Origin of the sequence: Aquibacillus salsiterrae, from assembly GCF_028416595.1 — a bacterium.
Taxonomy (GTDB): Bacteria; Bacillota; Bacilli; order Bacillales; family Amphibacillaceae; genus Aquibacillus_A; species Aquibacillus_A salsiterrae.
Window position 1 is genome coordinate 1 of sequence record NZ_JAMQKC010000017.1, and the last position, 54,515, is coordinate 54,515.

Below are 54,515 nucleotides of genomic sequence, written 5' to 3' on the forward strand. Positions count from 1 at the left end.
TATGGTCAATTTGTAGTGGATCCACTCAGTTGCATATCAGTTAGAGGCTAAACTTTGATTTAGTTTATTAACTAAATTGTGCATACTTAAACAATCAAAAATGTACATTCTATCGTTGACATTTACAGTGTTCCTTGGTGCTAGACTAAGGCAGGCATAAGGACGTGGCTGTCTTTGCCACAGAAGGTCAAAAAAAGGATGAGTAAGTTGTTTTAACTTACTCATCCTTCGATAAATAAATCAGTTATTGGTTTAGAAACTTAACACACACTGCTTCTGGTGCGTAGACATCCTTTTGCAGTAACGATAATTTGCCTGTCTCTTTATCACGAGAAAACAACACCAATGTATTAGATTTTTGATTTGCAGCGATCAAGAATTCACCAGAGGGGTCTATGGCAAAATCACGTGGCCAATTCCCTTCGGTCAAAGTCCAATCCACAAATGTAATATTACTTTCCTCAGATACACTAAAAATTGCAATACTATTATGACCGCGATTCCCCGCATAGACAAATTTTCCATCTGGAGAAATATGTATCGCACTACCATCATTGACACCATCAAAATCTGTTGGAATAGCAGCAATTGCTTGAACTTGTTGGAAACTCCCGTTAGCCTCATTAAACTCAAGTACAAGTACCTCTGAGCTAAGCTCCGTCATCACGTATGCAACTTTACCATTCGGATGAAACGCTAAGTGTCTTGGCCCACTGCCAGGTTTTGTTACAAACTCATTTGCTAACGAAAGCTTTCCATTGTCAACTGTATAAGTAGAAATTGTGTCGCTACCTAGATCAATGGCAATGGCATACTTTTCATCTGGAGAAAATCCCGCAAAATGCATATGTGGCTTCTCTTGTCTTTCATGTGGACCATTACCATTATGTTTAGCAACATCAGCTAAAACAACTGAACCGTCCTCATTAGTTACATAGGACTCTACCTTTGTTGTATGATAATTAGCTGTTAATACAGTACTATTATCACTTTTCACACTGACATGGCATGGTGGTGCACCTTCTGATGCTTCGCTATTTAGTAAAGCTAATTCTCCATTTTCGTCGTCAATGGAAAAAGCGGTAACACCACCCTTGTCCCCTTCTTTTGCGACAGCATAAAGAAATTGGTTATCTTTACTGACTGTTAAGTAAGTAGGATTATTGAGTTTTGCAGTAAGCTTTACATCTGTGATTTGACCTTTTTCTTTATCCAGTTTAAACGAGTATACCCCCTGACTTGCTTCTTTTGTATATGTACCTACGTAACCGATTATGTTGTTTGCCATTCTCTCTTTCCCCTCCTATTCAAGATTGTGTTCATTATATCAAACAATATAGGGTTTGAACGAAGAAGAATTATTATTAATCCAAGTATTGTTCACAAGCCTCTATACATTCTTCAATATCTCTTGCTGCCTGTTCTAGTTTTTGCTTGGAATATTCGTTTTCAAGATAGCTCATTGCTTTTTTTAAATACGTTAACGATTCCTCACAACTTTCGATGCAACACTTTAATTCGATACTGTCCATTTTTAATACCTTCCCATCTTTAAGAAAAGGCAGACCCTTAAAAAGAGCCTACCTTCTGCTTACATTTATTGAGAACTATACGGTGATTGAAATTGGTTTTGTTGTTGATTTTGTTGTTGACCTTGGTTACCTGTTGAACCAACAAACGGCATGAACGCCTGAGCCATTGATCCAACACTTTTCCCTCTAGTCATACTATAGTACGCAGCAGCACCAATCCCTACAGATGCTAACAACGGTACCATCATTCCCTTTTGATTTGCCATCCTGTTCACCCCCTAAATTGTCTGACACTACTACTTTTTCCTAACAAGACAAAAATAGTGGAGTTACATTTTGGATAGTTTGGCAAGAATTTATTAATGACTATTCAAAAGACAATTTAACTGGAAGTACATTGGTAATTGCTTCTAAATAACAATTTTTCTGCTCATTATTCATCCATAAATGAATGCTCCCCGAATCACTTGCCGTTCTTATTAATCGACCAATCCCTTGTCTTAACCGAAGTAACATATAAGGAATGTCCACCTCTTCTTCCGCGTTATTTACATGTGAACGTTTCGCCTTAAAGACAGGGTCATTTGGTGGAAAAGGAGGTGATGTAATTAAGACTTGCGTAAGAGCATCACCTGGCACATCCAATCCTTCCCAAAGGTTGTAAGAGCAAAGTGTAGTTTCCTGATTGGCTTGGAAATAGCTAATGGATTCACTTATTTCTCGGTCTCCCTCATAAATCAGCTCGATTTCCCAATCTTGTTTAGAAGCCCACACTCTAAACTGGTTCATATCTTCCTTGGAAGCAAATAGTACTAATGAACGCCCCTTATTATTCTTAATTTCCTCTTTAATTTCCATGAATTTAACGGCTTGGTTCATTTCGATGTGCCCTACAACGGTCATGTTTTCCTCATAATCAAAGGGCGATGAAACAGTAAAGGACTCGTATTGTTCAATTCCTAAGCTAGTAGCGATATAGGTGAAATCTTTATCTTGGGACAAGGTTGCCGATGAAAAGATAAACGGAATTGGTTGATTAAACACCTCTTCCTTCAAAATCTGTTCGACTAATCTTGGCATAATAACAAGAGAAGTTTGTTCCTTGTCTTCTTCTAACCAAAAGATCCCTTGGTCACTTTTTAGCAGGATGGACAACCCGTACGAATAAAACTCCAAATATTCTTCAATAATTTTTATATGATAAGCATCAATTGTAAATAACTCTGAATCAAACACAAGCTGCTCAAGCAACTCATGAACAAGACGCTCCAATTGTTTTACTTGGTCAATTGCTAGGTCTTGGTAAGCAATTTCCTTTCGATTGGAACCCTTTACCGATTTAGCAGCTTTACTCAGATGGGTAAACCAATTTTCATTAACAGTTAAGATATCCTCAATCAAGTATAAGGATTCTTCACGAACATCCTGACTCATATACCCCGTTAAGATGGTATGTAAGGCTAAAGCGTTAAACCGATATGTTAATCCCTTTTGAGCAGCAAACTCTAACAAATGCCCTTCATCGAATACAACACAACTTGGTTCAGGCAATAGCGGCATTTGGCCTTCCCTTTTCCGCGATTCTTTCGTCCAAACGTGCTCCATATAAAAGTCATGGGAGCAAATGATTAAGTCTGTTGCATGGCGGTAATAGTCACGATTTAACGTTTGACTACTTCGGTGACGCCATTCACAAGTAGAACATTGTTGTATCGGATCCCAACCAATTTTTCCCCATTTTTCATCAGATAGCCAAGGGTATTCCTTTCGATCACCATATCGTTCAAAAGATTGCATCGATGTTCCTTGATCAAAGACAAAATCTGGTATTTGGTCATGAACCCGGATAATATCCTCATCGTCAGTTTTATTAGCAAGAGGATCTAATTTCTTCAAACAAACATATTGCTCCCGAGCCTTAGCAAGTCTCACATCAATGGTTAATCCCAATGCTTTTTCCAGTTTTTCAATATCACCATTTTTTTTAACTAGTTGTTCGATTAACGTTTCATCCGCACAGGAAATAATTGCTGGTTTCCGTTTATATCGTGCATAGCAAATTGCATACAATAAATAGACGAACGTTTTGCCAGTACCTACGCCCGCTTCTGCAAATATAGTTGTTTTATCCTTAAAAGCCTTTTCTAATTGATAAGCCATAAAGATTTGTTCATCACGGAGCTCATATCCTTGTTCTGGTAAAATGTCATAAAAAACATCGCCAATGTACTCACCTAGGCGATCGAAAAAGTTTTCTGTTTTTGAAATTGTAAACGGTAATGCATTTGTCATGTACTATTAATTTCTCCTTTAATATAAAAGTTTTCCCTTATCATATCAGAAAATATAGAGTTGTTGTCGATATTTGCCTCATCTGACTACTTCTTGTTTATCCTTTACTTATTCATCTTTATTTAAATTTTTTTTAGGAGCAATATAAAAAGGCACCTGAAAAACAGGTGCCTTACCCTTTTTGTGGCGAAAACCGTTGACCACATTCAACGTTTAGCTTTAAAAGCATATTTTCGACTTATACAAAATAGCTCATCGCAGATTTATAATATACCATGTTGCTTTACCAATAGCAATGGAAAAATTTACTCCTGTCTCCTTCTACATGTATCTTCTATTTCTCATTCTTCGTCTCATCATCAACGAAACAATCTTATCCTCTGTTTGTCTTGAGGGTCTCTTACCGGCTATTCCACCAATTTGTTTTACTACTTTTCGAAGGTGTTTCTCATCGTGTAAATTACTCTTCTTAACGGTATCACCTAATTTTAACATTCGTCGCATATCAATACCGGTCTTTTTTTCGATATTTTTAATAAATGGATGGTGATGGTCCACCCTTACCCACCTCCTTATTAAAAGTATTTAGAAAAGCGCATCTCAATTCTTAGAAGTGTTCCTTGGGGCTAGGCGCTAAAGCTGTCGCTTGATGTTATCTACGTTTGTATTTTTTGCTTATTCTTATCTTGTATGAAAAAGCAATCCTCGAATAAGAGTGATTGCCTTGTTATTTTTTCTTTATAAACTTTGTAACGTATGGTCCTACCTGATCATAGATTTGTTTCACTTGTTGGGCAGTCGTTGTTATTTTATCTATATCTAGTGAACCATCTTCTGTGCTGAATTTTGAGATAAGTCCTTTAATATTTGAATTTGGCTTTTTTGGTGCTGGCCCCATCGATGGACGAGGATAGTTTGGATGAGGCGGAATTGGGCGACGTGGTCTTGGTTGGTACATCATCAAACACCTCCTGATTTCTTTTTTGCTATTTTATGAATTAATCTTGCATCGTGTTTGGGTTGACTACAAAAAGGGCAGACGTACGTACACTTTTGTCCAGTACATTTTTTAAAAGGTGCACAAATAAGTGTAGAAAAGTAATAATTCCTACCCTTTCTACACTCACTTGCAAACTAATTATTTCAACATTTTTTTAATCGTTGACTCATTTACTTTGTTTTTAACTAGCATGTTTACAATCATATCTTCAGTAGTTTTTGGTACCTTCTTACCTGCAAGTTTTCCAACTTGTTTTACTAATTCTCGAGCGGTTTTTTCATCATTTATATTCTTTCCTTTGAAAGAATTTGCTAGTTGAGAAGCTTTTTTGATATCAACGCCAGTCTTTTTCTCTACATTTTTAAACATATCGTTACTCATCTTCCAACCTCCTTTTATTACTACTGTATGAATAATTTTGGCAATTGGTTGGATGGATGACTAGAACTGGATCATATTGGGTGAATGACCTAGTGATTACCATCTTTGCTATATAAATCCTGCTTAAGACCTCAAGAGAGTAGGCGCCCGGAGCTAGACAGCTCTTGGATCTTTTTCTTATCTTTTAAAAAAAATAAAATCTTTTTTACCAACTAAGGTACCTTGCTTTTTTCCTTATTATAGAGACAGTTAAATGCGGAGGTCAGTGACAGAATTATTATTATACATTTAGGCATCTGCCCTTCCAGTAACATATTTTTCCCATAGGATACTAGTAAAGCACAAGGCAATAAAGCAATAATCAAACCAAACAACAATTACTTGTAAAGAAGACGATCTACTAAAATCAAAGAGTAAATCTTAATTTGAAAAATCTGAACCATCACAAATTAAATATCTTGTCTAATTAAAGCGCCTTTTTTCATCACAAGTAGGCGTGTAACTGAAACAGATAAACGATAGCATCATAATCTGTAGTAAACAGCCAAAAAGGAGGTGTCTTTAAATGGGTTTCTTTAACGGATACGGAGCTGGCTATGGCGGCGGTTATGGCTATGGCGGCGCTGGTTATGGCTATGGCGGCGCTGGTTATGGCGGTTATAGCTATGGCGGCGGATTTGGTAACAATGGTTTCATCCTACTAGTTGTGCTATTTGTCCTTCTAGTCATTGTTGGGAACAACTACCCAATGGGTGGGGACTATTCTTAATAGAAGATTACTAGCCCATTGTAGACAAATCATTCACACAGTAAAAGGGGGGTGACTGATTTGAGTTACTTCGGCGGAAATAATGGTTTCATTCTATTAGTGGTATTGTTCATCCTACTAGTAATTGTAGGTAACAACTATCCAACAGGTGGTGACTATGGTTGGGGCTACTAATTCCCCTTCCACTTAGTCACTTTGATAACAAAATTTTTTAAGGAGGTCATTCACATGAGTAACTTCGGTGGCAACAATGGTTTTATTCTGTTAGTGGTGTTATTTGTCCTATTAGTAATTGTTGGGAATAACTATCCAATGGGTGGGTATGGTTATTAATTAACCCAACCGCTCACAATTACAGAGTGAATTTCTATTAGCCTATAGAAAACACTCCTTTCCTTTAAAAAGAGATAACAACATTACAATTTGTCAGAGGGAGACTTTATCGTCCATCCTCTGACAGTTGTGATTGTTTGTTTAAAGTGTTGTTGAATAAAATAGAGTAATCATGTCTTTCTTGTGAAAGGAAAGGCCTTCCACTACTTATTAGACATCCATAATGGTATAGTTAGTACGTTTTTTCATACCAAACTTTAGCTGCTTCTACTTCGCTACGCGTTAACTGATGGCCATTGTTTTCCCAATGTACTGTTACATCAGCACCACTAGATGACAATAAACCCTCTAGGTCAATTGTTTCTTGTTCCGTACATAGTGGATCGTTATGACCGGCAGATATAAAGACAGATACACTATTTAAATCTGGTAAATCAATACCTCGACGTGGCACCATTGGGTGATGTAAAATGGCACCTTTTAAGGAGTCTTTATAGTGAAACAGTAGGCTACCTGCAATATTTGCTCCGTTAGAATAACCTAGTGCAACGATATTGTTTTGATTAAATTGATACTCTTCACTAGCCTTTGATAAAAATTCATGTAACTCTTTTGTCCGAAAGATAAGATCCTCTTCGTCAAACACGCCTTCAGCTAACCTTCTAAAAAAACGGGGCATCCCATTTTCTGAAATATTTCCACGAACACTGAGAATAGAAGCAGTTGGATCAATTATTTCTGCTAGTGGTAGCAAGTCTTGCTCCGTTCCACCTGTTCCGTGTAATAATAACAACGTAGGTTTTGCAGGGTCTGAACCTTTTTTAAAAATATGCTTCATAGCTCCTCCTTCTATTCACCTGATAAGATGTTAAACTTTTATCTTGGATTCAAGGTAATTATAGTATTTGAAAATTCAAGCTGTCAACCCTATTTAACTAAGGCGAGCTCAAGAATTTTTTCTTTCTTATCCTTGAAAAAAACAACTGCCAAGATATCCTCCGGGCAAGTCTTGGTACCATTAACGAGCAATGAGGACTTTTAATTGGTCCACATTTACCTCTTCGTTAACCGTTTCTCCATATTTGATTTGCTCATAAAGTTCGTTTAATACATTTAATTCTTTTTCATAACCGGGAACCATTTTGATAATTTCACTTATTGTTTCTCTAATTGTTAGAGACGGGTGATAAACATATCCATTGTTCACCTGTTCTTTTACCAACTCTCGATAAAGATAACGGATTTTTTGTTCTGTACTCAGTTGTTGCCAAGTTGGTTTTCGATGATAAATGGTTCGAACTGCACGTGTAATTTTATCTTTTTGTTTCGCAACAAATGTATCCCAATCAAATATGCTTTCTTTCTCATCTATATAAGATTGGTCAACTTCTTCTTCCTTTCTTTGTCCTAGCAATTGATTTGCAAATCGGCTTATCCAATTAGTCACCTTTTTTATGATTCGGCGAAATCGTTTTGCTAACATATAGATGAGAAAAAGGGCAAGACAAATTAACCCAACCGCTACAACAGCATACATGATTTTTTCAAACCAAACAGCGATTAATGATGGCTCTGCTTTTTCTGTTCCCAAAATATCTGGTTGTTGTGCTTTAGGTGGTTGCTCAGGTGGCGACTCATCATTTCCATTTAATGTAAGTAACCACACAATTCCTTTGATTGTTTGATAGATAGCTTGCTGAATAAATGCCTGAATCGCCTGTAAATTAGCTACCAGTAAAGCAAATACAATGGTGATGATTATAAATAATCGGTTTTGTCTTATCACGTTTTTGGTTAACATCGGCCTTGCCTTCTTTGAGAGCGTTGCAGCCTTCAAGTGTTCGTCATTTGCACTAAGTAGAGTAACGATTAACAGGATAAACCCTGCAAAAGAAACAATCGATAAATAATTTACTAATTCTTCTTTATACCGAAATACTACATATCCAATCACATATATTGGTAAACCTATCACCCAAAGATAAGAGCTAGGAAATAGTTCCTTTTTATCGTACACGGCATACCGACTAGCACGGTAAGTTAAGGTGAATCCCAATACTAACGCTACTATGGCAGTTAAAATAGACGAAAACAACAAGAATAGTGAAAGCAGTGTCATGAACAAAGAAAAGGCTACATATACCCATTCCTTTTTCTGCTTTATGAATAAACGAAACAATAGACCAGTCATCATTAAGACAGGAAATTGTAGGAGCCATACAACTAGTTGATATTCTTGTAAAAGTACACCTATCATCAAGATTACTGGGAAAAGGACAAGAAACTCTACCAATGCCTCTAACGTTCGACTAAAGATATTACGCATAGCGCTCACCTAACTCTTCCACATCCATTTCCTCCAACAATACCACTTCGACAGAATTACCAAGACCCTCCAACTCATAAATATGTCGAACCATTTGCTCTGTTTTTCTCGATGTTAAGATTAAAATATCATGGTTTTGGATTTGTCTATTTATATCTTCAAGAAGAAAATAATTAAAGTTTCGACTGCGATCCATGCTAATTTTTGCCATCGTATCTAAAATAAATTCTAATTGGTTTTCACCGTTACTAGGCTCAATTCGGACGGATGCTTTCCTTTTATCAGTTGGATTACTGTAAGGTGGTACAAGGTATCCATTACACCCAAAACCAGTACTGACCCCGTTACGAAGAGAATATTCTGCAATGGAGGCAGCATAAGAAATTGCTCGCTCTATAAACGCAGGGTTTTCAATTGGTAGCCAAATATCTTCTGTTTGATCAAAATTAACATAGATTAATAAGTGATGATCAGCAGTAAAATCCTTTTTGTTCACTTGGAAACGTCCAGCCCTGGCAGTTGCCTTCCAATTTATCGTCTGTAATGAATCACCATTTTGATAATCTCTGATTCCTGCATTAACAAACGGATCCTCAACAATCCATCTTTTCACGAAAATCTCACCTAAAAAACTATGAGAAGGAAGGGGAATTTCTTCTATAGGCACTAACCTTGGATAAACTGCAACAGAAGTTTTTGCCTCCATGCTTTGGAATTTCTCTGAAAAACCAAACGGGTCACCAATTGACATGGATACGGTGTCAAGTTGATAATAGCCTCGTTTCGTACAGGTCAAAAAATGTTTTCTAGTAATCTTTTGATATGGAAATAAACTAAAGATTGTACGATGAAATACCTCATTTTCAACTTGAGCACCTTTATCATCTTGGTTTTGAAACAAAAAATTGGCGTTCATTTTCGACTCTAAGCGCAGCCATGGAAGAGGTAATAATTTGCGGTTTGAGATCTCATCAATCATTTCAATCTCTTCACCTTCAAAAACTGCTGTACGGTTGAATGACCGACTATAATATATGTTCGCAAATCCCCATTTCTCATACATTCTACTTTGGATGAAGATAAAGCAGATGGTTATCACTATGATCCAACCGATATTCATTTGGCAACCCATTCCTTTGTCGGATCATCGGCAGGAACGGTAACAAGGGTTAGAATTTCTTCTAGGATGCTATCGATTCGATTTTCTCTAGAACCCATTCTCTGTTTCACTTGAATTCGATGACCTAATACAGCCTTAACCATCTGTTTAACGTCGTCTGGGATAACATACGTACGCCCTTTGATTGCAGCGTAAGCTTGGACTGCTTTCAAAAGCGCCTGACTTCCTCTTGGACTTACACCTAATGCAATAGATTCGTTTTGTCTCGTTTGTTCAACAATATCAATAATGTATCCTAGGATGTCGTCGCTGACATGAACATTCCGATAAATATGTTGGGCTTCTAATAGTTCTTCTTTAGTAACTACTGCTTCTATTTCTTCTAACGGGTCTTTATCTTTAAACCGCTTCAATATGTCGATACTTTCTGACTTTGTCGGATAGCCTAATTTAACTTTCAATAAGAATCGATCTAATTGTGCCTCTGGTAGTGGAAAAGTCCCCTGATTTTCCACTGGATTTTGAGTAGCAATTACCATAAAAGGCTGATCTAATTTCCTCGTTTCCCCGTCTACCGTAACTTGCTTTTCTTCCATGCTTTCTAGCAAACTGGATTGCGTTCTAGGTGTTGCCCGGTTTATTTCATCTCCGAGCAAAATGTTTGAAAAAACCGGACCAGGTCGAAATTGAAACTCTCCTTTTACCTGGCTAAAAAAGTTAATCCCGGTAATATCTGTTGGTAATAGGTCCGGGGTAAATTGAATCCTATTAAATGTACAGGATAACGACTTAGCCATTGATTTTGCTAGTAACGTTTTCCCCATGCCTGGTACATCTTCTAATAAAACGTGACCAGAAGCTATTAATGACACTAATAAGTGATCAATGACCTCTGTTTTTCCTACAATTACTTCGGATATGTTTTTTCTAACTTTTTCAGCTAGCGTTTGAATTTCGGTTAGTTCCACTTTTAATCCCCCTCTTTGTTATCGCTTTCAATTCCTATTCAACATACTTGTAAATTATTAACAGTCTTCTAAATAGATTTGACGTAAATTGTTAAAATCCTCTTTTCTAATCGATTTTTGTCCTTTTAAGTTTATCCTAGATAAGGATTATGAAAATTTCTAGGATATTTAATTTGATGTACTAGCCATTAATCACTTACTATTAATATAATATAAAAAAAGGGAGATGATTAAGCTGTTTGGCGAACAAATTTCAATTAAACTTGAGCTTTCTGCACGAAGAGCTTTAAATATTAAAGAAAAGAATGGAATGGGTGGTATTTTTTCCGCAAATTATATTGAGAAACATAGAGGAGCCTTTACTGTCCTTTGTGCTGCATTAGCTCCCTACTACCTTAACTCTACAGAAGAGCAACGCAAGACATTAGATGAGATGATCAATAGGTACCAAATTTTAGAAGAAGACTGTAGTTCTGAGGAATATTTCAAAACAACTAATCGCGCTGCCGAAGAATTAAAAAGTTTATTAAATGATTTAGGTGTCCAAGACGCTGAATAGTTTGGCCAATTATTTAAGTAGTATTATCTGCTTAGATAACCATCGTTAAGGGGATTTGCGATCATGAACTTTTTACCACTATCAATTGACTTATCAAATAAACAGGTACTAGTTGTTGGCGGAGGGAAAATAGCTGAAAGAAGAATTAATAAGCTGATTGATGCTCACGCTGACATAACCGTTATAAGCCCTACAATAACGGATAAACTTTTGCCATTAGTTAACCAAAACATAATTAAATGGAACAAAAAAAAGTTCGAGCCTAAAGATTTAACAGACGCTTTTCTAGTGATGGCTGCCACAAATGATTCCGTCATTAACAAACAAGTAGTTGATGCAACACCAAATCAAACGCTAATTAATGTCGTTGACAACCCTAACCTTGGCAACATCCAGTTCCCAACCCATTTTCGTCGAGGAAGATTATCCATTTCAATTACAACTGATGGAGCAAGTCCAAAATTAGCAAAAAAAATAAAAAATGAACTTGCAAAAACATATGACAGTCGTTACGAGCTATATCTTGATTTCTTATTCAATGCAAGGCAATTAATTAAGAAAGCCAACATCAACAAGCAAGAAAAGGATATATTATTAGAACAATTGTTGGAAGATAAATTCCTTCACAAAGAGCGTCAACAAAAACATCTTCATTGGCTTACCACATTATTTAAAAAATAGATTACCCCAACAGAAAAGCGGAGGGCGCCTTGGTTAGGCCCGACAGGCATAAGACAAGACCTGACGTGGCGCTCTTTGCCACAGAAGGGATTGACTTATGACCCTAGGGGCTAGGCGCCCGGAGCTAGACATCAAGAAAAGCGAGTTTAATTATCCTCTATATGAGAGGATAATTTACTCTTGCACAAAAACCAGTTACCCACGGAATTAGAATGCTATTTTCTACCTATCAAGCTGAATCATTTCAATGTGTAACCTTCTTTCCATTTTTCTAGCTGTTTGATGCCGTTGAAATTTTCTAGTTGATCTTTAGCAATTTCAATGCCTGCTTCAATTGTTGGTGCTGCCCCAAACAAATAGTATCGAATACCAGTATTAAAAAGTACCTGCTGATAATAATATTCATATTCCCTTACCTTTTCTCCGCTTAAAATCGATACGATAATCTTTCTTTGTTCCTTCGCCGAAAGCTTTTTCGTTTTGTCAAAATCTTTGTTCAGCACCCCATAATCAGCTGGTTTCACAATAAAGGAATCAAGAGAATCTCCTGTTAACGAATAGATAAAACTATTACGATGTACTGGTAAATCTTCTGAACCTTCTAATCCTTGCACAATGTAAACTTTTTTAAAACTTAAATCTTTAAAAATAGGATGTATCTTCTCTATAGCAGTCCGATGAAAAGCTCCCATCATTACCGAATTAGAGTTGGAAATATTTAATAACTTTTCAACGGTATTCAATAACGTCCGAACACCTATTTGTTCTCTTATTGGTCTTAATTTCGCTAAACTAGAACAATATCCTTCGGTCCAAGCAAATGCTTGTCCAATCTCATTTAAAGAAGTTGCTATATCTTCTTTTTGCGTACTACCATAAACACCTAGATTCCTTAGTATTTCCTTAATAGAAACGCCATATTTTGGTGGCAACGTATCACTACTATGAAGAAAAGTGGGAATGCCATAGTTTGCTAATAAAATAGCCGATGGAATGGTCGCAGCAAATGAGTTACGGCCAGTATAAGGTCCTGCAAAATCAATTGTCCCCTCAGGACTACTACCTTTCGTTGTATGTTCTTCAAACATATGAACAAATGCTAATAATTCTTCGGGTGATTCTGTCTTTAACCGTAGTGCAACTAAGTATGCTGCAATTTGTGCATCTGTTGCTTCCCCAGTAATGATAGAGTTTGCTACTTCCCTTGTCTCTTGATAGGAGAGATTCTTTGATCCCCGTTTACCCCTTGCCACTTCTTTAAGCCATTGCTGCATTTGTCTTGTCCCTCCCAATCGTTTATCTTTTTTGTATGTCAATGAATCGTCTTCCATCTACACTATCCTAATCTTATCACATTAGTATCTTGCTTACCCAATTGTCTCAAGTGGCATCAATTAAATCGATGTTATATTTATCAATTAATAATTGCGTCGCTTCTGTTTCCGGTAATGGTTTACTAAATAAATAGCCTTGAAGTAAATGATACTTCAAATTTGTCAATTTTTCTAATTGTTGAATACACTCGATTCCTTCTACTACAACACTTAACCCCAATTCGTTTGTAAGGTTAATCACCGAAGATAAGACAGCTTGATTGGCTACACCGTTATCTAAACTATGAATAAACTCTTTAGCGATTTTAATTTCATCTATAGGTAGGCTTGTTAAATAAGATAAAGAGGAATATCCTGTTCCGAAATCGTCAAGAGCAATCATTATTCCAAATTCTTTTAATTGCAACAATTTATCGATTGCTATATTCATGTTATTAATAGCTAATGTTTCTGTTATTTCAATGATTAGTCTCTTGGGTTGTATCCGCTTTAGGGAAACTAAGTTTTTAACTACTTGGATTAAATCTCGCTCATGATAGAATTGTTGTGGGGAAATGTTAACAGAGATTCGGATATCATAGCCCATTTGCTCCCACCTTTTTTGTTGAGAACAAGCACATTCCAATACCCATTCGTTAATATCACAAATCAAACCAGTTGCTTCTGCGATGGAAATAAATTCACCAGGTGGAATAATCCCTAATTCTGGATGATCCCACCTAACTAAAGCTTCCATTCCAATGATTCTCCCGCTAATTTTATCTATTTGTGCTTGATAAAAGAGAACGAGTTGCTTATCTTTCATAGCAGTATAAATATCTTTTTCAATAGTCCATTTACGAAACGACTTTTCTGCATTTAATGAGGTATACATTCGGTAGTGGTTTTTCCCATGGTATTTAACACGGTACATAGCCAGGTCTGCATTTTTCAATAATTGAGTAGTTGTTTTTGCATCATCTGGATAAATAGAAATTCCGATACTTGGAGTAACCGTAATGTGATGATTGAGAATAATAAACGGTCGGTTTAACGATGATAATACTAGGTCTGCTTGTTGAATCACACTATTTTCGTCGTTAATGTCATCTATTAAAATGATAAACTCATCCCCTCCATGCCTTGCAACGGTAGCTTGGTGGGAAAGAGATTGGACTAGCCTTTCGCCTACAGCCTGCAACAATTTATCGCCAAAAGTATGGCCCAAGGTATCATTGATAACTTTGAAATGATCTAAGTCCAAAAAAAGAATCCCAATCTTATTGCCATCGAGGTTAGAACGGGTAACTGCCTCTTCCATTAGTTGTTCGAGCGCCCTCCGATTAGGTAAACCTGTTAATGAATCATGATATGCTAAATAATTTACTTGTTTTTGATTTTCAATATTTTTCGTGTTGTCTTTAGCCATACAAAAAACTGCTGTAACTGTTTCTTTTTCTACTATTGGAATATAAGTAATCTGGAGATAAACGATTGAAGAGTCTGGCTTTTGATAAGACACATCAATGATTTGCGCTTTGCCTTGTTTTGTCTTTTCAAATGATTGTTTTGCATGGTGGATCACACTTGCAGGTAAATGTAAAAAGAAGGAGTTACCTATTAATGTTTGTTGTGATTGATTTAATAAGGCAACTCCAACTGTGTTTGCGTGGATACATTCCCCTTTGTCATTTAACATAAAGGCTGCATCTGGATGATTACTAAACAACGAGCGAAAGCGATGTAAACTAGTCCTCATGTCACTCCATTGTTTTTTTACTTCTAGCAATAATTTCTTTTTGCTTGTAATAATCCGAATTTGTTGAACAAGGCAATAAAAGATTATCACAATAAAACTAATCGTGAAAAATGGGCTAGGGTTAATTTGTTGTAAACTGGCTACCATGACCATAACTAAATATGGAACGTATTTTGTAGCAAAATTGGTTAATCTCTTTGTTTCTTTTTCCAACCTTTGATCAATATTCATCTTTAGCCCCCACTTGAATTATCCTTTCTTTTGTAAACTACTATCTCCCTAAAACGAACACGTTTAAATTCAGTTCTTTTCAAAAGACATTTTCCAGCTAAACATATTCTTTTCCTCGTTCCGTTCATAGGTTAAATAGGCATTAAATTTTTTTCCATTTTTACTAGTTAGACCTTTCACAAAAGCAACTTTATTTTTCAACAAAGATTTGACAAGTGTTTTAGTCACTTTCTTCTTCATAGTAGCCAAAAATTTATCATTCTTCCAAACAACAAATGTACAGCCACTTTTCCAATTGCTGCATCCAAAACCTTTCTTCCCCTCGATTACTTGGTTTCCACACAATGGACACGGTCCGAGTGGATCCCTTCTTGGCGTCGGAGGAACATTTTTATTTACTTCTTTAATAAGTGTGTCTTTATCTTCCTTTATTCGGGCGACGGCTTGATTCGTAAAAGAGCTGATAAATTGGAGAAAATCATTTAGATTTGCTTTTCGTTTTTCTATGTCTGCCAGTGACTTTTCTAGACGGCCAGTGAAATCTAAATTAAATAATTCAGTGACCGGAAATGTTTCCACAAGCCTTTTACCAGTCTCCGTACAAATAAGATTTTTTTGTTGATTGGAAATATATCCAACATCCTTCAACTTTTTAATCGTTTCAGCTCTTGTTGCTGGTGTCCCGATACTAAAACCTGAAAGAACACTTCCTAGATATTCTTCATCCACATTACTTTCTTCATCTTTTTTTCCTTTCCCACACGTTTCCATTATTCGTAATAGTGTTTTTTCTGTGTGATACTTCGGTGGTTTTGTCACGTGGTCAGTAACTTGTAAATTAGTTGCTTCAACCTGTTCACCAATTGATAGTTTTGGGAGTATCAAATCTTTTGATTGAATTTGTTCTACTTTTTTCCAGCCCTCTTGTAACTGAACTCTCCCCTTACAATAAAAAATCCCTTTACATACTTGGTCTAATAGTTTTAACTTGAGCTGCGTTTCTTCATACTCTGCAATCGGCATGAACTGACTTATAAAACGATTTTTAATTGCGGAATAAACAATTTCTTGATCAGGTGTTAACCGTTTTGGTACAACATAAGTAGGTATAATAGCGCTATGGCTTTCCACCTTACTACTATTAAAAATACGCTTAGACTTACTAAATCTAACTTCATCCTTGTAAGGAAAATCTTTCGTCACAGCCTGTAGGACCTTGGCCGTTTTGCTAACTAAACTCTCATCTAATGCTGTACTTGCTGTTCGCGGATAGGTAATCCACTTTTTCTCATATAACGTTTGGGCAACCTTTAGCACTTTATCTGACGTCCAACCTTTATACCTACTTGTAATGTAGCCCTGTAGATTTGACAAATTAAACAAATAAGGGGGAAATTCTTTTTTCTGTTCCACCTGCATGTCTACAACATGACCATGATAATTGGTTATGTTTGCAATCATTTGTTCTAGTGCTGTTTTATCTGTAAACTTCTCTTGCTTGTTCTCTATATACGTGGCCTCAAAGCTTTTCTTTGTCTTAGTAGTAAAAGTAGCTATTAATTTATAATAGTTTTCTGGAATAAATGTTTCGATCTCTTTGTCACGGTCATAGATAATCTTTAAGGTTGGTAATAAAACACGCCCAATATTTAACGCCTTCCCTCTACCTTTTTGGTATTTTAGTGTAGCTACAGAAGTTAAGTTAATCCCAATAATCCAGTCTGTCCACTGCCTCGCAATCCCAGCGTCGCGTAAGGGCTTCATTTGATTGTTTTGGAGCAAGTTTCCCATCCCTCTATGTATTTCTGCAGGCGTCCACTCATTTAATAATAAGCGACAAATCTTTTTTGGAGGAGCTATATAGTCGATAATACAATCTCCAATGATTTGTCCTTCCCTGTCATAATCACACGCTGAAATTATTGTATCAACATCTGCTCTTTTCATTAGGGTGCGGATGATTTGTAGTTGTTTCAATGCTCCGCTATCACGTTGTCCTTTCTTGTTTGAAGCTTCTTTCACTTTATAACGGAATTCATTGGGGATAAATGGAAAATAATTCATGTTCCAGCGAGACAGCTTTGCATCGTAGTCTTTTGCATCATATAGCTGCAACAAATGTCCAAATGCCCAAGTAACAATGAAATTATTTCCTTCAAAATAACCGTCTTTCTTTTGTTTTACCTTTAATGCATCTGCAATGTTTTTTGCTACAGATGGTTTTTCAGCCAAAATAAGTTTCATTAGGGATTTTGCTCCGTTCCTTAAAATTTGTTTCTTTTATGCAAATGGAAAGTGCATACTATTAGTTAGGCTTTGTTCAGAGCTAAACTAAGTAACATTAACCAGCACTTGTAATTTTTTTCTAGAAGAGGTTGTTTAGTTGATCCTAAAAAATCATTTGGAGAAAATGCGACACTTGTAGCTAACGTGAATGGGGAATTGTCTTATGACAATTTTGACTCTGTGAAGAATTTAAGAGTAAGGAAGCAAAGAACTTATCGTTCTTTGCTCTTTATTGTATTACAATTAGAATCCATATTAGTAAAGAGAGCGTAACAGCTAATCCTACTAACGCTTGTTTCCATGCGAAAGGTAGAGAGTTGGGGATGAAACGAAGACACAAACCGACTACTAATCCTGTTATGATCATAATGACAACTGCATAAAGTAACACACCTAAAAAATTATCAATAGGTAGTTTCATAGATTCAATCAAATAACTCATGCTCCCACCTCAGTCAAACTTACATCCAATAGCTAACTTTTTGTTCTATATACATTTTACCAATACTATACTAATGAAAACTAGTCTAAATTAAAAGAAATTTTTAGAGGTGGTAAGATGAAAGAACCAGAATACTTATTAACATTTAACGCTAGTAGTTATGAGTGGTTCCATGAATATGAAGAAATGGTAGCCTTTATTAAACAAAATAAATTAAGTAACTACGAGGCGCTACACATACCAGAGGCATTCGAATTAGAAATTGAAGAATAATGTTAGGTGGTTTCATTCGTAACATTATTCTTTGTTACAACATCAAGAAAACCTGCGACCAAATCTTCCATTTCCCTAAGTTCAATGGTCCGAAAATCGACCACAACTTTATCATCTTTAATGCGTACAACTATCGGAGGAACATGTTGTCGTAAACGATTGGCCAGTTGTTGAGCGGTGATGCCTTTACTAATAATGGTAACGAGTACAGTAGGCACCTCGACATCTGGCATTGTACCACCACCAACTTGTGAAAAACTTTCCTCTATTTGTAAATCTAGTAAGTCATGGTTTAACTGGTGAACGAATTGATTTGCTTGGTCCTCCATAATCTCACGTGATTTAATGATATCGCGAATAGTTGGTAAATGTTCTTCGGCTCCACCTGCAAGATAGGTCCGTAACGTCGTTTCTAATCCAGCTAAAGTCATCTTATCCACCCGTAGCACTCGAGCTAGTTGATGCTTTTTCAACTGGGCAATCCATTCCTTTTTCCCGGCAATAATCCCCGCTTGCGGACCACCTAAGAGCTTATCTCCACTAAAAGATACAAGGTCGACACCTGAATTGATGATTTCCCTTACTACAGGTTCATCCCCAATCCTTACTGACTTAAAGTCAAAGAGTGAACCACTACCTAAATCTTCATACACGATCAGTTGCTGATGTTGGTTGGCTAACGAGACAAGTGAATCTGTTTCGACTGACTCGGTGAATCCAATTGTCTTAAAGTTACTTGTATGGACTTTAAGAATCATTCGTGTGTCTTCTGTAATCGCCTGCTCATAATCATACAGATGGGTTTTGTTCGTTGTTCCAACTTCGACTAGGTGGGCACCACTTTCCTCCATTATCGATGAAACACGGAATGAACCACCAATTTCGACTAATTGGCCTCGAGACACAATAACTTCTTTTTCTTTAGCAAGGGCGCGAAGGATAAGGTAAACTGCAGCAGCATTATTATTTACAACCATTGCAGCTTCTGCACCTGTCGCTTCTTTCAATAGCCCCTCAATAATATCGTGCCTTGAACCACGTTTTCCTTCTTTTAAATTATATTCAAGATTGGAATACCCTCTGGCTACTTTGACGATATGGTCAATCGCTTGATTGCTAAGCCGAGCCCTACCTAAGTTTGTATGTAAGACCGTCCCAGTTGCATTAATAACATTCGTTATTTTTTCTTGAGCAAAATCAGCCAATTGCCCGTCCACACGTTGCCATATTATATCTATCAAAGAATAGTTATTGAACAATTGTTTAGACAGTGTTTCTTGAATTAATTCTTCACGAATGGCATTGATTTGGTTTTGGATTATCTTTGTTATATTTTGTGCCGGTTGGTCAAATTTCTTCATCACTTGCTGAAACTTATCACTTACTTGTAACTCATGGACAGGTGGTATCTCTCTTAATAAATGCTTCAATGTTTTCACACTCCAGATTAATTCACCCTTATCAGAAGACGAACAGAAGCGCATGTCAATTCCTAGAAATGCTCCTTATTGTTCAAGCCTATGGCAAGTTGTTCGTCAGGATGATTTCGATTCAATTTCTTTAATAATAGCTGAAATGTTGGGATGCTGACCCGTATTAAGCTTAGAGTATATCTTTCTACCATCAACTGAAATCTCAAAAGCTCCACCAGAACTCGGGATAAGCTCTAAGGATGCAATTTCAGGCGCGAAAATGTGTAAACAATCGCTCCGCAAAACTTGCTGCTTTTGGTGTATAGTTTCACTGCATGCAAAATTCAATCAAAATTTCATGACTCATGCCAGTATTTCCCCTTTCGATAGGTTTCATTACTAACTATTTATAAGAATTAATTATAAAAGGAAAAAATAACTTGAAAATACTTTATGACTATAACCATCTTCTCCCCTCTTCTACACGACCAGTCACTTTCAGCTCATCCATTAACTCAAGCAAAGGGATTAGATACTTTCTTGACAAATTCCAAACTTCTTTTGCATCCTTCAACTGAAAAGTTTCGTTCGTCTGTTGTTTCAACTGGTTAACAGCCTCGTTAAAAGAAGAGCGATGGATAATTAGGTCATCAGACAAAGGATAAGCCTGGTCAGACTGAATTAAATAGTTTTTTAACTCTTGAGTAAATTCTAACGGAATGGTATTTTTCTTTAAATAATCTTCCCATTTCTTTACTTGTAACCAGTCATCCTTGAGTGATTGAATTAAGTGTTCCATTCGTTTCTCCCATTTCTTTGGTAGTGTAGGGATAAAGCCATTAATTGCCAAAAACTGATCAACCTTTTCTACTTTCTCTTCACTTACAAGTTTCTCAATCGTAAATTCTACTAGGTCTTTCGGGTAATCGATTCGAAGCGTTTGAATAACCTCTGCTTTATTCATACCAAAACGCATCGAATGGTCTTTGTGATAATCACTTATCTGTCCTTGTATTCTTTGAGCGACCCTTTGGATATGCTCATTAAGTGTAAATGTATTTTTAGATATCAAAACGAACGGACTTTCTTTTAAGATTGCCTGTACTTCGGCTTTGTCTAGCGAGGTATCTTTTATCAATTCATTTTCTGATAAAATAATATGCTTACTTAATGCATCTACAACTAGATCAAAAGGAGAGCCTTCTTTTTTCTGCTTTAGCATAGCCATTGTCTTGTCACCAAATCGATATTTCTCACCAATTGGGTCTATTACCCATCCACCTCCAACAGTTTCAACTGGAGTAGGGCGTCTCACGATGAAACGATCCCCTCTTCGAACAACAATATTCTCTTTTAACCGAATTTGGCAAAGTACTTCTTCCTTCCCTTCAACCATTTCGTTACGGTCAAAAAAGATAATGTGCCCTCTTACTTCTGATGTGCCAACATGTACATTTACTAAGGACCGCTGCTTAATAGGATAGTTTAGGTCATCAACAAAGGTTAAGGCTACATCAATCGTGTCTGTGGTCACAAAATGATTTGAAGAAACCAATACATCTCCGCGCTTCACTTCTTCTCTCGCAATCCCGCTCAAATTGATAGCTGTCCGTTGACCGGCCCATGCCTGTTCGACATCCTCATGATGCACTTGGATATTTCTTGCTTTAGTCGAAATATTTGCTGGTAAAATTGTCAACGAACCACCTTTTTTTACCATTCCTTCATAAATTGTTCCTCTAACAATCGTTCCTTTTCCTTGGACGGAAAAAACTTGATCAATCGGTAAACGAAACGAACCAAACCGGTCTCTGTTTTCCACTTTTTCTAGCGAATGGATAATTTGTTCTTTTAGATCTGTGATTCCTTTTCCAGTGATACTATCTACAAAGAAAAGTGGGGCTTTTGCAAAATTTGTACCTTGTAATGCTTCCCTAATATCTAACCCTGCAAGTTCTAGTAGATCGTCCTCGACTAAGTTCGTCTTTGTAACTGCTACAATACAATTTGTTACACCTAGAAAACCTAAAATTTCTAGATGTTCTTTCGTTTGTGGCATTACCCCTTCATCAGCCGATACCACTAACACGACTAAGTCAATCCCAGCAACTCCGGCAATCATTTGCCTGATAAACCGTTCATGTCCTGGTACATCGATAATAGAAATAAGGCTATTTTCCGTCTGATGTAGTGGTGCATAACCAAGTTCAATAGAAATGTTCCGTTCTTTCTCCTCTTTCAGTCTGTCGGTATCAACATTTGTTAACGCTTTGGTTAAGGTAGTTTTACCGTGATCAATATGACCTGCCATCCCGACTGTATAATATTGTGGGTCCATCCTGAATCCCTGCTTTCCGAATCCTTTTCTCTTACTGTAATCGCATTAACAAAAAAATTTCAAGTTAAATGACTTGTATTCAAAGCCAAGCCATTGCTGGATCAATCAGTTTTACCACCTGCACAGTTTTTATATAATGCACACTAACTTGTTAGGGTTGATTTTCGCTCCAGGCAGTCGCTTATCAGTGATTGGGGGCCGGCCTCATCGACACATTTTGTTAATCCGACCTCAAATGTGTCGATAATCAGGGTCACTATCGACACATTTTGTTAATCTAAATTCAAATCTGTCGATAATCAGGGTCACTATCGACACATTTTATTAATCTAAACTCAAATGTGTTGATAATTAGGTCCATCATCAACACATTTTATTAATCCGACCTCAAATCTGTCGATAATTGAGGGCCTCATCAACACATTTTGTTAATTTGACCTCAAATGTGTCGATAATTAGGGTCACTATCGACACATTTTATTAATCCGAACTCAAATGTGTCGATAACCAGGTCCATCATCGACACATTTTATTAATCCGAATTCAAATGTGTCGATAACCAGGTCCACCATCGACACATGTTATTAATCCGAACTCAAAAGTGTCGATAGTGGCACCCTTTAGCTCGATGAGGCTCATCAGCCACCCATGGAAAGCAAGTGTATTTCCGGAGCGGTTGATTAACACTGGATCTTATGTCAAAGGTTGTTGCACAGTATCCATCTATTATGAAATAAAAAGTAACAAACGATACGAAAACAGCGCTTTTTTAAGAAAAGCGTAAGTGCCTTGGTCAGACCCGAGGGGCTAGGCACTGAAGCTAGACAAGAAAAGCGTAAGTGCCTTGGTCAGACCCGAGGGGCTAGGCACTGAAGCTAGACAAGAAAAGCGTAAGTGCCTTGGTTTACAAAAAAAGAGCGACTAATTGCCGCTCTTAATGCTTCTTGTTTATTTCTCTTCTTCATTTACCCCGAATTGGACACGAGGGTTATTGGACATATCAATGTCAACACCTGTTGCATTCTTTTGGTTCTTTGGTGTTTGCGGTAACTTTGCTTTGTTATTCTTTCTTTGACGATGTTCATCTCTTCCCATGCTTCCACCTCTTTTCCTATTCTCTTCAACCATAGTATGTAAGGAAAGGTTCGTAATCATAAGCAATTTCATTTATTTTTTTATAAAACTATCGCTGGCCTACACGGAGCATAACTACAAGCAACAGTTAACACTCACATCTAGCTAAAACAAAAATCTTGCGAATGTATCCTATTTCGTTATAAACTAATAAATGCTTGGTCATGATAACAATGGGGTTGGATGGGTGACTGGTGTCCCCCTGGGTCTTCAAAACCCTGAGGGAGGCGCGTGCCGTCTCCGGTGGGTTCGATTCCCACACAGTCCCGCCAAATATAACCGTATTATCTAAAACCAGTAAATACTTGCTTACGCCAATGGAAACTCGTTGGCGTTTTTTGTTGGTTATATGATCATGTTTATGGGATACTTAGGTAGATAGGAGGCTATTCATGAATGTTTTATTAGTTACACCCAATTTCCATCAAGCACGTGGCAACACCATAACTGTAAAACGTATCTCCGATGGTTTAAACAACCTTGGTATACATACAGAGATTATTTCGATGACCGAGGAAACCGAGTACACATCGATACCAGATGCAGACATTGTCCACGGATTTCACGCCTATACCTTTTATCAATTTTTACAACAACTTGACGAAAAACCTAAATCTTACGTGATTACGATGACAGGAACTGATCTCAATCATTTTCTGTTTAACGAACGAACACGAGAAGATGTTTTGCAATGTTTAAAAGACGCTGATGCCGTTCATGTGTTTAACAACGAGGCAAAACAGATTGTACTAAAAGAAATTCCGGAGGTAGCGGATAAATTATTTATGTTACCACAAGGGTTAAGTACCTTTAAACCTGTTGATACTTTGTTTAAAAAAGAAGTGGATACGTTTCTTTTTATCCTGCCAGCAGGCATACGTAAAATTAAAAACGTACCTTTTGCTATCTCATCCTTAGCTAAGTTACATAAAGAAAATCCGCGTATACGTTTATGGCTAGTTGGGCCCATTTTAGAAGAAGACGAAGGAACAAAAGTTCAACACCTTGTCGATGCAAATAGCGACTGGGTCACCTATTTGGGACAAGTGCCCCATGAACAAATGGGCGCGCTGTATAGTCTAGCCGATTGTATATTGAATACATCCATCTCTGAAGGTCAATCTTCGGCGATTTTAGAAGCTATGCAGTACGGCTTGCCGGTTTTAGTATCTGATAATGAAGGGAATAAAGATATTGTCAAGAATTTGGAAACAGGCTTTATCTACCACTCAGAAGACCAATTTCTTGATTATGCTAATCAAATCATGAATAATATCAGATTAAGACAGGTTATTTGTGCCAATGCAAAAAATTACATTACCAAACAACATTTAGATGTGGATGAGGCACACGTCCTGTTAACAATATACAAACAAATTTTAACGTAGGTTTCTCACATATTTTAAAGGAGTGATTTGTTGTGTCAAAAGATGAAATCATAAAACTAACGTCTTTATCCACAAAAGGTGGCTGAGGATGTAAAATTGGTCCAGAAGACCTGGCGCAAGTGTTGCGTCATTTACCCAAAAATGTACCCGACCCGAATTTGTTAGTCGGGTTAGACACCTCAGATGATGCTGGTGTCTATAAAATTACTGAGGATATTGCCTTAGTTCAAACATTAGATTTTTTCACACCAATTGTAGATGATCCTTACATGTTCGGTCAGATTGCAGCAGCAAACTCTCTTAGTGATGTGTATGCTATGGGTGGAAAACCGATAACTGTCATGAACATTGTTGGCTTCCCCATTAATTCACTAGATAAAAGTATTTTGGCTGACATTTTAGTCGGTGCTTCCGATAAAGTGAAGGAATCAGGAGCTACCCTTGTTGGTGGGCATTCTATCGATGATCAGGAGCCTAAATTTGGTTTATCGGTAACTGGAACCGTGCATCCTGATAAAATCCGCGCAAATGTTGGTGCAAAACCAGGTGATAAATTAATTCTGACAAAACCAATTGGTATTGGGATTTTAACAACAGCAATTAAAAGGGACCTTCTTGATGACGACAGTTTAACTCAAGTCATGGACGTGATGGCAACACTTAATAAAGACGCAGCCGAAGCGATGGAAAACTATACGGTTAACGCTTGTACAGACATCACAGGATTTGGACTATTAGGTCATACACGGGAAGTCGCTGAAGGAAGCAATGTCGGGATAACAATCAACCATCAGGATGTGCCAGTTTTATCAAAAACAAGAGAACTCGCAGAACAAAATGTCATTCCAGGTGGAACACGGAAAAACCATAAATGGTTAGCTTCTTCGATTGATTATAGTTCTGACATCGACGAACTAACGCAATTAATTTTGTGTGATGCTGTCACGTCAGGAGGACTACTTATTTCAGTTCCAGAACTCGAGGCAGACTCTCTTCTTGAAGACTTAAAAGCGAGAAATGTTGCAGCAGCAATTATTGGAGAAGTGACAAGTGAAAGCCCCGGGCAAATCAAAGTAAGATAACTGAGTGGGCAAGCCAAACAGGACTTTTCCTAAGCCCTGTTTGGACTTGTCTAGGAAGTTATAAAACTTGCTCGATGTTTGATAATATAAAAAGTCATCTGCGGCAAGCTTTGGTGCCACTCGCTTTTGTTCTGATGATATAGAATAAAGAAAGAAGGGTACGTTATGAAAGTTCTTGTGACAGGTGGATTGGGGTTTATTGGTAACTTCGTCGTCCAATCATTATTAAGCAGACAACATACGGTCAGTGTCATTGATCTAACCTCTAGTTACCAACCAGATCAATCATTCACTTACTATTCTATTTCAATTAATAATAAGGATAAAGTTAATGACGTTTTTGCCGCAGAACTACCAGACGTTGTTATTCATTTAGCTGCGCAAGTAAATGTTGAGCAATCAATGAAAGAACCATCTAAAGATGCGTCCGTTAATATTATTGGAACTACTACAATCCTAGAGGCTTGTAAACAATTTAACGTTAAAAAAATAATTTATGCTTCCTCTGCTGCTGTATACGGTGAGCCACAATACCTTGGAATAGACGAAAATCATCCACTTACGCCTATTTCTTATTACGGACTATCTAAACTTACTGGAGAACACTATATTCGGTTATTTCATCAACTTCATGGCCTAACTTACACAATACTGCGATTTGCCAATGCTTTTGGCCCTTCATCTAACGCTAAAAATGATGTGATAACCAAGTTTGTGGAACAAATGGTCTCACATATTCGCCCCACCATTTTTGGTAATGGAAAGCAAACAAGGGACTTTATCTATGTAGAAGACATAGCTATGGCAATGATTCAGTCTTTGGAATATGGAGATAATCAGACTGTTAATATTGGAACAAATCAACCAACTAATTTAAATGAGTTAGTATCACTAATCAATGAATTGACAAACCAAAACCTAAAACCCATTTATCAAGCAAGCCGTAGTGGGGATATTACGAACAGTTACTTAACGAACCAACAGGCAATCCATCACTTAAATTGGAAGCCGATGTTTTCGTTAGAAAAAGGTATTAAAGAAATATTAAGACATAAGTCAAACCAACTATATTGAGGTGTAAATGATGAAAAAACTATTACTTCTTATCCTTACTAGTCTATTTTTTTTACTAGTAGCATGTGGAGATGAAACCGAAGAAAGTGAACAAAGTAAGGAAAGTGGAAGTGATGAAGCCTTTACAATTGGGGTTATTCCGGCACAAACGGAAGGATCGATGCAAGAAGCAATGGATGAACTTCAAGCTACTTTGACAGATAAATTAGATCGTGAAGTATTAGTTGAAGTATACCCAGATTATAATGGTGTCGTAGAAGCGATGAATTTTGACAAAATTGATATGGCCTATTTTGGACCATTAACCTACGTCATAGCAAACGCCAAAAGTGGTGCAAAGGCAATAATTACTCAATTAATTGATGGGGAACCGTTTTACCGTTCGTATATTATCACAAATAAAGAAAATGAATGGAATACATTAGATGAGCTCCTATCTGATCCGAGTGAAATAGACTTTGCATTTGGTGATCCAAATTCTACTTCAGGCTCATTAATACCTAGTATCGAATTACAAGACCGAGGTGTCTACCAATCAGAAGATGAGCATTCCTTTAATTCTGTTCGATTTACCGGTTCACATGATGCAACAGCTTTAGCTGTTCAGAACAACCAAGTTGATGCTGGTGCGATTGATAGTGCTATTTATAATCAGTTAGTTGAATCAGGTAAAGTCGACGGAAAACAAATCAAAACCATTTGGGAATCTGAAAAGTTATTCCAATACCCTTGGGCCGTCCGTAAAGGAACTGACGAAGAAACAATTGGAGCACTAAAGGAAGCCTTCTTATCGATTGATAGTGAAGTAATTTTAGATGCTTTTGGTGCTACCGGATTTACTGAAGCGAGCAACGAGGATTATGAAAGTATTCGTCAAGCAGCAGTGAAACAAGGAATTATTGAAGAATAGAGCTGATTTTCGTGTGGTTTAAACGACGTCATTTTTTTACTGTCGCCCTCCTTGTCGTTATTCTTTATATTAGTATGAGGATGACTGAATTTGATTTAGCAAAATTTCGTGACTTTCGCAACATGATTGATTTTTTACACGAATGGTTTCCAATGGAAACATCTAAATTGGATGGGATGATATCAGATAGCTTAGAAACGATTGCTATGGCTTTTTTAGGAAGCTTCTTAGGACTTTTGATAGCTCTTCCGATTAGCTTTGCAGCAGCGAAGAACACCGCGTCGTCAAGCTTTTTGTATCAATTTACTAGGATAATCCTAAGTTTTATGCGATCCATTCCAGAAATCGTGTTCGGATTAATCTTACTAACAGTATTAGGTTTAGGACCTTTTCCTGCTGTTTTAGCTATCCTATTCCACAATATCGGTGTATTGGGTAAATTAATTTCTGAACTAATTGAATCCTCTGACCCAGGGCCGAAAGAGGCCTTGGAAGCAGTTGGAGCAAAACGGTGGTTTGCATATTTGTTTAGCATTCTACCACAAATTTGGCCGAATGTTCTTTCACATTATTTTTACCGGTTAGAAGTGGCTATTAGAACCTCACTTATCTTAGGGTTTATCGGGGGCGGTGGCATAGGTCAACGACTATTTATTGATTTTAAAACCTTTCAGTACTCTTCGGTATCGATGGACGTCTTTATTATCATGGTAATCGTTATCTGTGTTGATTTGCTAGGTAGTTATGTGAGAAATAAAGTTATATAAGGAGGCGGAAATGTTAGAATTAAAAAATTTATCCGTCCAATATACGAAATATGAAGACGCTGCTCTATCTGATATAAACTTGACTTTTAAACCCGGTGAGTTTGTCTGCATTTTAGGAAAAAGTGGTGCAGGGAAATCAACACTAATAAGGTGTATCAATGGATTACAAAAACCAACCCGTGGGGACGTTTTCTGGAACAAGCAGTCTATTACCAAGTTATCCGAAGAACAATTACGTAAGGTAAGACGTGAAATGGGTATGATTTTCCAACATTTTAATCTAGTTCCAAGACTAACTGTATTACAAAATGTTTTGACAGGTTCATTTGGAAATCGCTCCACGTTTAAAAGCCTGTTAGGTTTGTTTCATGATGAAGAAGTATCACAAGCTATGCAGGTTATTAAAGACGTTGGCTTAAAGGAACAGACCCATCGTAAAGTTGAAAAATTAAGTGGTGGTCAAAAACAGAGAGTTGGAATAGCACGCGCACTTTTACAACAGCCTAGAATATTTCTTGGAGATGAACCTGTTTCAAGTCTTGATCCGGGAACAGCAAACCATATCTTTAACCTAATCCAAGAGATGCATAGTAAGCACCAGCTTTTAACGATAATAAATGTGCATGATGTTGACATCGCAAAGCGTTATGCTACTAGAATAATCGCACTAAAAAATGGTCAAGTGATTTTCGATGATACTCCAGAATCGTTCGACCGTGATCAGTTTCATTTAACGTACCATGCTTTCTCTAATAAGTTGGAGGAACTCCCAATCCGAAATTAAACGAAAAGAGGGTAAATGTACTATGATAATTAAAAGTCCTTGAGTGGTTGACCAATCACGGGTCGTGTACGACTCAAAAGACGAAAATGTCCTAACAAAAATAAAAGGAACTAGAGATAAAACAGTTGTATTAACTTTTGACGACGGGCCAAGTAAACTGCTTCCAAACCTATTGAATATCCTAAAGGAAGAACAGGTTCCCGCTGTCTTTTTTTGGCAGTCTCGATTACTATATCCGAAACGGCCATGGCAGCGATTGTTAGAGGAAGGGCATCATATTGGCTCGCATACGATCAATCACCCTGATTTGACAAGGCTTTCCTATCAAGAACAGCTTAAACAATTAAAAGTGAGTGTATCTGAAATAGAAACCATTACTGGCCAAAAGGTAAACTTTTTCCGTCCCCCTTTTGGCCAATATAATGATGACACAATCAAAGCCGCAAAAGCACTCGGTTTAACGACTGTTATGTGGCGAATTGCTGCAATTGACTGGGAACTTAAATGCGACCCTGAGCAAATCATTACCAATGTAATAGATCATTTAGAAGATGGAGCGATCATTTTACTCCATGAACTAGCACAAACTATTGAGGTTCTCCCAACCATCATCCAGTCTATAAAAAGCAAAGGATATTCCTTTACTACTTTGTAAGAAACCTGGCCAAAATCTTCTAAGGGGAGCTTTTAAAGCACAGACTTTGATGTCTGTGCTTTAAATTTAGCTTGCTGTCTTACCTTTTTAAAAAAGGTGAAAAAATTGGAACATAACAAGCTGCCATTTCTTATCCTGTAAGAGATGGGAGTGAAAACAGGTGATTCAGACGATTATTTTTGATTCATATGGGACGTTGTTTGATGTCAATGTGTTATCTAATAAGTTAAATAATTACTTTCCAGGAGACGGCGAAGCAATAAATAAGACATGGCGAGATAAGCAATTAGATTATGCTTTCATTAGAGAAATAACTGGGACATATTGCCCATTTTCCAAGGTCGTACGTGATTCGTTACATTACGCGGTTAACAAACATGGATACGAACTTCAGCCGTACCAAGAAATTGAATTACTCCAAGCCTATTTGACTTTACCGGTATATCCTGAAGTCAAGTCAGTCCTAACCCAATTAAACCAAAAAAGTTGTGCAATTCTGTCTAATGGGTCCCACGATATGCTTGACCCTCTTATAATTAATACTGGGCTATACCCTTTCTTTACTAGAATTATAAGTACAGATGAGATCAGACACTATAAACCTAATCCACTGTGTTATCACTATGCCTCTCTTGCTTTAGCTAGTCCTAAAACGGAAACGTTATATGTTTCTGCCAATGAATTTGGAATTGCTGGAGCTAATAGTTACGGCTTTTACACGGCTTGGATAAACCGTGATAAAAATCCATTAGATAGGCTTGATAGCTTACCTACTGCTGTTTATCAAGACTTAAATGGAATTCTAGAGTGGTCCTAACATTTTAATATAGATTGTTACCCCCAATTGAAAAAACTGCACCTCCAATTGGGGTGCAGTTTTTTCAATAGTATAATTCTTACGATTGTGCAAATTCCTTTACTTTCTCTTCAGGAACGAACCCAACTGAACGGTTCACTTCTTCACCGTTTTTCACCAACACCATTGTTGGAATGCTCTGGACACCGAACTGTTGAGCTAAATCACTAGTTTCATCAACGTCAACGTAGTAGAACTCAACTGTATCCAATTGTTCACTTACACTTGAGACCACCGGCCTCAACATCCGACAACCGGGTCACCAATCTGCCCCAAATTCAAGTATAACAGGTTTGGTAGCATTTTTGACAAGTGCTTCAAAATCAGCTGATGTTATTGTTTTTACCATCATATCCCTCCTTAATCTTTAATACGTTCCTATTTTCCCCTTTGTTTCGTTTAATATTACCTAACCTTACAACGTTTCTATTTCGATCTGGTTTCAAAAAATGACATTTTCGAACTTTTTCCATGCAAATTGTAGTCTTGTTAGCGCATCATGTAGTAATATAGATATAAAAGTCGAAAAAGACAAGGATTGGTATAAATGGAAACTATTCTCGACACGGACTCTATATCAGAGATCTACCGTTCACTGTTTGATAACAATCAGGACGGCTGTTATGCGTTAGACTTAGAGGGAAACTTTATTATGGTCAATAAAGTTGCTGAAACGATGACAGGATATTCCAAGGACGAGCTACTTCATCATTCCTTTCTTACTATTTTTCATAGAGTACATTTAAGTACAGTACTAACATGCTTTGAACGCGTAATAAGTGGAAGTCGGGAAGAGCTTAACGTTTCACTAAAACATAAACGTGGGAAAAGAGTTGATGTCTCGATTACATCGGTCCCTATTATCAAAAACGGGCAAATCTACGGTGCTGTTGGAATGGTTAAAGATGTAACAGAGAAAAATGGCCTTGAAGCACTTCTAACAGGACAAAATCAAATACTAGAAATGATAGCCTCTGGGAAAAATTATTCTGAAGTGCTAGATTCGATAAGTGCTCTTGTTGAGCAATTAACAAGTGGCTGCAACAGTTCCATCCATTTAGTAAAAAACAGCAATAATCATGTATATCTTCACCCGTCTAGTGCTATACCTGATGAAATCAAACCATTAATGAGGAGAATTCCTGTTAATTCACAACATATGGCAATTGGAAAAGCTGCCTTTCTAAAACAGCCAGTAGTTGTCGATGACTTGGAACTAGACGCTTTGGCTAACGAACTAAATGACCATTTATTTAAAATTGGATTAAAGGCATGTTGGTCTTTTCCGGTTTTAGATACAAACAAGGAAGTTTTAGGAGTCTTTTCTTTATATCAAGGCGAACCAAATTTACCAACGGAATGGGATATACAAGTCATTGAAAAGGCTACCTATTTAATCAGGATTGCAATCCAACATTTTAGTGTCGAGGACAAACTTAATTATTTAGTTTCACATGATCCACTTACAGGACTGCCGAATCGTAATTTATTCAAAGAACAAGTTGATAAAGCAATCCATCGGTGTGAGATTGATTCCTCTTTTGCGATTATGTATTTAGATTTAGACCGTTTTAAGCTTATAAATGATTCATTAGGTCATCATGTTGGAGATACACTTTTATTGGAAGTAACAAAACGGATAAATGGCTGTATAAGGTCTGCTGATATAGTTTCAAGACATAGCGCAGATGAATTTATGATACTGCTTGAAAATGTATCGAATGAAGAAGCAAGTATAGTCGCACACCGTATTATTATTCAGCTAAAAGAACCATTTTTGATTGACGGGCATGAAGTTTTTGTGACACCTTGTATTGGAATAAGCTTTTATCCACTGGATGGTATTGATGTTAATGAGTTAATTCGTAAAGCAGATGTATCGATGTATCAGGCTAAAAAAGAAGGAAAAAACAATTTCCGATTCTACGATTTAACACTTGACCAAAAAACGATGAAGCGATTGGAAATGGAAAATGAACTAAGAAAAGCAATCGAAAATCAAGAACTTTCCTTGGAATATCAACCCATTATTAACGTAAAGACAGACCAGATGGCCGGAGTGGAAGCCCTTGTGCGATGGAACAGCAAAATACTTGGTAATGTACCTCCACACGAATTTATTCCTATCGCAGAGGAAACAGGTTTAATTAATGCCATTGGTGAATGGGTGCTAAAGACAGCCTGCACCCAGCTTGTGTTGTGGGAAACTAAACAAGGAATTAAAACAAATGTTTCTGTTAACTTGTCAATCCGACAGTTTTATCAACCAAATTTGTTATCGATGATTGAAAATATTTTAACAAGAACTGGAGTCAACCCGAGTAGATTAACGCTTGAAATAACGGAGAGCATGACGATGGAAGTAGAAGCTGCTACAGTTATTTTAAATGGATTAAAAGAGCTTGGCATAACAATTGCAATTGATGATTTTGGCACAGGATATAGTTCTCTTAGTTATTTAAAGTCACTTCCGATTGATTACTTAAAAATTGACCGCTCTTTCATCCTAGATATGACAACAAGCATAGATGATGAAAGCATTGCAACAACAATACTTGTCATGGCTAAACACCTTGGGTTATTTGTTATTGCCGAAGGGGTCGAAACAAAAGATCAGTTAGCGGTTCTGCAAAACAATTATTGTCACGAAGTACAGGGTTACTTATTTAGTAAAGCACTGCTACCAGACCAAGTTCCTGTCTACATCCAAAATCTAAAAAAACAAGTGTCAAATGAAGAACAAAAGCGCAAGCGCCTTGCCCACCCCTGACAAGCGTAAAACAAGACTCGTAATGGCGGTCTGTGCCATGTAGAGGATTGACTTACGAATCGAAGGGGTAAGCGCTGAAGCTGGACGTGGCTGTTGCTGGATGTTATCCACGTTTGGATTTTTTTATCCTTTCTTACCTTATAAGAAAAGCGCGGGGCGCCTTGGTCAGAACCGACAGGCATAAGACATGACAAAACGAGGTGCTATCAACAGCACCTCGTTTTTATGGTAGGCGATCAAAATTTTTCAATCATTAGTTTCGATCATCAATAGCCATTTGTAAATACCTTCTTGTATTAGGTCCATAAATTCCGTCGTTTACTAAAGCCGGAAATTGTTGCTGAAATTGTCTAACTGCTGCTTCTGTATTCGGACCGTAGATCCCATCAATACCTTGTGGATCAAATCCTACCTGCTTCAGTGCTCGCTGAATTTGTTTTACAGCTTCACCCTCGTCTCCTTGGCGATAAACTCCTGTTGGAAGCGGAAATGTTTCTAATTGTCCACCATCATCCAACACCTCATTAAGTTTGCTTAGTGTCAGTGGACCAACTAAGCCATCAACTTCTAGACCATACTGACGTTGGAACCTCATGACCGCCCGTTCTGTTTCGGGGCCAAACACTCCATCTGCACCATATATCGGCAACGCGAATCCTGCACGAATCAAATCTTGTTGAATTTCTTTAACAAATGTGCCTTCATCCCCCATACCGATTGGCAAATCAAGCGATGCTCCTAATACTTGTGGTTGATCAGTTGAATCACCTTGAAACTCTGTTCGTAAAACGCGCTTAACATCTTCAATAAACTCATTCCATGAGATTCCATTTTGGTGAAATGCATTTAATGGATCAGTTCTTCGGGCTGGGTCAAGTGTGCTATGGGCAATAATATCTGTTTCGGGGTCTAAATTATAACGGTCAACTAAATAGGCATGATACCAAACATAACGGCGATAAGCCTCTGTAAAATCAATCCCTCCACCATATGCTAGTTCAACACCAATTGCTGCATCATTCGCATTAGCCCCAAATCTCTGGTTATCACCAGTTACTTCTTGACGAACATGGTATGCTTTTTCGTTTAAAGGAATAATTTCTAATATGATCTCGTCATCGATAAATGTATGTGCGGATGCAAACGGTTGGATGTTTTGAAAATAACTTCTATTTTGATATGCGGTTGAGCCTGGATTACCTGTATCGTGACTAACAATGAACTCTACATCTTCGATAGGATCACCTGGTCTGGCGTTACCTACACCGATATAGTCTCTAATGATCTCGTATGGCATTTTTAAAACCTCCTCATAAACAATTGCTCAACTACATCGTATTCAACTAAACGAAAAAGTGTAATAAAAAAAGATAACCAAGGATGAAATTAAGCTTTTTATCCTAGTTAACTACATTAAAAAACTATGGTATTATGACAAATTAGAGTGGCTCTATCGTAGATGTATAGAGTTTATTGACCGACACGAAAAACCTGGTTTTGAAAGAATTGAATTCAATGAGATTTGGCTCAATACCGACAAAATGAATAAAACATATATGACTGTCATGGTAGATGTCACCTCGGATACCGTTCAAGTCGAGGGAAGTGTTGATGAATTAGGGGATTTATCAATGAACCAAGATCTTATATAAATATGTTCAAGCAGCAAGCTAAATATTTCATTGAAAAAATATTGATAATCCTAAAAAAAATATTATGAAGAATTAAAACAGCAATCATCTTAAACAAATGGGTGCGAATGCACAACAAGGGTATTCGTCTTTTCTTGTTGAAGTAAATGGCATAAGAATACATAATCGGGAACACTAAAATGAGGTGTTGTTGATGAAAACTTATATAAGTTTAATAATAGGTATCTTTATTATGATTAACCCTTATGTTGCAAGTGCAGAGATTGAAGGATATGAAATTGTTAGTGAGAACAATAAAGAAAATATAACCCTTTATGGTAAGAAAACTAATGGTTTATATAGGGGATTTAAAATTGATTTCAAAGGGGGAATTTACACAAGAAGTTTTTGGAACAGAATAGCACAACAAGTCCATCATATGCCCCACACATATTCTACGAAGACATTAACAAAGACCAAAAGGAAGAGCTAATCATTACTTTGACAACAGGGCATGGTACAGGTTTAAAGTTAGAAGAAGTTCATGTTTTTGACACTCATGATGACCGATTAAACGTAAACGAAGTCATTGTTGATAATCCTTTAGCAATCATTTATAAAAATGTAAAAACAAAATTATCTAATGAACAAGCAGAAGTCCATATAGGTGATAAGGAGTATAAAATCGATATAACTTCTTTTGAAATCAACCCTGAAAACTTATTTGAAGATTTAGGATTTGGGAGCATTATAGATTATGAAGTAATTAACGATAAACTTATGGTCAGAGTAACGGGACAAATATCTCCTGCGTTGTCTATTGGAGATATTATTATTGTTTATGAATACAGAAATCAAATGTATCAAGCGAAAACAATTGATTTTATATCGGATATTGATAAAAATCCTTTTTATGGTCCAGTAAAACATTAAGTGATATTAAACTCTAAAGGGGGCTTTTCCTGAAGATTACTTGATATCGTTGAATGTGGCAATTCATGATATAATTGAATAAACTATTCATGGAAGAGGTGAACGCATTATGAATACAGCTAAAGAGCGTTTGCTTAAGATTATTGATCAAATACCTGAACAAGAAGTGGATAAAATCCTAGATTTTGCAGAGTATCTAAAAATTAAAAGGGAGAAAAGCTTATCTAAGGATTTAACAAAGGCTAGTGAAAGCAGTCTAGATTTTTGGGATAATGACATTGATGATGAGGTTTGGAATGATGTATAAACAAGGTGATATCGTTTTATTACCTGTTCCATTCAGTGATTTAACGAATAGAAAGCAACGACCTGTCCTAGTCATTTCAACCGATAGTTACAATGAAGTGACAGATGATATGGTTGTTGTTGCTATTACTTCACAGAAATCTAGATTATTCAGTGATAATTGAATCAAAAGATTTAAAAGAAGGAAACCTTAAAGTTACATCTGCAATCAGAGCTGACAAGGTTTACACATTATCTAAAGATATTGTTAGAAAGAAATTTGGACAAGTTAATACCGAAGTCCTGGATGAGGTACGAAAAAAGGTTAATGAGTTAATAAGGTAAAGAATGAGTAGGGGCTGTTATTCCAGTCTCTTTTTTAATAAACAGTTATTTTATGAATCAATTCACTTAAACAAACGGGTGCGTTAGTTGAAGTACAGGTCATTAGATTATAAAAAACGCAGAGGATGCTAAAACCTCTGCGTTTTTCCGTGTGATTTTGTTGTCTAAAAGTATGCGATTTACCTTTATATTTACTTTGTGAATTCAGTTATTCTACTTCACAACCGAACTACTTACGGGAGCTCTGCACTACTTTTTTATTCATATTCTTTTTCAAATATCTTCGTACTTCTTACTGTATCGATTGGCCGAACGTAGCTTTCGATTTCCTCGCGCTTTGACTCGAGAAAAGGTGGTAGGGATAACTTTTCACCTAATGTCTCATATGGTTCATCCCCCATAAATCCTGGTCCCTCTGTCGCAAATTCAAACAATATTTGAGGCGCGACACGGCAATAGAGTGATTTAAAGAAAAAGCGGTCAACATATCCCGATGTTTGAAAGCCGAAACTTTGTAGTCGACTATCCCACTGATCCAGTTCAGCTCGGTCAGCGATACAAAAGGCTGCATGATGAACTGTACCATAACCTTGTTGGGCCTGTGGTAACATCACATTGTGCTCTACGATAACCTGAGAACCATTTCCTCCCTCTCCTACCTCAAATAAGTGGTATGACCCTTCCTTAGCAATTTCCTGAAACAATAGCACCTTCTCCATCATTTCTTTAAAGTAGTCAAAATTTTGAATTCGAACAAATAATGGCCCTAGACCAGTAATTGCAAATTCTAATGGAATCGTCCCCTTTTGCCAAGGTGTTCCCGATTCAACTCCCTCATTTTTCTCATCTGAAATTAATTGGTAATGCTGATCATCAAAGTCAACGAAAGACAGTGTCTGTTTGCCAAACTGTTCCTTTATCCCAGAATGTTTTATATTTAGCCTGTCAAAACGTTTTACCCAGTAACTGAGTGCTGCGTCAGATGGTACACGAAAGGATGTTTTTGAAATTTCATTTGTCCCGTGAACTCCTTTAGGAATTCCAGGAAAATCGAAAAAGGTCATATCTGTACCAGCACTCCCCTTGTCATCAGCGAAAAATAAATGATACGTTTCGATATCATCTTGATTAACTGTTTTTTTCACCAATCGCATCCCTAGTACATACGTAAAAAATTGATAGTTTCTTTCTGCACTACTAGTTATCGCGGTAACATGGTGCATTCCTCTTAATGGATTCATTAATCTTTTCCTCCAGTGATTCATAATTGGATAACAATATCTTCACACACTGTCTGAAAAAATAATACTTTAAGTTCAACCGAGTGGAACTGTTATCCAGACAAAATATCTTCAATTCAAGACAAATGTACCATAGACGCTCTTCATAGTCCACTCAAATTACCCACAATGAAGTAGTACTTTGTTTCTCATAGCTATTTCTAAGCACGTCCAAAAAATAAGACAAACATGTTCTCAAATTTATGGTTTTCACATAGTAGTAGAAACAGAGGGGAAAATATATCACAGCCACACATTCATCGTTCGGTAAATTTACAAACACTGAATTCCAGCAAATTCTCATCTCTTTTTTTCATACATACTAAAGGAGGAACAGACATTGGAGCTCTATTATCAACTTGCGGTCGCGATTTCAACAGGGGCAATACTTGCACTAATAAAAATAATAGCGATTGATATAATTCTTTCTGGCGATAACGCTATTGTAATTGCTATGGCAACTAAAAACTTACCAAAGCACCTCCAAAATAAAGCAATATTTTGGGGAACAGCAGGTGCTATCATTTTACGGATTTTGTTTGCAATTATTGTTGTAGCCCTTTTAAAAGTTCCATTAGTTCACTTCATTGGTGGGTTACTACTATTAGGAATCGCCTACAACGTGCTTGTCGAGGAAGAGGAAACCAACATTAAATCACACAATAGTCTTTTCAAATCGATTGCTACCATTATTGTGGCTGACGCGGCAATGAGCTTGGACAATGTTGTGGCTGTTGCAGGTGCAGCCCACGGTCATATCGGAATGATTGCGCTAGGTATACTAGTAAGTATCCCTATTATGATCTTTGGATCAAAATTAATCGTCAAGATATTAGAAAGATATCGTTCGATTAGTTACTTTGGCTCTGGTATTCTTGCTTGGACAGCTGGTGAACTAATTGTCACTGACGAAAAGGTACTTGAATTTTTAAAAATTTCAACTGGCCCAATCACTATTATTATTACGGCTATTTTAACCGCGGGTGTTTTGTTATCAGGCTATGCAGCAAATCAATCTAAAAATGGACATGCTTAAAATATATAAAGACATCACTTTTTTAGTGATGTTCTTTTCCTTGTTTTTGGAGGTACATACCCATTCTGATAAATCTGTCCATGTTGGATTCCGTGTAATTCATTTAGTGCCAATACATTTTCAAGCGCGTATTTCTCCATTGCCTTACTAACAATTCTACTTGCAACCCTTGCATCCTCTAATGCATCATGGTGGATAAATTCGATTTGGTTAAATTCGGCAAGCGTGTTAAGCTTGTAGTTCAGTAACCCAGTCCACACACGTTTGGATAAGGTTACCGAACAAAAGTATTCACAAGTGGGATAATCCAAATGAAAACGATCAAGTGTATGCCTAAGTACACTCATGTCAAAGCTGGCATTATGCGCAACCAACAATTGGTTGTTTAGCAACTTAGATATTTCAGGCCACACTTCTTCAAACGTAGGTGCAGCAATAACATCTTGTTCTGTAATACCATGGATATATGTATGAAACGAGTCAAACTCCATAAGTGGGTTAATTAACGTATAATATTCATTAATAATCCCAGCTTTATTCGCTGTAACTATACCGATAGAACAAGGGCTGTCTCGTTTACTGTTGGCCGTTTCAAAATCGATAGCAACGAAATTCATCTTCCATCCCCCCTCTTTTTGACTTAAGTTACTTTTCGCCATTTTGCTCCATTTGGAAATGGACATTCTTTGTATGCAAGCTTTGCCCGATACTTAACAAAACAGCCGCAGTGCTTACATGTAGTGTTATAAACTAAGGACGGGCAATCCAAACAGTGCTCTAATCTTTCATGATAGGTGTTCTCATCAACTAGATCTAATTCTAGCATTAACTGTTCCTCTACTAACTTATCTATTTCTTGATTGGACATTCGAACGGAAGCAGAACAACCTTTACAGCTCACTTTCATTCCCTCACTTTTATGTGCTTTCCTACAAGAATATCATAACATGATTAAAAAGCGACCAAAAATAAAATCTTTTAATGGTATAAATGCTAACCATTTATCAAATGATATTTAAATAAACGCTTATATTGTGAGGTTCTTTTATGTATGATACTCAAAAACAACTGTTTAACGAATTAAATCAAAAACAAGCAGAATTAACTAAACGTTTCATTGATTATTGGCTTGAATATTCATTTTTTGACAGCTGGCAGTTTTGGTGTACGTTAGCCATGTTAGTCGTACCACTAATTTTACTCTATTTTAAAATGGATAGATCTAAGGCATTACTTCTTGGCTTCTTTGGTTTTAATGTACATGTATGGTTTACTTATATTGATACCTTTGGTGTTAAATTGAACTTTTGGAATTATCCATACCAAGTCATTCCAATTATGGGTGTTAATTTTGGTTTAGATGTTTCCTTTATCCCTGTGTTGTTTATGTTTTTATATCAGTGGATAATTAATAATGACAAGAATTTTTACCTTTATTTTACACTTTTAAGCTTGACATTGGCTTTTGGACTCAAACCTTTACTCGTTGCCCTAGACCTTTTTCAATTAACCAATGGTGCAAACTATTTTCATCTCCTCTTAGGATATTTAACAGTCATGCTAATGTCAAAATGGACTACTAATCTGTTTTTATCTTTTAAAAAAACAAGCGGATAAAATAAACACAACACTCATCATGAAGGATTGAGTGTTGTGTTTATCTAGTCGCAAAAATTATTCCTTATATTTTTTGAGCAGGTCAATCATTTCTGGTAACTCAAATTCCTTAGCATAATCAATAGCAGTCATTCCTTCTTCATCGACAATCATTGGATTAGCTCCTGCATCAAGCAACAATTTTGCAGAGGATAGATTATCCATGACGACAGCTGAATACAGTGGAGTTAATCCATATTGATCGATAAGATTAGGGTCAGCACCGTTTTCGAGTAACAACGGAACTAATTCCGTATTCTCATAGTCAATAGCAATAGAAAGTGCACTCTCTCCATAGTTCGTTAACTGATTTGGATCTGCTCCTGCCGCAAGAAGTGATTCAACTTTTTTCGTATCCCCATTCATGGCAGCTTCCATTAAAGGTGTATAATCATCGTTTTCAAAATCAGCAAATAAATTATAGTCACCCAATGTACTTACACCTAAAAATACAGCTCCTGCAAACAAAGCTGGAACAAGTAAGAAAACTAGGACAAAAATTGCTATCGTTGCTTTTTTCCTGTTTACGAGCTGTACAGTTGCTTCCCCTTTTGTCAGTACCTCAATCTCTTGGATACGTTTAGGGATTGGTGGATGGGTCGACAGAAGTTCAGCGATTGTAACCAATATCCCTTTTTTATCATTATATTGGTTCATGTAGGCCTCAATATTTACTTGTTTAAATAATCGCCGGCCACTAGCAAATACTAAAAGTCCTTGAATGGCGTTCTGACCATTACCAGTATAATAAGCCGCCATTCTGTCACAAGTATATTCTGCCAAGCGGGAATAGCTTGTACCAATAAATGGTATATACATAGCTGGTAAGATAAATAAGCTCTTAATTATATGTTTTCTTTTTAAGTGTGCGAGTTCATGGGCGATGGCAAAGTCAATATCAAATTGGTCAGACTCAGCTGCAATATCAACAAAATCAGAATAGAGGACAACCATATTTTTGCCGAAGTAACCCAAAACTTTCGTAGCGAATGCATTTAACATCCCACCAGACTCAACAATATACACCTCAGGAATTTGCTTTAATTCAATTTTTTCCGAAAGGTTAACAACTTTTTGGTAGAGATCTGGGAACTGATTGTTTTGAAGCCTAACACCGTTGATTTGAATATGGGCCATTGAAAAAATATGCGCAAACAAAGAAAAGCTTGCAAGGATAACTAATATAAAGAGCCCAATAATGGTTGCAGCTAAATAGATGACTACGAACAGGCTTGTTATTAAGCATAGTCCATAAAGTAGGTTCTCATTACGGTGTACTAATAATGGTCTATCTTCCACTTCTAGCCCCCCTTTCCTTCGAACTTAATTAGTTCAGGAATGGTCCAATTTTTTTATCATAGAGAGTTACTCGGTACGAACAACCATTGTCCCTGCTACATAATCATGTAAGGCACGTTTTTTTGGACTTGCAGCAATAATATATCCAATAAACAACGTTAGTGCAGATAGGAATTTTCCAATTATTTCGCGCAAAAACATGTTACCAAATCCGACTCGTTCCCCATCCAATTTCGTAACACGAATGCCCATTATTTTCTTACCAAATGTTTGTCCATTGTTAAAGGATTGAAACCAGACATAATACCCAATCGCTATAACGAGACTTATAATAATAGAAACCAATTGATTAGGGTCGTTATTAGCCCCAAAAACGGCCGATATAATCCAGTCCAAAATTCCAACAAGGATTGAATCGATAATTAGAGCAATTGCTCTAATCCAAAATCCTGCTTTTTCCATAGTAAAGCCCTCCTTTTCGTAGTAAGTATAAGTTTCCCACTACACTTGTTCATATACTCAACGCTACTTTTCTTAAGAAAAAGGTATTGACATAATTGGAATCCGTTTGTAATATTAACTACGATAAGTTGATACGTTTACCTTTAAATCAGTCCTGAGAGGCTGGCAAGGTCTTGCAGATGTGTTATCGCTAAAGCAATTATGCTTCAGTGGACAACCTTAACCATAATTTGCATGCATCTTGCCATGACGGTAAGATGCTTTTTTCATGAGATAAGGAAGTATAAAAAATCCAAGAGCTGTCTAGCTCCAGGCGCCCTGCGCTTTTCTTCTGAGCACAGTAAATATAGTGCTATAACTTGCTTCCTTAGGGTATGATAAGCAAAGGTTTCTTAACTTAATAATTTGTTCGAAAAGGAGAGATTGGAATGGCTCATAAAGAAATTCAGGTCGACCAACGTTTGCCATTACTTCAAAGTTTACCGTTAAGTTTTCAGCATCTTTTTGCCATGTTTGGTTCAACCGTATTAGTTCCTGTTATTTTTGGAGTAGACCCCGCAACGATTCTTTTAATGAACGGCCTTGGTACGCTATTATACATCTTTATAACTAAAGGGAAAATCCCTGCCTATCTAGGGTCAAGCTTTGCTTTTATTTCACCTGTTTTAGTCGTCTTAGGAAATTATTCTGGTGGGGAAGGTTATAGTTATGTACTCGGTGGTTTCCTAGCCGTTGGTATTATCTTAGTAATTGTCTCTTATATTGTTAAAATTGCCGGCACCTCCTGGATTGACGTTATTTTCCCTCCTGCTGCAATGGGAGCTATTGTAGCTGTAATTGGCTTAGAGTTAGTTCCAGTCGCAGCTCAGATGGCAGGATGGATTGCACCAGATGGAGCAGGTGAGGACTGGGCAATAGACACAAAAACTGCATCTGTAGCCTTTCTAACCCTGTTAATTACGTTAATATGTTGGGTAACATTACGCGGCTTCTTAAAAATCATTCCAATCCTAATCGGTATTGTGAGCGGGTATATTATTGCATATTTCTTTGGATTAGTTGATTTAACAAATGTTGAAGAGGCACGTTGGTTGTCGCTTCCACATTTCTATCAAATGAAATTTGATTTAACAGCAATGTTAACCATTTTACCTGCTGCGCTTGTTCTTATTCCTGAACATATTGGTCACTTATTTGTTACAAGTAACATTGTTAAAAAAGAATTGACGAAAGACCCGGGCTTAGACCGGTCGTTAGCTAGTAATGGAATTTCAACAATTATTTCAAGTTTCGTTGGGGCAACACCAAACACGACTTATGGGGAAAATATTGGTGTATTAGCAATCACGCGTGTATATTCAACATGGATTATTGCTATTGCTGCTATTATTGCCGTTATTTTATCTTTTTTCGGTAAGTTAGCTGCATTGATTTCTTCGATTCCTTTACCGGTAATGGGGGGGATTTCCATTCTTCTGTTCGGAATCATCGCAGCAAGTGGGATCCGGATGCTAGTAGAAGCTAAAGTTGATTACAATAAATCACAAAATTTAATTCTGACTTGTATCGTCCTCGTTATTGGTATTAGTGGCACAGCCATTCAGATTGGCGTTGTAGAATTAAAAGGGATGGGATTAGCAACAATTGTAGCTATCATCTTAAGTTTATTTTTCAAACTTTTAGAAAAACTAAATTTAACAAACGAAGATTAGACATCAAAACCCCTTGACTAAATAATAGTCAGGGGGTTTTTCAATTGCTAACAAGATTTCTTCTGTTCCTCGTCCGGATTTAACAATACAATCCTGCCCTCATGGAGCTCGATTTGAACTTTATTATTGTCTGATTCAAACCCAATAGCTTCTAAATAATCCCTTGGAATCTGTAATCTACCTGCTTGGTCCATAACCGCTAATTCAACATGAGAATCCTCTGGCTCACCATCCTCATCCATCAAGAGTTCCCTTCCCTGTTCATCGAAAAATTTGCGACGAAGAATTTCACTCGATGTCTTACCATCACGAATCGCAACAACCCGGTCCATCTTTTTCGTTAGTTTCATATCGTGAGTAACAATCACGATCGTAACACCAAGCTCATTATTTAAATAACGAAAAAGGTCTAGAATAATATCTGCTGTCTTTGTATCTACATTCCCAGTTGGTTCATCAGCTAATAGCAACTTAGGCTGATTTGCTAATGCTATTGCAATTGCAACACGTTGCTGTTCACCACCAGACAACTCACTCAGTCGATTGTTTAATCGATGTCCAAGTCCAACCATCTCTAACAGTTCAATTGCTCGTGCCTTTTTTCGTTTTCCATTTAATAACATTGGTAATTCGACATTTTGTCTCGCTGTTAAATAGGGGATCAAATTACGAGCATTATTCTGCCAAATAAACCCTACTGTCTGCAGCTTGTATTGGACAAGTTCTTTGTCAGACATGTTGAGCAGACTTTGACCATCCACGATTAAATTACCAGCAGATGGTCGATCAAGCCCACCAAGCATGTTAAGTAGGGTCGATTTACCACTCCCACTACTACCAATAATTCCCATTAGTTCCCCTTTTTCTACGGTTAAATCTAATCCTTGTAAAGCCATTACCTCTAGCTCGTTATCCACTTTGTAAATTTTCACTAGATTTTTGCATTCAATCATTTAATCCTCTCCCAACTTAATTGCCTGATGAATCCGTATTCGTTTAAGGAGGAACAGGAGGATGGATAATCCAATAACGAGCATGAACAGAATAAAAAGATAGATTTTCATTTCATCATTAGCCTCAAAGACGACATCAAATGGTGGTACTTGCTCTTTGGGATCAAAGGATAGCTGGAATAAGGGTACATATAACTGGCCAGTCAAGCCACCGATTCCAATTCCGAGTATGGAAGCAATTCCAGACGTCAGCAATTGCTCCCAAGTTAACATACCAATTAACTGTCTCATCGATATCCCCATCGCCCGATATATTCCATATTGAAGTATGCGAGATTTTAGTGTTACTATCCAATAAAGCAAAAAGCCAATAAACGTTATAACTATTGAAATTAAAAATCCTAATGTCAATGTACCGTTTAACCCCAATAAAAAGGCACTATTTTTGAGCTCCACTAGTTTAGGATAGACATCATCCATTTTTGTAACTGGAATATTTTTGTTTCTTATATCTTGATAAAATGATTCTCTTTTTACTTGCTCGTCTACATCCAGCCAAACCTGATATGGTTCGATTCCCATCCTATTTTGGATATACGGTAAATTGGCGACGACTAAGAACGGTGTCGCTTCTTCATCTTCTTGTTTGTTTGGATTAAATGTCGGCCAATAATCAACTATCCCGTAAACGACAAACTCAGCCTGCTCGGATGAGTCCCATTGCATCGTTATATAATCACCTTCCTTTACCCCTAACCGATCAGCAACAGACTTTGAAATTAAGGTAGCACTAGGTTCAGAACCAAGCAAATTGAGATACTCATACCAGTGATAAGGAAGCAGCTGTGGTTTAAACCAGGCTATCTTACCAAACAGCTGAGGTTCAATCCCCATTAAGTCAACGGTATAGATACCTTCCCCCTTTGCTTTGGCAGTAACCATACCTTTCCTAAACACTTTTGTTGCTTGTTTTACCCCTGTTAGGTCTTCCAAAGGACTAAACGGTGGTTCAGCATAAGAAACAACAGTTTGCGAAATTTCAATATCATCCTCTTTTTGTTTTTCTTTTTGAATTACCGTTGACTCTTCACTGTCCCATCTTACTTCTAATGTGACATCAGCACCATTTTCATAACGTAACTGTTCTTCTAAGTTATTGTTTATCGTCCTTGCAGCACTAGCACTAAAGACGCCAACTGCAATGGTCATTATTAAAAAAAGCATCAGAAATTGGTATTGTTTTTGGGACCTACTCAATTGAAGTAATGTACTATACATCGATAAGGACCAATATTTCTTTCCTAAAAGATAAATACCACGCATGACCCAAGGATAAATGCGGAGACAAAACAGTCCCAAACCAACAATAAATAACGCAGGTACAAAAAATAGAAATGGGTCAACCGATAACATTCCACCGGAGATTTCTAATAGTTCCTGCTGTCGCGATTGATATCTCCACCACCCATACCATGCTAATCCAAGAAGAAGTATATCGATGAAAAATGTATGCCATAAGGCCCTTTTTGTAATCCGTTGCTGCTTTCGATTTACGATGCTTTGACCTGTTGCTTGCAAAACTGGAAGCATTACCATCAATATGGAAGCAGATACAGCGAATATTGCATACACGAACGATTCTTTTGGTAAAGTAACGTCTAGTGAAGAGCGTTGGACAAAGTTTAAAAAACCATTAGCAGCACCCAATATCTTCACGAGTAATAGTCCAAGGTAAGGACCAATCAAAAATGCCGTACCACCAAGTAAACTAATCTCTACAAGATAGATCATAACTATTTGCCTTCGTTTTGCACCTCTACTCCTTAACACAGCAATCTCATTCAATTGTCGCTCGACAATTAATTGTGACACCATAAACAAATAAATCGCAAGCATAATTATAATTGGAATATTTAATGACCAGAGCATTGTTGTCAATTGTTCCTTTTGCTGTTGAAAGTTCGAGACAATTTGATCGATGGGAAAGTTGACATACATGATTGCATTTGGGGCAATCTCTCCAGTAAATGCACGTACCTTTCTTTCTAACATAGTCAGAGTATTACTGTTTGCAACGGTAATCTTGCGGTAATCAAATGCAGTAGAAAAACGTACATTCGATAAAAGATACTGTTCATCAGTTAACAAATAGTTGCGAAAAACCTTGTCAGGCAGTAAAAAGTCATTATTATATCTTGAAAGAGACCCCATCCAATAAGGGTCACTTCGATCCTTTGCCTCAAATACACCTACTGGCTTAATAAGAATATGGCTGTCATCCTTTGTTGCTGTAAAAACAGTTCCAAGTACCATGTCCCGATTAACTAATGCTTTTTCTGTGACTAATACTTCATAAATACCATCCACCACTTCTTCACTTGGAAAATAGCCATCAATAATGTTCACGTGTTCTTTTAAGCCGTTTAAGGAAGTAACTCGTCCATAATCCGAGGAATTGGGTTGTTCATAGTTCTTTTCATTTTGATATTCAATAAGCATTGGTTCAGTCGTTAAAATCGTTAAATCACTAAGGACTGGCACATCAATTGTTTCTAATAAAGTCTGATCATTAGACTCAAGTTTAGGAAATACTTCTTTGATTAGGCCACTTTTCTTGTCTTCGGTAGGAAATGAAACCGAGTAAGTAAATCCACCAGGGTACTCCCCTGTTTTAACCTGATAATTCTCTAATTCTTTTATTAATAGTTTTTGTAGAATGCTAGACGTGTAGGTTGGAATACTAGAAACAAGGGAAACGGTAATAATCAGACCAATAAACAAGCTACCAACTAACCACTTATTATTAAGCATTTTTCTTAGAATTAGTAATAACATTGCCACCGTTCTCCCTCCCTATTTAAGAATAACTAAATCGCCTTCTTCTAGTCCTTTTAATACTTCAACTTCTGTTGAGGTAACAATACCTTTTTGAATATCTACTTCTTTTTTCGTTTCATCTGTTAATACTTGGACATATTCTCTACCAAATGCTGAGCGCAATGCACCACGAGGAATGGTTAGCGCATTTTCTTTTTCTTGAAGAACTACTTCAATGTCAACTGTGTTTCCTGCCTTGGAATTTGCCGGTAATTCAGTGGTATTAATAAGGATACTCCTCTGTAATACGGGATTTTTTTCAATAGCTGCTTCAGGAACGTCACTAGGTGTTTGAACTACTTCTCCTTCCACTTTTTTATCATTAAATATTACACTTGCCATCATCCCAACAGTTACTTCCGATAAATCAAGAGGACTAGTGGCCGTGTACATTACCTGTAGTTTTGTTGGGTCTGCAACTTGAATGAGCTCTTCGAACGTATTAACCATATCTCCTCGTTTTTTTTTCGTAACATAAGTCACAAATCCATTTATCGGTGAAACAATTTTTGCATTACTACTTTGTTCTTTCATTTGCTGTAATCGTAATTCAACGGATTGAATATCTAACTCAGCAATCTGAATCGCATAATCATCAGCATCCTGATTCTTTAACTGAGCAAGCTGTAATTTAGCTTTTTCAAGGGATATTTCTGTTTGTTTGATTTCATATGTTAGATTACCAGTGTTAATCTCCGCAAGTAGTTGCCCCTCTTTAACTTGATCACCTGAGGTTACATATAGTTTTTCAAGTCTCCCCCCCATTTCCGTAAAGGAGAGGTTTTCTTGGCTAGATGGAACAAGGTTTCCAACACCATCAACCTTCTTTACAATCTTGTTTAGTTGTGCTGCTTTTGTTTCATAGTTAATTTCAGCAGGTTCAGCTAACGGTGGTGCTAGTACTTCTTCTTCTTTAGGTAGCAGAGAGCACGCTGACAAAAACAACATACTTGTTCCTAACAAAGATAGTATCCATTTTCGTTTACCATTAAGTAATTGAACTTTCTTCCTTTTCAACAATTTTTCCATCCTCCAATGCATACACATGGTCAGTAATTTCCATCATCGCAGGATCATGTGTGGTCATAATGATTGTTGTCTGCTTTGATGCCACGAGCTCTCTAAACACTTTCATGACATGAAATGCCGTTTTTGTATCCAGTTCACCAGTTGGCTCATCAGCTAAGATTAATTTAGGTCTAGTAGCAATCGCTCGAGCAATCGCACATCGTTGTTGCTCCCCACCCGATAGCTCAAATGGACGGTGTTTCGCTCGTTTTGATAATTGAACTAAATCAATTGATTCGTTTATCCTCTTTGTCCATTCTTGTTTAGGAACACCAGCTATACGTAAGCCGAACTCCACATTTTCTTCCACAGTCATGAGTGGGACTAAACCAAAGGATTGAAAGATAAAGCCTATATTTTCCTTTCTATGCAGGATTCTTTCTTTCTCAGAGAGAGTTAAAATATCTACCCCACCAAAGATAACGCTTCCATTCGTTGGGTAATCCAAGGCACCTATAATGTTTAATAAGGTAGTTTTCCCGGAACCAGACCTTCCTTTTAATGCAACTAATTGGTTCTGTTGTACTGTTAGATTGATATCTGATAATGCCTGAACAGCGTTATTTCCACTTCCGTAAATTCTCTCAATATTCCTTGCTTGGACAATCAATGAGATCGCCTCCTTACTTTCTATTATTATAGCACCAAAAAGCCATCTCACATCATGGACAAGCTATAATCTTTTGAGAAAATGGATGACCAGTTGTATTTCTTTATTGTCTGTCCATTCTAAAAATAACTTTTTTGGAATTAATACTTTTTAAAAACTGCAATATCACGGTTTTTTCGATTTCTTACTTCTTCCATTTTTTGATAAAAGCTATCTTCGAGATCAATTTCTAAATAATTAGCTATTTTTGTTATATAAGCTAGACAATCGGCCATTTCTTTTCCAATATCTTCTTTGACGCTCTCTTTAGCACGTCTAAAGGCTTCCTCTTTATCTATACCTTCGTTAATATGATTGTTTGTCATATTAAAAGTACGCCTTAGCTCTTCAGCAACCTCAGCTACTTCTGTAGTTAAGAGCATGTAGTTGTTCAATAAGGAACTTTGCGCTGTTTCATACGCTTGTCCGCTAATTTCCCACCCCATTTCCTTATGAAATTTTTTTGCGTATCCTTGCATTTTTTTCATATAATATTCCCCCGAAATGAAATCTTTTCTTTATTTTATCGGATGTGTAAGCGGGATTCCAGTCTCTATGTCCCGACACTTAACATTTCTATATCACTTGTCAACAATTCAATCTCAAAATGATATTTGTTTAATCTCATTTTGAGATATATAATAAAAGTAAGAAAAGGGAAGCAATAACAAATTGCACAGATTAACCCATATAGATAGGGTTACAAGGAGGATTTTCCATTGAGCCAAATTGAGAGAAATTACAAAGTGGAACATTTATTAGAGAAAAACAAGTTTAATAAAGAAGATATCATCGGGATGTCGGATGAAGAAGTTGAATATTTCCACTGGCTCTATTTTGAAGAATCTGTCTATGATTTAATGTAATTCTTGATACCCAAACATTTCCAAGTAGTCCTTGTTATAATACAAGGGCTATTTTTTATAAGATAAGAAAGCATAAAAAAATCCAAGAAATGGATAACATTCAGCGACAGCCACGTCCAGCTTCAGCGCCCTGCGCTTTTGTTCTTTTCACAAATTCGGCAATGATTAAGCTGCATATGGTTTAGTAGTTGGGGGAAAGTATGATAGAAAGATTTCAAGGAGGTTTATGCTATGCAACAACAAAACCAACAGTTTAATGCACAACCAATGCCACAACCACCAAATATGATTAGTCCAAAGGATTTATCTTATCTATCTGATATGCTGTCATGGAATTTAAACGCAGCAAAAAAAGCACATTTCTTTGCATCCCAGTGCACAATACCTGAGGTTAAACAAGCCCTTGAGCAAACGTGTCAGATGCATGAGACCCAGTATCAAACATTATTACAGCATTTGAATCAAAATCAAAACCAGCAAACAATGATATAAGAAAGGAGTGTCTCATATGAACCAGAATTCAAACAAAATCCAAAATCCAGAAACTCAAGTACCTAAAACCCCACAAATGAATGATCGGGATTTTATTAATGACATGCTAACAACGGAAAAGTACATGACTGAGAGCTATTCCACAGCATTAAATGAGGCAAGTAACCAGACTCTATATCAAGATTTGCTGAAAATTTTCACTGAAACACAAAATTGTCAGCGCAACTTATATAATGTCATGTTTAGAAATGGTTGGTATAGTCTAGAAACTGCTGATCAACAGAAAATACAGCAAGCCTATCAGCAATTTAATGGTTATACTAATCAACTTCCAGTCCACTAAAGGATAAAGCACAAACTCATTCTTTATGTGTTTGTGCTTTTTACTTAACCTTTTATTTAAGTTAAGAATCTCGATGAAACGAATATGTTCCTCTCAAATAGTCCATATAATCATTCCCCAGTTTTTCGTAGTCAGCCTCTGCAATTAGTTCTCCTTCAAACGAGGTAAACATCGGAAGCGACTTGGTTTGGATAAAGTTACACATTGCTGTAAATGGTGACATTACTTGATCTAATGTATGACGATGCAACCCATCAAATCGGTAGTCATTCGGAGTAAACCCTGAACTTACGGCAATACCAAATTCCTTACCAGCCAAGGCGTGTTTGCCCCTAAAGGCCCAACCACGTTCTAACACTATATCAAACCACTTCTTTAGCAATGGAGGATAACTATACCAATAATTTGGAAATTGGAAAATAATCCGTTCATGGACAATTAACAACTGTTGCTCAGCTTTTTTGTTTATTCTTTCATCGGGGTATTGCTCATACAGGTCATGCACAGTAAAGTTAGTATCTCCCATAATCTTATCTTTTAAAAAAGAATTAATCTTTGATTCACTCATCTCCGAATGGGTAATAATAACTAGGGTTTTCACAAAATCCCTCCTCTTAGCTAAGATTGGATAACTTTTACCTTAACATTCTCCCATACCATTTTCGAATTTTACTGCCTTAACTCAATTCTTTAATTAGATAGGAAGGAGTCTTACCAGTAACACCTGCGACCAAGTTTTCAGCTCCGACCATCGCCATATCAAACCTTGTTTTCTTTGTAGCTGAACCAATATGTGGTAATGTTACTACATTATCCATTTTTAGCAGCTCATTATCGGGACTTACTGGTTCTTGGTCAAACACATCCAAACCGGCACCGGCAATTTTCTTATTTTTTAGTGCTTGTATTAAAGCATTTTCATCTATGACAGCTCCACGAGATGCATTTATAAAAAATGCATCACTTTTCATCCGATTAAATTCGTTTTCTCCAATGAGATGATGTGTTTCCGATGTAAGAGGTGTCATTACCACAACAAAATCCGAACGTTCTAATAACTCAGACAACGTTGCATAATTGATACCAAGCATACTTTCTAATTCCTCACTTGGTTTACGCTTATAATATAATACGTCCATATTAAATCCTAACTTTGCCCGTCTTGCTATTTTCTCCCCAATTCTCCCCATTCCAACAATCCCCATTGTAGTACTATGTACATCTTTCCCAAATAGTGATTCATTGATTGCACTCGTCCAGTTTCCATCCTTTACAAACCGATCTAGCTCAGGAATACGCCTTGCAACAGAAAGAACAAGACTAAAAACAAGGTCTGCAACAGTTTCATCCAACACATATGGAGTATGTGTTGCTAATACATGGTGGCTTTTGATAGCCTCCACGTCATAATTATCATAACCAACTGATATATCGCTTACAATTTTTAAACGATGTGCACGACTAAGCAATTCTTCATTAACTTCAACTTTTGATGTCAATAATCCATCGACATCACTGATTTTTTCAAGTACATCTGCTCTAGACATTTTGCCTTCGTTAGTAGGGATAATGCACTCACATCTTTCATTGATATAAGCCAAGATTTCCTTAGGTAATTGCTCCGTAATTAAAACTTTTGGTTTCCTTTTTTCCAATTCTCTCACTCCCTTTTCGGTATAAGCAAAGCATCATCTAACCTCCGTAACTTAAGAAAGGCACTGGAGCTGGATGTTGACTGCATATGGAAAAATTTTCATATTCTCACATTATTGAACGGCATTGACCAACTGTTTTGCTTTTTCTGCCACTTCATCTAAAGTACCAGTCGTTAACGATCCTCCCGCACCGACCGCTATAGCTCCAGCATCAAACCAATCTTTTATATTTTTTTCACTTACTCCTCCGGTTGGCATAATTTCAAGCTGAGGCAATGGTCCCTTAAATTGTTTTATTGCTTGTGGGCCGTAAATACTCCCTGGGAATAATTTAATTATAGAGCATCCATAGGTTAGGGCATCTTTCATCTCTGAAACGGTCATACAACCAGGCAAATATGGTATTTGATATAAGTTACATAACAGGGCTGTATCTTTATCAAAAGCAGGGCTTACGATAAACTGAGCACCATTTTGAATAGCTATTTTTGCTGTAGTTTGGTCTAATACAGTACCAGCTCCAATTGATAAATTAGGATATTTTTTAGCTAGTTGTGCAATTGCCTGTTCTGCCTGAGGGGTTGTAAATGTAAGCTCAATACTTTTCATACCACCACGAATACAAGCATTAGACAACTCAATTGCCCTTTCAGCTGAATCAGCACGAATAACCGCAACTACTTTTGCATCCACTACTTGTTGTAAATATTTATACATTTGCATCAAAACCATTCCTCTCCATTTATGTATTACTTCATATGAAAACGGTGTCTAGTTCATTCTACTAAAAAATGAAAGGTTACACTACCCGTTTCTCTATCTTTAATTTGGCCCACTTCTACGTAAGGGTGCTAAAAACAAAAAAATCCCCAGTTAAAGGGGATTTGGATTTGCCTGGCGACGTCCTACTCTCACAGGGACAAAGTCCCAACTACCATCGGCGCAAAAGAGCTTAACTACTGTGTTCGGCATGGGAACAGGTGTGACATCTTTGCTATAGCCACCAGATCTTTATGAAGTTCAAGGTAAAACATTACCTATGTACCTTCAAGACTAGATAAGAAGTTGGTACAAGACATAGTTTTGTTTAGCAGAGGCTACCAAGCCCATTGCGCTTCCTTATTCAGTCTAGCTACGACTTCCAAATCCTCTCGTTATAAGCAATACCTCTCCAAGGGTGAAAGTTCACACCCTTTCCGCGGTCTTGCTTATCCCGGCGGATTTAACCGGTCGTCTTCGCTTCCTATTTCAGTCCAGCTTCGCGGGCTAGCCACTCGTGACATAAGCAGTTCACCTTCAGTGACCAAGATCAGGTCACTTACGGCGCTCCGCTTATGCATGTCGTGGCTACCAAGCCCGCTACGCTTCCTATTTTTAGTTAAGTCCTCGATCGATTAGTATCCGTCAGCTACACATGTTGCCATGCTTCCACCTCGGACCTATCAACCTCATCGTCTCTGAGGGATCTTACTCATTTAAAATGATGGGAAGTCTCATCTAGAGGGGGGCTTCATGCTTAGATGCTTTCAGCACTTATC

General features: G+C 37.1%; 57 protein-coding genes, 1 tRNA gene, 2 rRNA genes and 2 pseudogenes. 26 read left to right on the plus strand and 36 right to left on the minus strand.

All coding sequences use genetic code 11. From position 1 onward, the window contains the following. Window positions 1-244: 244 nt before the first annotated feature. The 7 genes from NC799_RS13770 to NC799_RS13800 form a co-directional block, all read right to left on the minus strand. On the minus strand, window positions 245-1,288 hold the full coding sequence (locus tag NC799_RS13770) for a lactonase family protein (RefSeq protein WP_272447022.1): 1,044 nt from the start codon (window positions 1,286-1,288) through the stop codon (window positions 245-247). Between the two features lie 76 nt (window positions 1,289-1,364). Further along, window positions 1,365-1,532, minus strand: a complete 168-nt coding sequence (locus NC799_RS13775) for a hypothetical protein (protein ID WP_272447023.1) — start codon at window positions 1,530-1,532, stop codon at window positions 1,365-1,367. Between the two features lie 65 nt (window positions 1,533-1,597). Further along, window positions 1,598-1,798, minus strand: coding sequence for a hypothetical protein (locus tag NC799_RS13780; RefSeq protein ID WP_272447024.1), 201 nt, complete (start codon window positions 1,796-1,798; stop codon window positions 1,598-1,600). 100 nt (window positions 1,799-1,898) lie between these two features. Beyond that, a complete protein-coding gene (locus tag NC799_RS13785; protein WP_272447025.1) occupies window positions 1,899-3,824 on the minus strand; it encodes an ATP-dependent DNA helicase in 1,926 nt (641 codons plus the stop codon). Window positions 3,825-4,145: 321 nt separating this feature from the next. Then, on the minus strand, window positions 4,146-4,382 hold the full coding sequence (locus NC799_RS13790; RefSeq protein ID WP_272447026.1) for a stage VI sporulation protein F: 237 nt from the start codon (window positions 4,380-4,382) through the stop codon (window positions 4,146-4,148). Window positions 4,383-4,551: 169 nt separating this feature from the next. Further along, on the minus strand, window positions 4,552-4,785 hold the full coding sequence (locus NC799_RS13795; protein ID WP_272447027.1) for a YppG family protein: 234 nt from the start codon (window positions 4,783-4,785) through the stop codon (window positions 4,552-4,554). A gap of 177 nt (window positions 4,786-4,962) precedes the next feature. Then, entirely contained in the window at window positions 4,963-5,205 is a 243-nt protein-coding gene (locus tag NC799_RS13800) for a stage VI sporulation protein F (protein WP_272447028.1), read from the minus strand. A 565-nt stretch (window positions 5,206-5,770) separates the two neighbouring features. Here NC799_RS13800 and yjcZ point away from each other — a divergent pair. Genes yjcZ through NC799_RS13815 form a run of 3 tightly spaced genes read left to right on the plus strand, consistent with a single transcriptional unit; the run spans window position 5,771 to window position 6,307 of the window. Next, a complete protein-coding gene (gene yjcZ, locus NC799_RS13805; protein WP_272447029.1) occupies window positions 5,771-5,974 on the plus strand; it encodes a sporulation protein YjcZ in 204 nt (67 codons plus the stop codon). Window positions 5,975-6,034: 60 nt separating this feature from the next. Then, window positions 6,035-6,148 carry a YjcZ family sporulation protein gene (locus NC799_RS13810; RefSeq protein ID WP_272447030.1) on the plus strand — a complete coding sequence of 38 codons (114 nt, stop codon included), beginning with the start codon at window positions 6,035-6,037 and terminating at the stop codon, window positions 6,146-6,148. 54 nt (window positions 6,149-6,202) lie between these two features. Further along, window positions 6,203-6,307, plus strand: a complete 105-nt coding sequence (locus NC799_RS13815; protein WP_334313866.1) for a YjcZ family sporulation protein — start codon at window positions 6,203-6,205, stop codon at window positions 6,305-6,307. Between the two features lie 232 nt (window positions 6,308-6,539). On the opposite strand, the gene NC799_RS13820 is transcribed toward NC799_RS13815, so the two are convergent. The 4 genes from NC799_RS13820 to NC799_RS13835 form a co-directional block, all read right to left on the minus strand. Beyond that, the gene (locus tag NC799_RS13820) at window positions 6,540-7,145 is read right to left on the minus strand and encodes an alpha/beta hydrolase (protein ID WP_272447031.1); all 606 of its coding nucleotides are present in this window, start codon (window positions 7,143-7,145) and stop codon (window positions 6,540-6,542) included. Window positions 7,146-7,325: 180 nt separating this feature from the next. Next, entirely contained in the window at window positions 7,326-8,633 is a 1,308-nt protein-coding gene (locus tag NC799_RS13825; RefSeq protein WP_272447032.1) for a hypothetical protein, read from the minus strand. After that, the gene (locus tag NC799_RS13830; protein WP_272447033.1) at window positions 8,626-9,753 is read right to left on the minus strand and encodes a DUF58 domain-containing protein; all 1,128 of its coding nucleotides are present in this window, start codon (window positions 9,751-9,753) and stop codon (window positions 8,626-8,628) included. Before NC799_RS13830 ends, NC799_RS13825 begins: the two co-directional genes overlap by 8 nt. Beyond that, window positions 9,750-10,721: an AAA family ATPase gene (locus tag NC799_RS13835; protein ID WP_272447034.1), complete on the minus strand. Its 972-nt coding sequence runs from the start codon at window positions 10,719-10,721 to the stop codon at window positions 9,750-9,752. Before NC799_RS13835 ends, NC799_RS13830 begins: the two co-directional genes overlap by 4 nt. Window positions 10,722-10,947: 226 nt before the next feature. On the opposite strand from NC799_RS13835, the gene NC799_RS13840 reads away from it, so the two are divergent. Both NC799_RS13840 and NC799_RS13845 read left to right on the plus strand, forming a co-directional pair. Beyond that, the gene (locus NC799_RS13840) at window positions 10,948-11,280 is read left to right on the plus strand and encodes a hypothetical protein (RefSeq protein ID WP_272447035.1); all 333 of its coding nucleotides are present in this window, start codon (window positions 10,948-10,950) and stop codon (window positions 11,278-11,280) included. Window positions 11,281-11,343: 63 nt separating this feature from the next. Further along, window positions 11,344-11,961: an NAD(P)-binding protein gene (locus NC799_RS13845; protein WP_272447036.1), complete on the plus strand. Its 618-nt coding sequence runs from the start codon at window positions 11,344-11,346 to the stop codon at window positions 11,959-11,961. Between the two features lie 239 nt (window positions 11,962-12,200). Here the strand turns inward: NC799_RS13845 and NC799_RS13850 are convergent, their stop codons facing one another. The 3 genes from NC799_RS13850 to NC799_RS13860 form a co-directional block, all read right to left on the minus strand. Continuing rightward, the gene (locus tag NC799_RS13850; protein ID WP_272447037.1) at window positions 12,201-13,235 is read right to left on the minus strand and encodes an anthranilate phosphoribosyltransferase; all 1,035 of its coding nucleotides are present in this window, start codon (window positions 13,233-13,235) and stop codon (window positions 12,201-12,203) included. A 106-nt stretch (window positions 13,236-13,341) separates the two neighbouring features. Continuing rightward, window positions 13,342-15,264, minus strand: coding sequence for an EAL domain-containing protein (locus tag NC799_RS13855; RefSeq protein ID WP_272447038.1), 1,923 nt, complete (start codon window positions 15,262-15,264; stop codon window positions 13,342-13,344). Between the two features lie 69 nt (window positions 15,265-15,333). Next, window positions 15,334-17,508, minus strand: a complete 2,175-nt coding sequence (locus tag NC799_RS13860) for a DNA topoisomerase (RefSeq protein ID WP_272447039.1) — start codon at window positions 17,506-17,508, stop codon at window positions 15,334-15,336. 601 nt (window positions 17,509-18,109) lie between these two features. On the opposite strand from NC799_RS13860, the gene NC799_RS13865 reads away from it, so the two are divergent. After that, window positions 18,110-18,265 (plus strand): hypothetical protein, encoded by a 156-nt coding sequence (locus NC799_RS13865; protein ID WP_272447040.1) that lies wholly within the window; start codon window positions 18,110-18,112, stop codon window positions 18,263-18,265. Between the two features lie 2 nt (window positions 18,266-18,267). Here the strand turns inward: NC799_RS13865 and selA are convergent, their stop codons facing one another. The 4 genes from selA to NC799_RS13880 all read right to left on the minus strand — a co-directional run bounded on the left by selA (window position 18,268) and on the right by NC799_RS13880 (window position 23,110). Continuing rightward, window positions 18,268-19,695, minus strand: a complete 1,428-nt coding sequence (selA, locus tag NC799_RS13870; protein WP_272447041.1) for an L-seryl-tRNA(Sec) selenium transferase — start codon at window positions 19,693-19,695, stop codon at window positions 18,268-18,270. A 105-nt stretch (window positions 19,696-19,800) separates the two neighbouring features. Beyond that, complete coding sequence (locus NC799_RS18445) at window positions 19,801-20,025, minus strand: Rdx family protein (RefSeq protein ID WP_417006688.1); 225 nt, start codon at window positions 20,023-20,025, stop codon at window positions 19,801-19,803. Between the two features lie 109 nt (window positions 20,026-20,134). Continuing rightward, window positions 20,135-22,015, minus strand: a complete 1,881-nt coding sequence (gene selB / locus NC799_RS13875; RefSeq protein WP_272447042.1) for a selenocysteine-specific translation elongation factor — start codon at window positions 22,013-22,015, stop codon at window positions 20,135-20,137. Between the two features lie 948 nt (window positions 22,016-22,963). Next, window positions 22,964-23,110 (minus strand): YfhD family protein, encoded by a 147-nt coding sequence (locus NC799_RS13880; RefSeq protein ID WP_272447043.1) that lies wholly within the window; start codon window positions 23,108-23,110, stop codon window positions 22,964-22,966. 214 nt (window positions 23,111-23,324) lie between these two features. On the opposite strand from NC799_RS13880, the gene NC799_RS13885 reads away from it, so the two are divergent. The 9 genes from NC799_RS13885 to NC799_RS13925 all read left to right on the plus strand — a co-directional run bounded on the left by NC799_RS13885 (window position 23,325) and on the right by NC799_RS13925 (window position 30,626). Then, window positions 23,325-23,421: transfer RNA gene (locus NC799_RS13885), tRNA-Sec, on the plus strand. Between the two features lie 120 nt (window positions 23,422-23,541). Then, complete coding sequence (locus tag NC799_RS13890) at window positions 23,542-24,537, plus strand: glycosyltransferase family 4 protein (protein WP_272447044.1); 996 nt, start codon at window positions 23,542-23,544, stop codon at window positions 24,535-24,537. 47 nt (window positions 24,538-24,584) lie between these two features. After that, a complete protein-coding gene (gene selD, locus NC799_RS13895) occupies window positions 24,585-25,619 on the plus strand; it encodes a selenide, water dikinase SelD (protein WP_417006690.1) in 1,035 nt (344 codons plus the stop codon). Window positions 25,620-25,784: 165 nt separating this feature from the next. After that, window positions 25,785-26,693 (plus strand): NAD-dependent epimerase/dehydratase family protein, encoded by a 909-nt coding sequence (locus NC799_RS13900; RefSeq protein ID WP_272447046.1) that lies wholly within the window; start codon window positions 25,785-25,787, stop codon window positions 26,691-26,693. 7 nt (window positions 26,694-26,700) lie between these two features. Then, entirely contained in the window at window positions 26,701-27,603 is a 903-nt protein-coding gene (gene phnD / locus NC799_RS13905; protein WP_465248825.1) for a phosphate/phosphite/phosphonate ABC transporter substrate-binding protein, read from the plus strand. A gap of 11 nt (window positions 27,604-27,614) precedes the next feature. Then, window positions 27,615-28,370, plus strand: a complete 756-nt coding sequence (gene phnE / locus NC799_RS13910; RefSeq protein WP_272447048.1) for a phosphonate ABC transporter, permease protein PhnE — start codon at window positions 27,615-27,617, stop codon at window positions 28,368-28,370. A 10-nt stretch (window positions 28,371-28,380) separates the two neighbouring features. After that, entirely contained in the window at window positions 28,381-29,154 is a 774-nt protein-coding gene (phnC, locus tag NC799_RS13915; RefSeq protein ID WP_272447049.1) for a phosphonate ABC transporter ATP-binding protein, read from the plus strand. Window positions 29,155-29,197: 43 nt separating this feature from the next. Further along, window positions 29,198-29,809, plus strand: coding sequence for a polysaccharide deacetylase family protein (locus NC799_RS13920; protein ID WP_272447050.1), 612 nt, complete (start codon window positions 29,198-29,200; stop codon window positions 29,807-29,809). A 160-nt stretch (window positions 29,810-29,969) separates the two neighbouring features. Next, window positions 29,970-30,626 carry a haloacid dehalogenase type II gene (locus NC799_RS13925; protein WP_272447051.1) on the plus strand — a complete coding sequence of 219 codons (657 nt, stop codon included), beginning with the start codon at window positions 29,970-29,972 and terminating at the stop codon, window positions 30,624-30,626. Between the two features lie 79 nt (window positions 30,627-30,705). Here NC799_RS13925 and NC799_RS13930 read toward each other — a convergent pair whose 3' ends face one another. Next, window positions 30,706-30,912 (minus strand): thioredoxin family protein, encoded by a 207-nt coding sequence (locus tag NC799_RS13930; protein ID WP_272447052.1) that lies wholly within the window; start codon window positions 30,910-30,912, stop codon window positions 30,706-30,708. 300 nt (window positions 30,913-31,212) lie between these two features. On the opposite strand from NC799_RS13930, the gene NC799_RS13935 reads away from it, so the two are divergent. Further along, complete coding sequence (locus NC799_RS13935; protein ID WP_272447053.1) at window positions 31,213-33,435, plus strand: EAL domain-containing protein; 2,223 nt, start codon at window positions 31,213-31,215, stop codon at window positions 33,433-33,435. A gap of 253 nt (window positions 33,436-33,688) precedes the next feature. On the opposite strand, the gene NC799_RS13940 is transcribed toward NC799_RS13935, so the two are convergent. Next, entirely contained in the window at window positions 33,689-34,147 is a 459-nt protein-coding gene (locus tag NC799_RS13940) for a peptidoglycan-binding domain-containing protein (RefSeq protein WP_272447075.1), read from the minus strand. A gap of 75 nt (window positions 34,148-34,222) precedes the next feature. Then, window positions 34,223-34,732, minus strand: a pseudogene (locus NC799_RS13945) (peptidoglycan recognition protein family protein); the annotation flags it as partial. 548 nt (window positions 34,733-35,280) lie between these two features. Between NC799_RS13945 and NC799_RS13950 the strand changes: the two are divergent. The 4 genes and pseudogenes from NC799_RS13950 to NC799_RS13965 all read left to right on the plus strand — a co-directional run bounded on the left by NC799_RS13950 (window position 35,281) and on the right by NC799_RS13965 (window position 36,629). Beyond that, on the plus strand, window positions 35,281-35,559 hold the full coding sequence (locus NC799_RS13950) for a hypothetical protein (protein WP_272447054.1): 279 nt from the start codon (window positions 35,281-35,283) through the stop codon (window positions 35,557-35,559). An 8-nt stretch (window positions 35,560-35,567) separates the two neighbouring features. Then, on the plus strand, window positions 35,568-35,999 hold the full coding sequence (locus tag NC799_RS13955) for a hypothetical protein (RefSeq protein WP_272447055.1): 432 nt from the start codon (window positions 35,568-35,570) through the stop codon (window positions 35,997-35,999). 109 nt (window positions 36,000-36,108) lie between these two features. Beyond that, on the plus strand, window positions 36,109-36,306 hold the full coding sequence (locus tag NC799_RS13960; RefSeq protein ID WP_272447056.1) for a DUF2281 domain-containing protein: 198 nt from the start codon (window positions 36,109-36,111) through the stop codon (window positions 36,304-36,306). Continuing rightward, window positions 36,299-36,629: pseudogene (locus NC799_RS13965) on the plus strand (type II toxin-antitoxin system PemK/MazF family toxin). Before NC799_RS13960 ends, NC799_RS13965 begins: the two are co-directional and overlap by 8 nt. A 257-nt stretch (window positions 36,630-36,886) precedes the next feature. Here NC799_RS13965 and NC799_RS13970 read toward each other — a convergent pair. Further along, window positions 36,887-37,870, minus strand: a complete 984-nt coding sequence (locus NC799_RS13970) for a ring-cleaving dioxygenase (protein WP_272447057.1) — start codon at window positions 37,868-37,870, stop codon at window positions 36,887-36,889. Window positions 37,871-38,249: 379 nt separating this feature from the next. On the opposite strand from NC799_RS13970, the gene NC799_RS13975 reads away from it, so the two are divergent. Next, entirely contained in the window at window positions 38,250-38,945 is a 696-nt protein-coding gene (locus NC799_RS13975) for a TerC family protein (protein WP_272447058.1), read from the plus strand. A 14-nt stretch (window positions 38,946-38,959) separates the two neighbouring features. Here the strand turns inward: NC799_RS13975 and NC799_RS13980 are convergent, their stop codons facing one another. Beyond that, complete coding sequence (locus tag NC799_RS13980; protein ID WP_272447059.1) at window positions 38,960-39,562, minus strand: 3'-5' exonuclease; 603 nt, start codon at window positions 39,560-39,562, stop codon at window positions 38,960-38,962. Between the two features lie 23 nt (window positions 39,563-39,585). After that, entirely contained in the window at window positions 39,586-39,846 is a 261-nt protein-coding gene (locus tag NC799_RS13985) for a DUF6171 family protein (protein WP_272447060.1), read from the minus strand. A 146-nt stretch (window positions 39,847-39,992) separates the two neighbouring features. Between NC799_RS13985 and NC799_RS13990 the strand changes: the two genes are divergently transcribed. Beyond that, a complete protein-coding gene (locus NC799_RS13990; RefSeq protein ID WP_272447061.1) occupies window positions 39,993-40,562 on the plus strand; it encodes a CBO0543 family protein in 570 nt (189 codons plus the stop codon). A gap of 57 nt (window positions 40,563-40,619) precedes the next feature. Here the strand turns inward: NC799_RS13990 and NC799_RS13995 are convergent, their stop codons facing one another. Continuing rightward, window positions 40,620-41,900, minus strand: a complete 1,281-nt coding sequence (locus tag NC799_RS13995; RefSeq protein WP_272447062.1) for a M48 family metallopeptidase — start codon at window positions 41,898-41,900, stop codon at window positions 40,620-40,622. Window positions 41,901-41,966: 66 nt separating this feature from the next. Then, window positions 41,967-42,362 carry an RDD family protein gene (locus tag NC799_RS14000; protein WP_272447063.1) on the minus strand — a complete coding sequence of 132 codons (396 nt, stop codon included), beginning with the start codon at window positions 42,360-42,362 and terminating at the stop codon, window positions 41,967-41,969. 428 nt (window positions 42,363-42,790) lie between these two features. Between NC799_RS14000 and uraA the strand changes: the two genes are divergently transcribed. Next, complete coding sequence (uraA, locus tag NC799_RS14005; protein ID WP_272447064.1) at window positions 42,791-44,074, plus strand: uracil permease; 1,284 nt, start codon at window positions 42,791-42,793, stop codon at window positions 44,072-44,074. Window positions 44,075-44,121: 47 nt separating this feature from the next. Here uraA and NC799_RS14010 read toward each other — a convergent pair whose 3' ends face one another. From NC799_RS14010 to NC799_RS14030, 5 genes are all read right to left on the minus strand, one after another. Then, window positions 44,122-45,027, minus strand: coding sequence for an ABC transporter ATP-binding protein (locus NC799_RS14010; RefSeq protein ID WP_272447065.1), 906 nt, complete (start codon window positions 45,025-45,027; stop codon window positions 44,122-44,124). Further along, complete coding sequence (locus tag NC799_RS14015) at window positions 45,028-47,862, minus strand: ABC transporter permease (protein WP_272447076.1); 2,835 nt, start codon at window positions 47,860-47,862, stop codon at window positions 45,028-45,030. Between the two features lie 18 nt (window positions 47,863-47,880). Beyond that, on the minus strand, window positions 47,881-48,921 hold the full coding sequence (locus NC799_RS14020) for an efflux RND transporter periplasmic adaptor subunit (RefSeq protein ID WP_272447066.1): 1,041 nt from the start codon (window positions 48,919-48,921) through the stop codon (window positions 47,881-47,883). Further along, complete coding sequence (locus NC799_RS14025; RefSeq protein ID WP_272447077.1) at window positions 48,893-49,588, minus strand: ABC transporter ATP-binding protein; 696 nt, start codon at window positions 49,586-49,588, stop codon at window positions 48,893-48,895. Before NC799_RS14025 ends, NC799_RS14020 begins: the two co-directional genes overlap by 29 nt. A 134-nt stretch (window positions 49,589-49,722) precedes the next feature. Then, window positions 49,723-50,109 (minus strand): MazG-like family protein, encoded by a 387-nt coding sequence (locus NC799_RS14030; protein WP_272447067.1) that lies wholly within the window; start codon window positions 50,107-50,109, stop codon window positions 49,723-49,725. 231 nt (window positions 50,110-50,340) lie between these two features. Between NC799_RS14030 and NC799_RS14035 the strand changes: the two genes are divergently transcribed. The 3 genes from NC799_RS14035 to NC799_RS14045 all read left to right on the plus strand — a co-directional run bounded on the left by NC799_RS14035 (window position 50,341) and on the right by NC799_RS14045 (window position 51,322). Then, window positions 50,341-50,487, plus strand: coding sequence for a BH0509 family protein (locus tag NC799_RS14035; protein WP_272447068.1), 147 nt, complete (start codon window positions 50,341-50,343; stop codon window positions 50,485-50,487). A 231-nt stretch (window positions 50,488-50,718) separates the two neighbouring features. Further along, window positions 50,719-50,979, plus strand: coding sequence for a hypothetical protein (locus tag NC799_RS14040; protein ID WP_272447069.1), 261 nt, complete (start codon window positions 50,719-50,721; stop codon window positions 50,977-50,979). 16 nt (window positions 50,980-50,995) lie between these two features. Next, the gene (locus NC799_RS14045; RefSeq protein ID WP_272447070.1) at window positions 50,996-51,322 is read left to right on the plus strand and encodes a spore coat protein; all 327 of its coding nucleotides are present in this window, start codon (window positions 50,996-50,998) and stop codon (window positions 51,320-51,322) included. A 61-nt stretch (window positions 51,323-51,383) separates the two neighbouring features. Here NC799_RS14045 and NC799_RS14050 read toward each other — a convergent pair whose 3' ends face one another. The 5 genes from NC799_RS14050 to NC799_RS14070 form a co-directional block, all read right to left on the minus strand. Next, the gene (locus NC799_RS14050) at window positions 51,384-51,923 is read right to left on the minus strand and encodes an NAD(P)H-dependent oxidoreductase (RefSeq protein ID WP_272447071.1); all 540 of its coding nucleotides are present in this window, start codon (window positions 51,921-51,923) and stop codon (window positions 51,384-51,386) included. Window positions 51,924-51,999: 76 nt separating this feature from the next. Further along, window positions 52,000-52,986, minus strand: coding sequence for a 2-hydroxyacid dehydrogenase (locus NC799_RS14055; RefSeq protein WP_417006689.1), 987 nt, complete (start codon window positions 52,984-52,986; stop codon window positions 52,000-52,002). A 102-nt stretch (window positions 52,987-53,088) separates the two neighbouring features. Next, window positions 53,089-53,700, minus strand: a complete 612-nt coding sequence (locus NC799_RS14060) for a bifunctional 2-keto-4-hydroxyglutarate aldolase/2-keto-3-deoxy-6-phosphogluconate aldolase (protein WP_272447073.1) — start codon at window positions 53,698-53,700, stop codon at window positions 53,089-53,091. A 169-nt stretch (window positions 53,701-53,869) separates the two neighbouring features. Beyond that, a 5S ribosomal RNA gene (gene rrf / locus NC799_RS14065) occupies window positions 53,870-53,985 on the minus strand. A gap of 366 nt (window positions 53,986-54,351) precedes the next feature. Continuing rightward, window positions 54,352-54,515: ribosomal RNA gene (locus NC799_RS14070) — 23S ribosomal RNA — on the minus strand; the annotation flags it as partial.

Bases quoted from the DNA above. Each gene is read 5' to 3' on its own strand.
- NC799_RS13770 (WP_272447022.1), bottom strand. From the start codon at position 1,288: ATGGCAAACAACATAATCGGTTACGTAGGTACATATACAAAAGAAGCA.
- NC799_RS13775 (WP_272447023.1), bottom strand. From the start codon at position 1,532: ATGGACAGTATCGAATTAAAGTGTTGCATCGAAAGTTGTGAGGAATCG.
- NC799_RS13780 (WP_272447024.1), bottom strand. From the start codon at position 1,798: ATGGCAAATCAAAAGGGAATGATGGTACCGTTGTTAGCATCTGTAGGG.
- NC799_RS13785 (WP_272447025.1), bottom strand. From the start codon at position 3,824: ATGACAAATGCATTACCGTTTACAATTTCAAAAACAGAAAACTTTTTC.
- NC799_RS13795 (WP_272447027.1), bottom strand. From the start codon at position 4,785: ATGATGTACCAACCAAGACCACGTCGCCCAATTCCGCCTCATCCAAAC.
- NC799_RS13800 (WP_272447028.1), bottom strand. From the start codon at position 5,205: ATGAGTAACGATATGTTTAAAAATGTAGAGAAAAAGACTGGCGTTGAT.
- yjcZ (WP_272447029.1), top strand. From the start codon at position 5,771: ATGGGTTTCTTTAACGGATACGGAGCTGGCTATGGCGGCGGTTATGGC.
- NC799_RS13815 (WP_334313866.1), top strand. From the start codon at position 6,203: ATGAGTAACTTCGGTGGCAACAATGGTTTTATTCTGTTAGTGGTGTTA.
- NC799_RS13820 (WP_272447031.1), bottom strand. From the start codon at position 7,145: ATGAAGCATATTTTTAAAAAAGGTTCAGACCCTGCAAAACCTACGTTG.
- NC799_RS13825 (WP_272447032.1), bottom strand. From the start codon at position 8,633: ATGCGTAATATCTTTAGTCGAACGTTAGAGGCATTGGTAGAGTTTCTT.
- NC799_RS13830 (WP_272447033.1), bottom strand. From the start codon at position 9,753: ATGAATATCGGTTGGATCATAGTGATAACCATCTGCTTTATCTTCATC.
- NC799_RS13840 (WP_272447035.1), top strand. From the start codon at position 10,948: ATGATTAAGCTGTTTGGCGAACAAATTTCAATTAAACTTGAGCTTTCT.
- NC799_RS13845 (WP_272447036.1), top strand. From the start codon at position 11,344: ATGAACTTTTTACCACTATCAATTGACTTATCAAATAAACAGGTACTA.
- NC799_RS13850 (WP_272447037.1), bottom strand. From the start codon at position 13,235: ATGCAGCAATGGCTTAAAGAAGTGGCAAGGGGTAAACGGGGATCAAAG.
- NC799_RS13855 (WP_272447038.1), bottom strand. From the start codon at position 15,264: ATGAATATTGATCAAAGGTTGGAAAAAGAAACAAAGAGATTAACCAAT.
- NC799_RS13860 (WP_272447039.1), bottom strand. From the start codon at position 17,508: ATGAAACTTATTTTGGCTGAAAAACCATCTGTAGCAAAAAACATTGCA.
- NC799_RS13865 (WP_272447040.1), top strand. From the start codon at position 18,110: ATGAAAGAACCAGAATACTTATTAACATTTAACGCTAGTAGTTATGAG.
- selB (WP_272447042.1), bottom strand. From the start codon at position 22,015: ATGGACCCACAATATTATACAGTCGGGATGGCAGGTCATATTGATCAC.
- NC799_RS13880 (WP_272447043.1), bottom strand. From the start codon at position 23,110: ATGGGAAGAGATGAACATCGTCAAAGAAAGAATAACAAAGCAAAGTTA.
- NC799_RS13890 (WP_272447044.1), top strand. From the start codon at position 23,542: ATGAATGTTTTATTAGTTACACCCAATTTCCATCAAGCACGTGGCAAC.
- NC799_RS13900 (WP_272447046.1), top strand. From the start codon at position 25,785: ATGAAAGTTCTTGTGACAGGTGGATTGGGGTTTATTGGTAACTTCGTC.
- phnD (WP_465248825.1), top strand. From the start codon at position 26,701: ATGATGAAAAAACTATTACTTCTTATCCTTACTAGTCTATTTTTTTTA.
- phnC (WP_272447049.1), top strand. From the start codon at position 28,381: ATGTTAGAATTAAAAAATTTATCCGTCCAATATACGAAATATGAAGAC.
- NC799_RS13930 (WP_272447052.1), bottom strand. From the start codon at position 30,912: ATGTTGAGGCCGGTGGTCTCAAGTGTAAGTGAACAATTGGATACAGTT.
- NC799_RS13935 (WP_272447053.1), top strand. From the start codon at position 31,213: ATGGAAACTATTCTCGACACGGACTCTATATCAGAGATCTACCGTTCA.
- NC799_RS13940 (WP_272447075.1), bottom strand. From the start codon at position 34,147: ATGGGGGATGAAGGCACATTTGTTAAAGAAATTCAACAAGATTTGATT.
- NC799_RS13950 (WP_272447054.1), top strand. From the start codon at position 35,281: ATGAAAACTTATATAAGTTTAATAATAGGTATCTTTATTATGATTAAC.
- NC799_RS13960 (WP_272447056.1), top strand. From the start codon at position 36,109: ATGAATACAGCTAAAGAGCGTTTGCTTAAGATTATTGATCAAATACCT.
- NC799_RS13970 (WP_272447057.1), bottom strand. From the start codon at position 37,870: ATGAATCCATTAAGAGGAATGCACCATGTTACCGCGATAACTAGTAGT.
- NC799_RS13980 (WP_272447059.1), bottom strand. From the start codon at position 39,562: ATGAATTTCGTTGCTATCGATTTTGAAACGGCCAACAGTAAACGAGAC.
- NC799_RS13990 (WP_272447061.1), top strand. From the start codon at position 39,993: ATGTATGATACTCAAAAACAACTGTTTAACGAATTAAATCAAAAACAA.
- NC799_RS14000 (WP_272447063.1), bottom strand. From the start codon at position 42,362: ATGGAAAAAGCAGGATTTTGGATTAGAGCAATTGCTCTAATTATCGAT.
- uraA (WP_272447064.1), top strand. From the start codon at position 42,791: ATGGCTCATAAAGAAATTCAGGTCGACCAACGTTTGCCATTACTTCAA.
- NC799_RS14010 (WP_272447065.1), bottom strand. From the start codon at position 45,027: ATGATTGAATGCAAAAATCTAGTGAAAATTTACAAAGTGGATAACGAG.
- NC799_RS14015 (WP_272447076.1), bottom strand. From the start codon at position 47,862: ATGTTATTACTAATTCTAAGAAAAATGCTTAATAATAAGTGGTTAGTT.
- NC799_RS14030 (WP_272447067.1), bottom strand. From the start codon at position 50,109: ATGAAAAAAATGCAAGGATACGCAAAAAAATTTCATAAGGAAATGGGG.
- NC799_RS14040 (WP_272447069.1), top strand. From the start codon at position 50,719: ATGCAACAACAAAACCAACAGTTTAATGCACAACCAATGCCACAACCA.
- NC799_RS14045 (WP_272447070.1), top strand. From the start codon at position 50,996: ATGAACCAGAATTCAAACAAAATCCAAAATCCAGAAACTCAAGTACCT.
- NC799_RS14060 (WP_272447073.1), bottom strand. From the start codon at position 53,700: ATGCAAATGTATAAATATTTACAACAAGTAGTGGATGCAAAAGTAGTT.